Origin of the sequence: Pelodictyon luteolum, from assembly GCF_001622165.1 — a bacterium.
GTDB classification, from domain to species: Bacteria; Bacteroidota; Chlorobiia; order Chlorobiales; family Chlorobiaceae; genus Chlorobium; species Chlorobium luteolum_B.
Map to the genome: position 1 here is coordinate 1 of NZ_LVWG01000029.1, position 57671 is coordinate 57671.

The 57671-nt window shown below is 56.9% G+C and carries 53 protein-coding genes, 3 tRNA genes, 1 other RNA gene, 2 pseudogenes and 1 CRISPR repeat array (1 of these 60 running past the window's edge); of the genes and pseudogenes, 34 read left to right on the plus strand and 25 right to left on the minus strand.

The features are described from left to right. The first annotated feature begins 10 nt into the window (after positions 1-10). Positions 11-830: a CRISPR direct-repeat array (repeat unit 32 nt; unit sequence GTCGCGCCCCACGCGGGCGCGTGGATTGAAAC). Between the two features lie 1018 nt (positions 831-1848). Further along, positions 1849-2595 (minus strand): slipin family protein, encoded by a 747-nt coding sequence (locus A3K90_RS05245; protein WP_303681514.1) that lies wholly within the window; start codon positions 2593-2595, stop codon positions 1849-1851. A gap of 46 nt (positions 2596-2641) precedes the next feature. After that, a complete protein-coding gene (locus A3K90_RS05250; protein ID WP_303681515.1) occupies positions 2642-3970 on the minus strand; it encodes a nodulation protein NfeD in 1329 nt (442 codons plus the stop codon). 239 nt (positions 3971-4209) lie between these two features. Here A3K90_RS05250 and A3K90_RS05255 point away from each other — a divergent pair, with 239 nt between their 5' ends. From A3K90_RS05255 to A3K90_RS05295, 9 genes are all read left to right on the plus strand, one after another. Next, the gene (locus tag A3K90_RS05255; protein WP_041464129.1) at positions 4210-4902 is read left to right on the plus strand and encodes a zinc metallopeptidase; all 693 of its coding nucleotides are present in this window, start codon (positions 4210-4212) and stop codon (positions 4900-4902) included. Positions 4903-4941: 39 nt separating this feature from the next. Then, complete coding sequence (locus tag A3K90_RS05260; protein ID WP_303681516.1) at positions 4942-6435, plus strand: amino acid permease; 1494 nt, start codon at positions 4942-4944, stop codon at positions 6433-6435. After that, positions 6432-7142 (plus strand): SDR family oxidoreductase, encoded by a 711-nt coding sequence (locus A3K90_RS05265; RefSeq protein ID WP_303681517.1) that lies wholly within the window; start codon positions 6432-6434, stop codon positions 7140-7142. The genes A3K90_RS05260 and A3K90_RS05265 overlap by 4 nt, the downstream gene beginning before the upstream one ends. A gap of 49 nt (positions 7143-7191) precedes the next feature. Then, the gene (gene tmk / locus A3K90_RS05270) at positions 7192-7836 is read left to right on the plus strand and encodes a dTMP kinase (RefSeq protein WP_303681518.1); all 645 of its coding nucleotides are present in this window, start codon (positions 7192-7194) and stop codon (positions 7834-7836) included. Between the two features lie 140 nt (positions 7837-7976). Further along, entirely contained in the window at positions 7977-9239 is a 1263-nt protein-coding gene (locus tag A3K90_RS05275) for a trehalose 6-phosphate synthase (RefSeq protein ID WP_303681519.1), read from the plus strand. Between the two features lie 44 nt (positions 9240-9283). Then, the gene (locus A3K90_RS05280; protein ID WP_303681521.1) at positions 9284-12445 is read left to right on the plus strand and encodes a beta-phosphoglucomutase family hydrolase; all 3162 of its coding nucleotides are present in this window, start codon (positions 9284-9286) and stop codon (positions 12443-12445) included. 114 nt (positions 12446-12559) lie between these two features. Then, on the plus strand, positions 12560-13600 hold the full coding sequence (gene queA / locus A3K90_RS05285) for a tRNA preQ1(34) S-adenosylmethionine ribosyltransferase-isomerase QueA (RefSeq protein WP_303681523.1): 1041 nt from the start codon (positions 12560-12562) through the stop codon (positions 13598-13600). A gap of 13 nt (positions 13601-13613) precedes the next feature. Next, positions 13614-14336, plus strand: a complete 723-nt coding sequence (locus A3K90_RS05290; protein WP_303681524.1) for a 2-C-methyl-D-erythritol 4-phosphate cytidylyltransferase — start codon at positions 13614-13616, stop codon at positions 14334-14336. 86 nt (positions 14337-14422) lie between these two features. After that, positions 14423-14499, plus strand: a tRNA-Met gene (locus tag A3K90_RS05295). A 358-nt stretch (positions 14500-14857) separates the two neighbouring features. On the opposite strand, the gene A3K90_RS05300 is transcribed toward A3K90_RS05295, so the two are convergent. Together A3K90_RS05300 and A3K90_RS05305 are read right to left on the minus strand one after the other, a co-directional pair. Then, positions 14858-16162, minus strand: a complete 1305-nt coding sequence (locus A3K90_RS05300; RefSeq protein ID WP_303681525.1) for a type II toxin-antitoxin system HipA family toxin — start codon at positions 16160-16162, stop codon at positions 14858-14860. Positions 16163-16165: 3 nt separating this feature from the next. Continuing rightward, the gene (locus A3K90_RS05305; RefSeq protein WP_303681526.1) at positions 16166-16507 is read right to left on the minus strand and encodes a helix-turn-helix domain-containing protein; all 342 of its coding nucleotides are present in this window, start codon (positions 16505-16507) and stop codon (positions 16166-16168) included. 505 nt (positions 16508-17012) lie between these two features. Here A3K90_RS05305 and A3K90_RS05310 point away from each other — a divergent pair. The 3 genes from A3K90_RS05310 (at position 17013) to A3K90_RS05320 (ending at position 19134) form a co-directional block, all read left to right on the plus strand. Next, positions 17013-17085 (plus strand) — tRNA-Gly (locus tag A3K90_RS05310). A gap of 36 nt (positions 17086-17121) precedes the next feature. Next, entirely contained in the window at positions 17122-17574 is a 453-nt protein-coding gene (locus A3K90_RS05315; RefSeq protein ID WP_303681527.1) for a PaaI family thioesterase, read from the plus strand. Between the two features lie 138 nt (positions 17575-17712). Next, a complete protein-coding gene (locus A3K90_RS05320; protein ID WP_303681528.1) occupies positions 17713-19134 on the plus strand; it encodes a radical SAM protein in 1422 nt (473 codons plus the stop codon). A 128-nt stretch (positions 19135-19262) separates the two neighbouring features. On the opposite strand, the gene A3K90_RS05325 is transcribed toward A3K90_RS05320, so the two are convergent. From A3K90_RS05325 to A3K90_RS05375, 11 genes are all read right to left on the minus strand, one after another. Further along, a complete protein-coding gene (locus tag A3K90_RS05325; RefSeq protein ID WP_303681529.1) occupies positions 19263-19691 on the minus strand; it encodes a DUF2141 domain-containing protein in 429 nt (142 codons plus the stop codon). A gap of 29 nt (positions 19692-19720) precedes the next feature. Further along, positions 19721-21535, minus strand: coding sequence for an aspartate--tRNA ligase (aspS, locus tag A3K90_RS05330; RefSeq protein ID WP_303681530.1), 1815 nt, complete (start codon positions 21533-21535; stop codon positions 19721-19723). A 139-nt stretch (positions 21536-21674) separates the two neighbouring features. Continuing rightward, positions 21675-22301 (minus strand): DNA polymerase III subunit gamma/tau, encoded by a 627-nt coding sequence (locus A3K90_RS05335; RefSeq protein ID WP_303681531.1) that lies wholly within the window; start codon positions 22299-22301, stop codon positions 21675-21677. A gap of 56 nt (positions 22302-22357) precedes the next feature. Then, the gene (gene dnaX, locus A3K90_RS05340; protein WP_303681532.1) at positions 22358-23548 is read right to left on the minus strand and encodes a DNA polymerase III subunit gamma/tau; all 1191 of its coding nucleotides are present in this window, start codon (positions 23546-23548) and stop codon (positions 22358-22360) included. Further along, complete coding sequence (locus tag A3K90_RS05345) at positions 23545-24828, minus strand: YihY family inner membrane protein (RefSeq protein ID WP_303681533.1); 1284 nt, start codon at positions 24826-24828, stop codon at positions 23545-23547. The genes dnaX and A3K90_RS05345 overlap by 4 nt, the downstream gene beginning before the upstream one ends. A gap of 57 nt (positions 24829-24885) precedes the next feature. Further along, the gene (locus tag A3K90_RS05350) at positions 24886-26163 is read right to left on the minus strand and encodes an MFS transporter (protein ID WP_303681534.1); all 1278 of its coding nucleotides are present in this window, start codon (positions 26161-26163) and stop codon (positions 24886-24888) included. Between the two features lie 14 nt (positions 26164-26177). Beyond that, entirely contained in the window at positions 26178-26873 is a 696-nt protein-coding gene (purQ, locus tag A3K90_RS05355) for a phosphoribosylformylglycinamidine synthase subunit PurQ (protein WP_303681536.1), read from the minus strand. A gap of 41 nt (positions 26874-26914) precedes the next feature. Then, positions 26915-27166, minus strand: coding sequence for a phosphoribosylformylglycinamidine synthase subunit PurS (purS, locus tag A3K90_RS05360; protein WP_011358057.1), 252 nt, complete (start codon positions 27164-27166; stop codon positions 26915-26917). 30 nt (positions 27167-27196) lie between these two features. Further along, positions 27197-27997 (minus strand): CDP-diacylglycerol--serine O-phosphatidyltransferase, encoded by an 801-nt coding sequence (gene pssA, locus A3K90_RS05365; RefSeq protein ID WP_303681537.1) that lies wholly within the window; start codon positions 27995-27997, stop codon positions 27197-27199. Between the two features lie 104 nt (positions 27998-28101). Next, positions 28102-28935 (minus strand): 3-methyl-2-oxobutanoate hydroxymethyltransferase, encoded by an 834-nt coding sequence (panB, locus tag A3K90_RS05370; RefSeq protein WP_303681538.1) that lies wholly within the window; start codon positions 28933-28935, stop codon positions 28102-28104. Beyond that, positions 28932-29777: a lipoate--protein ligase family protein gene (locus A3K90_RS05375; protein ID WP_303681539.1), complete on the minus strand. Its 846-nt coding sequence runs from the start codon at positions 29775-29777 to the stop codon at positions 28932-28934. The genes panB and A3K90_RS05375 overlap by 4 nt, the downstream gene beginning before the upstream one ends. A 290-nt stretch (positions 29778-30067) precedes the next feature. Between A3K90_RS05375 and A3K90_RS05380 the strand changes: the two genes are divergently transcribed. The 10 genes from A3K90_RS05380 to A3K90_RS05425 all read left to right on the plus strand — a co-directional run bounded on the left by A3K90_RS05380 (position 30068) and on the right by A3K90_RS05425 (position 39544). Continuing rightward, entirely contained in the window at positions 30068-30487 is a 420-nt protein-coding gene (locus tag A3K90_RS05380; protein ID WP_303681540.1) for a CoA-binding protein, read from the plus strand. Positions 30488-30513: 26 nt separating this feature from the next. Further along, a complete protein-coding gene (locus tag A3K90_RS05385) occupies positions 30514-31599 on the plus strand; it encodes a D-alanine--D-alanine ligase family protein (protein ID WP_303681572.1) in 1086 nt (361 codons plus the stop codon). Positions 31600-31606: 7 nt separating this feature from the next. Beyond that, positions 31607-32224, plus strand: coding sequence for a hypothetical protein (locus tag A3K90_RS05390; RefSeq protein ID WP_303681541.1), 618 nt, complete (start codon positions 31607-31609; stop codon positions 32222-32224). 187 nt (positions 32225-32411) lie between these two features. Next, entirely contained in the window at positions 32412-33803 is a 1392-nt protein-coding gene (locus A3K90_RS05395) for a TolC family protein (protein WP_303681542.1), read from the plus strand. A gap of 10 nt (positions 33804-33813) precedes the next feature. Continuing rightward, complete coding sequence (locus A3K90_RS05400; protein ID WP_303681543.1) at positions 33814-35046, plus strand: efflux RND transporter periplasmic adaptor subunit; 1233 nt, start codon at positions 33814-33816, stop codon at positions 35044-35046. A 23-nt stretch (positions 35047-35069) separates the two neighbouring features. After that, the gene (locus A3K90_RS05405; RefSeq protein WP_303681544.1) at positions 35070-35759 is read left to right on the plus strand and encodes an ABC transporter ATP-binding protein; all 690 of its coding nucleotides are present in this window, start codon (positions 35070-35072) and stop codon (positions 35757-35759) included. Then, positions 35756-37021 (plus strand): ABC transporter permease, encoded by a 1266-nt coding sequence (locus tag A3K90_RS05410; RefSeq protein WP_303681545.1) that lies wholly within the window; start codon positions 35756-35758, stop codon positions 37019-37021. The genes A3K90_RS05405 and A3K90_RS05410 overlap by 4 nt, the downstream gene beginning before the upstream one ends. Before the next feature lie 8 nt (positions 37022-37029). Then, complete coding sequence (locus tag A3K90_RS05415; RefSeq protein WP_303681546.1) at positions 37030-38265, plus strand: ABC transporter permease; 1236 nt, start codon at positions 37030-37032, stop codon at positions 38263-38265. Between the two features lie 81 nt (positions 38266-38346). Further along, entirely contained in the window at positions 38347-39036 is a 690-nt protein-coding gene (locus tag A3K90_RS05420) for an OmpA family protein (RefSeq protein WP_303681547.1), read from the plus strand. Between the two features lie 112 nt (positions 39037-39148). Further along, the gene (locus A3K90_RS05425; protein WP_303681548.1) at positions 39149-39544 is read left to right on the plus strand and encodes a DUF4440 domain-containing protein; all 396 of its coding nucleotides are present in this window, start codon (positions 39149-39151) and stop codon (positions 39542-39544) included. Between the two features lie 44 nt (positions 39545-39588). Here the strand turns inward: A3K90_RS05425 and lpxD are convergent, their stop codons facing one another. Continuing rightward, positions 39589-40647, minus strand: coding sequence for a UDP-3-O-(3-hydroxymyristoyl)glucosamine N-acyltransferase (gene lpxD / locus A3K90_RS05430; protein WP_303681549.1), 1059 nt, complete (start codon positions 40645-40647; stop codon positions 39589-39591). Positions 40648-40823: 176 nt separating this feature from the next. Here lpxD and A3K90_RS05435 point away from each other — a divergent pair, with 176 nt between their 5' ends. The 5 genes from A3K90_RS05435 to A3K90_RS05455 all read left to right on the plus strand — a co-directional run bounded on the left by A3K90_RS05435 (position 40824) and on the right by A3K90_RS05455 (position 44960). After that, positions 40824-41795 (plus strand): ribose-phosphate pyrophosphokinase, encoded by a 972-nt coding sequence (locus A3K90_RS05435; protein ID WP_303681550.1) that lies wholly within the window; start codon positions 40824-40826, stop codon positions 41793-41795. A 28-nt stretch (positions 41796-41823) separates the two neighbouring features. After that, positions 41824-42438, plus strand: a complete 615-nt coding sequence (locus A3K90_RS05440; RefSeq protein ID WP_303681551.1) for a 50S ribosomal protein L25/general stress protein Ctc — start codon at positions 41824-41826, stop codon at positions 42436-42438. Positions 42439-42589: 151 nt separating this feature from the next. Next, positions 42590-44032 (plus strand): ABC transporter permease, encoded by a 1443-nt coding sequence (locus A3K90_RS05445; protein WP_303681552.1) that lies wholly within the window; start codon positions 42590-42592, stop codon positions 44030-44032. After that, positions 44029-44691, plus strand: coding sequence for an NUDIX hydrolase (locus A3K90_RS05450; RefSeq protein ID WP_303681553.1), 663 nt, complete (start codon positions 44029-44031; stop codon positions 44689-44691). Before A3K90_RS05445 ends, A3K90_RS05450 begins: the two co-directional genes overlap by 4 nt. Then, the gene (locus A3K90_RS05455) at positions 44688-44960 is read left to right on the plus strand and encodes a hypothetical protein (RefSeq protein WP_303681554.1); all 273 of its coding nucleotides are present in this window, start codon (positions 44688-44690) and stop codon (positions 44958-44960) included. The genes A3K90_RS05450 and A3K90_RS05455 overlap by 4 nt, the downstream gene beginning before the upstream one ends. An 8-nt stretch (positions 44961-44968) precedes the next feature. On the opposite strand, the gene A3K90_RS05460 is transcribed toward A3K90_RS05455, so the two are convergent. Beyond that, entirely contained in the window at positions 44969-47248 is a 2280-nt protein-coding gene (locus A3K90_RS05460; RefSeq protein WP_303681555.1) for a ComEC/Rec2 family competence protein, read from the minus strand. 25 nt (positions 47249-47273) lie between these two features. On the opposite strand from A3K90_RS05460, the gene metF reads away from it, so the two are divergent. Beyond that, on the plus strand, positions 47274-48143 hold the full coding sequence (metF, locus tag A3K90_RS05465; RefSeq protein ID WP_303681556.1) for a methylenetetrahydrofolate reductase [NAD(P)H]: 870 nt from the start codon (positions 47274-47276) through the stop codon (positions 48141-48143). A gap of 54 nt (positions 48144-48197) precedes the next feature. Here the strand turns inward: metF and lysA are convergent, their stop codons facing one another. Next, positions 48198-49448 carry a diaminopimelate decarboxylase gene (gene lysA / locus A3K90_RS05470; RefSeq protein ID WP_303681557.1) on the minus strand — a complete coding sequence of 417 codons (1251 nt, stop codon included), beginning with the start codon at positions 49446-49448 and terminating at the stop codon, positions 48198-48200. Between the two features lies 1 nt (position 49449). On the opposite strand from lysA, the gene A3K90_RS05475 reads away from it, so the two are divergent. The 6 genes from A3K90_RS05475 to rnpB all read left to right on the plus strand — a co-directional run bounded on the left by A3K90_RS05475 (position 49450) and on the right by rnpB (position 51810). Then, on the plus strand, positions 49450-49659 hold the full coding sequence (locus A3K90_RS05475) for a hypothetical protein (protein WP_303681558.1): 210 nt from the start codon (positions 49450-49452) through the stop codon (positions 49657-49659). Positions 49660-49711: 52 nt separating this feature from the next. Then, complete coding sequence (locus A3K90_RS05480) at positions 49712-49867, plus strand: DUF2934 domain-containing protein (RefSeq protein WP_303681559.1); 156 nt, start codon at positions 49712-49714, stop codon at positions 49865-49867. A 177-nt stretch (positions 49868-50044) separates the two neighbouring features. After that, positions 50045-50227, plus strand: a complete 183-nt coding sequence (gene rpmG / locus A3K90_RS05485; protein WP_303681560.1) for a 50S ribosomal protein L33 — start codon at positions 50045-50047, stop codon at positions 50225-50227. A gap of 62 nt (positions 50228-50289) precedes the next feature. Continuing rightward, a tRNA-Leu gene (locus A3K90_RS05490) sits at positions 50290-50371 on the plus strand. Positions 50372-50532: 161 nt separating this feature from the next. Then, positions 50533-51333 carry a zinc ribbon domain-containing protein gene (locus A3K90_RS05495; protein ID WP_303681561.1) on the plus strand — a complete coding sequence of 267 codons (801 nt, stop codon included), beginning with the start codon at positions 50533-50535 and terminating at the stop codon, positions 51331-51333. Positions 51334-51405: 72 nt separating this feature from the next. Next, positions 51406-51810: RNase P RNA component class A (rnpB, locus tag A3K90_RS05500), an RNA gene on the plus strand. A gap of 104 nt (positions 51811-51914) precedes the next feature. Here the strand turns inward: rnpB and A3K90_RS10310 are convergent. The 7 genes and pseudogenes from A3K90_RS10310 to A3K90_RS05550 all read right to left on the minus strand — a co-directional run. Continuing rightward, positions 51915-53063, minus strand: a pseudogene (locus tag A3K90_RS10310) (ATP-binding protein); the annotation flags it as partial. Next, positions 53052-54116, minus strand: a pseudogene (locus tag A3K90_RS10315) (PAS domain S-box protein); the annotation flags it as partial. The pseudogenes A3K90_RS10310 and A3K90_RS10315, both read right to left, overlap by 12 nt. Positions 54117-54214: 98 nt before the next feature. After that, positions 54215-54406: a CPXCG motif-containing cysteine-rich protein gene (locus tag A3K90_RS05530; protein ID WP_303681567.1), complete on the minus strand. Its 192-nt coding sequence runs from the start codon at positions 54404-54406 to the stop codon at positions 54215-54217. Between the two features lie 103 nt (positions 54407-54509). Continuing rightward, positions 54510-55667, minus strand: a complete 1158-nt coding sequence (locus A3K90_RS05535) for a pyridoxal phosphate-dependent aminotransferase (RefSeq protein ID WP_303681568.1) — start codon at positions 55665-55667, stop codon at positions 54510-54512. 11 nt (positions 55668-55678) lie between these two features. Continuing rightward, positions 55679-56092 (minus strand): rRNA maturation RNase YbeY, encoded by a 414-nt coding sequence (gene ybeY, locus A3K90_RS05540; protein WP_303681569.1) that lies wholly within the window; start codon positions 56090-56092, stop codon positions 55679-55681. Then, on the minus strand, positions 56073-57380 hold the full coding sequence (hflX, locus tag A3K90_RS05545; protein ID WP_303681570.1) for a GTPase HflX: 1308 nt from the start codon (positions 57378-57380) through the stop codon (positions 56073-56075). Before hflX ends, ybeY begins: the two co-directional genes overlap by 20 nt. Before the next feature lie 61 nt (positions 57381-57441). Beyond that, on the minus strand, positions 57442-57671 hold part of the coding region annotated (locus A3K90_RS05550) for a hypothetical protein (RefSeq protein WP_303681571.1) (this coding region is incomplete at its 5' end). 18 nt of the annotated region lie beyond the right edge of the window; 230 of 248 annotated nt are visible.

The following is a 57671-nucleotide window of genomic DNA, read 5'->3' on the forward strand; positions in this document are numbered from 1 at the left end:
ATCTGGAAAGGTCGCGCCCCACGCGGGCGCGTGGATTGAAACTATCTACGCCGCGTTCGTGCAACCATACACGGTAAGTCGCGCCCCACGCGGGCGCGTGGATTGAAACACACACTTGCAGAACTCCCTATCCCGGAAGGCGTCGCGCCCCACGCGGGCGCGTGGATTGAAACAGGTACAATATAGCCTTATCTTCGGGTTTCGTTGTCGCGCCCCACGCGGGCGCGTGGATTGAAACTCTCAGCCCAGCCCGCATCAGTGAAGCCTACGTGTCGCGCCCCACGCGGGCGCGTGGATTGAAACTTCCAGTATGATTTCGTCGTGATTGACCCGCTTAGTCGCGCCCCACGCGGGCGCGTGGATTGAAACAACTATTCGGCAGCGCAGTACAAGGACAACTACGTCGCGCCCCACGCGGGCGCGTGGATTGAAACCACCCATCGCATCGAAAAAGTCACCGAAGACAAAGTCGCGCCCCACGCGGGCGCGTGGATTGAAACTGGTTCAGCAGCTCGTACGACATACCCAGCACGGAGTCGCGCCCCACGCGGGCGCGTGGATTGAAACATCGCCAGCATCGACGCATCACGGATGCCGGCAGGGTCGCGCCCCACGCGGGCGCGTGGATTGAAACCGATCTCCCGCCCGCTCCTTCCAGTGCCGCACAGTCGCGCCCCACGCGGGCGCGTGGATTGAAACGATCTGCTCAAGCAGGCTTGCTATGTCTCGGCCGTCGCGCCCCACGCGGGCGCGTGGATTGAAACATCATGTCGGATAAAGGTCGCCAAGCCGTGGCGGGTCGCGCCCCACGCGGGCGCGTGGATCTGGGAACTTGAGGTACTGTTCGTTCGCGATGGCGGTCTTCTTCCCCACACGCGGGGGGGGGGGTCCATCAGCAAGGGAATCAAACCGCGGAATTAACCAGGGATTATAGTACATCGTCATCGACATAGGGCCAGACGCCCCACTCGACAAAGTTACCGAAGGCATTAATCTGAGCTTTGAACGCTACAAGGCAATACAACGCATCATCATCCTGATGGGCGACAAAGCCCCCGAGATCCAAAAAAAGCTGACTATGAGACGGGAAAGATGCTCGTAGAGCTGCAGAGAAGACTGAAATAAAAAAGCGATGTAAAGAAGACCGGAGCCTTTCTTCCCGGTGGGCCGGCATTACCCGCACCCCCCTCATCGCACTACAAATATACGCACGAATCGCTAAAATATAACCCGCCATGATCGAGCCAATTATCCACATCGAGGTCGCCGGGATCCAAGAACTCAAAAGCCTGCTCGCCCGCATAACCAGCCCTCGCACAGCAAGTAACCAAAGACAGCGACGCACTCCACGGCATCGGCACCATCCTCTACAAAAGCGCCATCACCACCATCAACCAAGGCGGCCGGCCACTCTACAAACCACTCGCCCAAAGCACCATCAACAAACGATGGGCCAAAGAGCAAACGCGCACCCCCGGCAGTCTTCCCCACAGGCGTGGGGGTGTTGTGATACCCTCAATCGCACAATATCTGGTAATATTATTCCAAAATAGAACGCACAATACATTCTATCAGCTCGCCGTGTTCAACAATGAGCTTCGGATGATTGATAACAGGCAAGATCTGGATTATGAACAGTTTCGCGCTTTTCGCTTCGTTCAACTATACCGATGTATGTTCCCCGTGCTCGTAAAAACTTGACAGGAAGACTGACTTCACAGATAAGAGTGTTTGCGCGATAGCAGAATCAGAAAAGCCGGGGGAAATCACTTATGGGGAAACTCACCCTGCCGGTTATGATTCCGTACCCTCTGGTGGACGGAATCATAACCGGCGGCCTCCGCTCCATCAGGATTTGTTCAGGAAGACAGAGAAGAGATCGATCGGGATCGGGAAAACGGTCGTCGAGTTGTTCTCCTGGGCGATGTCCTTCAGGGTCTGCAGGTAGCGCAGCTGCAGGGCCGAAGGAGCAGAGGAGATGACCATGGCAGCGTCAGCCAGACGCTGGGCGGCCTGGAACTCACCCTCGGCGTTGATGATCTTCGAACGGCGCTCACGCTCCGCCTCGGCCTGCTTGGCCATGGCGCGACGCATCTCTTCGGGAAGGTCAATCTCCTTCACCTCCACCTTGCTCACCTTCACACCCCAGGGCTCGGTGTCCTTGTCGAGAATGGACTGGATCCGGGTATTGATTTCATCGCGCTCGGCCAGGAGATTATCAAGCTCTCCCTGTCCGCAGACACTCCGGAGGGTGGTCTGGGCAAGCTGCGAGGTCGCGAAATGGAAATCCTCGACATCAATGATGGCCTTTACCGGGTCGAGTACCCTGAAGTATACCACCGCACTCACCTTCACCGACACGTTGTCGCGGGTGATGATATCCTGCGGGGGGACATCGAGTGTGACGGTGCGGAGGTCAACCCGCACCATCTTGTCGATCCCCGGGATGAGGATGATGAGCCCCGGGCCTTTGGGGCCAAGCAGCCGGCCGAGGCGGAACACGACGGCCCGTTCGTATTCGCGCATGATCTTGACCGAAGAGGCCAGAAAGGCCGCAACGAGGATCAGTATGGTGAGAAAATTGAAAGTAAGCATAGTGTGCATCCTTTATGGTTATGGTTGATATGGTTGTCTGTTCCTGTTATTGCCTGTTCACCTGCAGCTGCATCCCCTTCATCCCCTCCACCCTCACCCCGCCCCCCTTTTCAACGGCGGAAGCCGACACCGCGTCCCACAGCTCTCCGTGCACGAATACCTTTCCGGGGACTCCCGGGGCCAGCGGCTCGAGTGCCTCGCCTGTTTCACCAACAAGACCCTCGCCTCCCGACAGCTTCCTCCCGCGCGCCGAACGGACAAGAAGGCGGAGGATCAGGACAACGGCTGCCGAAAATGCGATAAATACAGGAATGAATACCTGCAAGGACAGGGTGATGCCGCTGGAGGGAAAATCGAACAGCATGAGGGAGCCGGCAAAGAGCGACACAAGCCCTGCAACGGCAAGCACGCCTCCGCTCGTCACGAAAACCTCCATAGCCAGGAAAAGTACGGCAAGCAGGAGAAGAAGTATGCCGGTGATGCTGGCAGAAAGCAGCTGCAGTGCGTAGAGGCCGAGCAGCAGCGCTACGGCACCCGCAGTACCGGGGAAAATGGCTCCGGGGCTGGAGAACTCGAAGTAAAGACCGAGAAGCCCGGCAAGGAAAAGAATGTAGGCGATGTCCGGATGAGCAACGGCCATCAGGACGGATTCGGGGAATGAAGGAGGGTTCATGACCAGCGTGACATCGGCAGTCGAGAGGGTCTGGATGCCCAGGGAGGTTTTCACCTGCCGGCCGTCGGTGCGCCGGAGGAGCTCTTTGGGCGTATCGGCAATGATGTCGATCACCCCCTCCTGAAGAGCTTCGGAGGCGCTCGAGGCAAGGCTTTCACGCACCGCACGCTCCGCCCACTCCGGGTTTCGGCCGCGCTCGAGGGCAAGGCTTCTGGCAAATGCGGCCAGATTGTTGACCGCCTTGGTGCCGGAAACACTTTCCCCCTGCCCGGGTATGCCGGGAGTGACTGGATGTGCGGCACCGGTTTCCGTACCGGGCGACATGGCCGCGACATGGGATGAAAGCAGCAGAAGCGCCCCCGCTGAAGCAGCCTCGGCACCTGAAGGCGAAACATAGACGATGACGGGAACCGGGGAGGCCATGACGGCCTGAACCATATCACGCAGCGAGCTCACAAGACCGCCGGGAGTATCAAGTTCAACGAGCACAGCCCGGGACCCATCCAGAGAAGCCTCATCAAGCACCCGGCTGAAGTAGCGTGCACTGCCCGGGTTGATCGGCCCCTTGAGCGTCATTCCGGTCACATGCCGCTCTACCGGGAATGCAACGGCGGCATGAAGGGAATGGAAAAGGAGGAACGCCACCATCACAAGGACGGCACGGAAGCCGGGCATTCTGAATGGAAGAGAGCGCATCTCCATCGACAGGCAATTGGTTCTCAAATGTGAAGCATTTGTAAAGGAGTAAGGAATATGGCAGGTAAAGCGTTCCCCTGCAAGCCCCGCCGATACTATTGCCCGGGGGTGCGGTTACGCTTTACATTACAGAAACTTATCCGTATGTTTATCAGTTATGTACTTTTGACCGCCTGCCGGGCAAGACCCCATGCAATACGCTTACGATGGCGGTATGCATCCCATGAACATCATCAATGACCACCATGTTTTATTTTGATCCGCTCTATTTTGTTTTCGCACTTCCCCCGATGCTGCTCGGTCTGTGGGCCCAGTTCCGGGTCAAATCAACCTTCAAAAAATATGCACTGGTACGCACCGGCTCGGGCATAAACGGTGCCGAGGCTGCGCGGCGCATTCTGGAGCGTGGCGGCATCGCAACGGTGAGTGTAGAGGCTACACGCGGCATGCTTTCGGACCATTACGACCCCCGCCACAAGGCGCTCCGCCTGAGTGAAGATGTCTACAGCCAGGCAAGCATCGCCGCCGTCGGTGTGGCGGCCCATGAGGCAGGCCATGCATTGCAGGATAAAACCCGATACTTCCCGCTCCAGATCCGCTCCCTCATGGTGCCGGCCGTCTCCATCGGCAGCAATGTCGGCCCGCTTCTCTTCATGGCAGGGATATTCCTTGCCGGAACCATCGGCACCACGCTTGCATGGGCGGGCATCATCCTGTTCGGCTCGACGGCACTCTTCGCACTGGTGACACTGCCGGTGGAGATTGACGCAAGCCGCAGGGCCAAAGCGCTGCTGGTATCACAGGGCATCGTCTCACCCGCAGAAATGCAGGGCGTCAATGCAGTGCTCAACGCCGCGGCGTTGACCTATGTGGCTGCAGCCGCGCAGGCCGTCATGCAGCTGGTCTATTTCCTTTCCATCATGAACCGCCGCGACTGAGCGCCCCGCCGCACGGTCCGCACAACCCCTTCTGTTCGAGTGAAGCAAAGTTTCAGAAAAAAACCGTTTGCCCTCCTTCTTGAAGAGATGAAGGGCGAACACCGCCTCCACAGGGTGCTCGGACCGGTGGCACTCACCAGTCTCGGCGTCGGGGCCATCATCGGCACCGGCATCTTCGTGCTCATCGGTGTCGCCGCCCACGACAAGGCGGGACCAGCCGTCACCCTTTCCTTCGCGCTTGCCGGCTTTGCCTGCATCTTCGCAGCCCTCTGTTATGCAGAGTTCGCTTCGATGGCACCCGTGGCCGGCTCAGCCTACACCTACGCCTACGCCACCCTCGGCGAGCTCTTCGCATGGATCATCGGCTGGGACCTCATCCTTGAATACGGTGTCGCATCGGCAACGGTAGCGCATGGATGGTCGCACTATTTCCAGGACTTCATCAGCATCTTCGGGCTTTCGATACCGGCGGTGTTCAGCCGCCCGCCACTCGACTTCGACCCGGCAACCGGCATGATGACGGCAACCGGCGCACTTTTCGACCTTCCCGCAGTCCTCATTGCACTCTTCATGACGACGGTGCTGGTCAAGGGCATCAAGGAGAGCGCAGGCTTCAACTCCGTTATGGTGATCCTGAAAGTAGCTGTCGTACTGCTGGTGATCGTGCTCGGAGCGATGCACATCAACCCGGACAACTGGCAGCCCTTCGCCCCGTTCGGATACTCCGGACTGAGCGTCTTCGGCCAGACCGTGCTTGGTCCTGCAGGCTCGGGTGGCGCACCGGTCGGCGTGCTGGCGGGAGCAGCGATGATCTTCTTCGCATACATCGGATTTGACTCCGTCTCGATCCATGCCGAGGAGGCCATCAACCCGCAGCGCGATATCCCGATCGGTCTCATCACCTCTCTCATCATCTGCACCGTCCTCTACATCGCCGTCGCCACCGTCATCACCGGCATGGTCCCTTACGACCAGCTCAACATCGACGCTCCTGTATCAAACGCCTTCAAGCAGGTCGGCCTTGAATGGGCCCAGTTCATCATATCCCTCGGCGCCATCACCGGCATCACCTCCGTGCTGCTCGTCATGATGCTCAGCCAGCCGCGCATCTTTCTTGCCATGGCGCGCGACGGCCTTCTTCCCCTCAAATTCTTCGGCGCCATACACGAGAAGTTCAGGACGCCCTGGAAAGCAACCATCCTCACCGGCATCTTCGTCGCCCTGCTCGGAGGCCTGCTCCCGCTCCGCCTCCTTGCCGAGCTTGTCAACATCGGCACACTGTTCGCGTTCGTCGTCGTCTGCAGCGCCGTGCTCATCATGCGCCGCACCAACCCCGATGCCCTGCGCCCCTTCAAGGCCCCCCTCGTGCCGTTTGTGCCGATTGCCGGCATCATCACCTGCCTCGTACTCATGTTCTCGCTCCCAGCAGAGAACTGGCTCCGCCTCATCGTATGGCTCGCAATCGGTTTTCTGATCTACTTCTTCTACGGCCGCCGCCACAGCGTGCTCCGCAAAATAAACAGCGCCCGATGACAGAGAGGACAACAAGGAAAACAATCCTCATCACAGGGGCCTCGACCGGCATCGGTCAGGCCACTGCCCTTCTTCTTGGCGAAGGGGGCTGGAATGTAGCTCTCGCCGCCCGTTCCCGCGATAAGCTTCTGTCGCTCACGAGCCAGATAGGAACAAAGCGGGCGCTTGCCATTCCAACCGATGTTGCCGACTGGCAGTCTCAGGAGACGATGGTACAAAAAACGCTTGAGCGGTTCGGTACAATCGACGCGGTGTTTGCCAATGCGGGGTTCTCGAAAGGCTCAAGCTTCCTCGGCGGTCCCGACCAGCCGGACGAATGGCGCCAGATGGTGCTCGTCAACGTGTACGGTGCAGCGGCCACCGCACGACTCACGCTGCCGGAACTCGTCAAGAGCCGGGGGCACTTCCTCATCACCGGCTCCGTTGTCGGACGCGTCACATCCATCCGCAACCTCTATTCGGCGACCAAGTGGGCCGTCACCGGCATGGCACAGGCCATCCGCAACGAAATGGCTGGAACAGGCGTCCGCGTCACCCTGGTGCAGCCCGGCGTGGTCGACACCCCGTTCTGGGAGAGCATTCCAAAGCCGGGCACGCCGGAACTCCAACCCGAAGACATTGCCCGCGCAGTCCAGTACGCCCTCCTGCAGCCGGCGCATGTCGACGTCAACGAAATCATCATCAGACCGACGGGCCAGCCGCACTGACGCATCCCCCGGCAGCAGCCGGGCCAACACACCAGATCATTTTTAATCCATGCTCATCACCTTTGAGGGAATAGACGGCGCAGGCAAGTCGACACAGATCAAGAAACTCGCCGCATACCTGAAACAGGAAGGCCACGAGGTCCTCACCCTGCGGGAACCGGGCGGTACAGAAGTGGCTGAAAAGATACGTCTCATCCTCCTTGAAAGCCGCCACGAAATATCCCCTGTCGGAGAGCTCCTGCTGTTTTCGGCAAGCCGCGCAGAGCTTGTATCTGAAGTGGTCCGGCCCGCCCTTGCCGAGGGCAGAACAGTCATCCTCGACCGCTTCTTCGACTCCACAACCGCCTATCAGGGCTACGGCCGGGGCCTCGACCTCAACATGCTCCGCACCCTCATCGCCATCTCTACCGGGGCACTCACCCCCGATATCACCTTCTACCTCGACATCCTTCCCGAGGAAGCGCTGATCAGGAAGTTCTCCGAAAAGTCCCTCCCGCTGGCGTTCGAAAACGAAGAGCTCGACCGCATGGAGCGTTCGGGCCTGGAGTTCTACCGGAATGTCCACCAGGGCTACCTCGACATCATCGAAGCAGAACCCGGACGGTTCAAAAGCATCAACGCGCGCCATGGGGTGCAGGAAATCCACGCATGTATCGTCAAAACCCTGAAAGAACGCCTCCAGGATCGTTCCTGACGGCCGGGCCTCACCCTGAAGCGCTCAAGTTGGATTGCCGTTCTGTTAATTCTGAAGAATCCTGCCGCTTTTGGCGGGATTTTCCGTAAATTGCCGGTCGTAATGCCCAACCTTCACCTTTTCCTATACTTCGGTTATCAATGCACGAAAGCATCCTGAAAGAGCGCCAGCTGACCACATGCACCACCCCCATAACGCTGCAGGACATCAGGACCCTGAAGGAACTTTACACCCTCAAGGCAGAAACCAAGGAACTTCGTGAACCGATTGTCAGGAACATCATCAAGCAGCGTGTCGTCGGACGCGCCTGCGTCGAGTCCCTGAAAAACGCCCTCTACTCGCTTGAAACCATCTACATCGACGACAACACCGGGCACCGCCTGCTCCGGCTCGACGGGATGAAGCAGATCGAGGTCGACCTCACCTACGAAATCCGGGAACTCCAGAAAGACATATACTACCTCGAATACGGCGAAGACAAGTTCATCGACTACCTCGCCAAGTTCATGCCCGAGTTCCGCGCCTATGTGAACAAAGGCGTGAACATGCTCAAGGGCAAGCACTTCAACGCATTCATCACCGACCGGGACGGCACCACAAACAACTACTGCGGACGGTACCGATCCTCCATCCAGCCGATCTACAACTCAGTATTCCTTTCGCGGTTCGCCAAGAACTGCTGCACCCATCCCATCATCATAACCTCGGCTCCCCTCAAGGACTTCGGCATCCTGAACGTCTCCATCAATCCGAGCCACACCTTCGTCTATGCAGGCTCGAAAGGCCGTGAGTTCATCGATCTTGACGGCGTGTTCAGCAGCTTCCCGATTGAAGAGGACAAGCAGAAACTCATCCACCGTCTCAACGACCACCTGCGGGTAATGCTTCAGGATCCCGACTTCGAGAAGTTCAACTTCATCGGCTCGGCCCTCCAGATCAAGTTCGGCCAGACTACCGTGGCGCGCCAGGACATCAGCAGCTCGATTCGCGATGACGAATCCTCTGCGTTCCTTGAAAAGGTGAAAAGCATCGTGCGCGAAATAGACCCAGAGGAAAAGAACTTCCGCATCGAAGACACCGGGCTTGACATTGAGATCATCCTGACCATCGACATTGACCGCAACGACACCGTCATCAAGGACTTCGACAAGGGCGACGGGCTCTCCTTCATCAGCAGGGAACTTTCCCTCGAACGTTCAAAAGGCCCGATCCTCGTCTGCGGCGATACCCCCTCCGACATCCCGATGCTGAAAACAGCGATGGAGATGTTCGACGATGTATGGACCATCTTCGTCACCCGCGACCATGAGCTCAAAAAAGAGGTTCAGGAAATCTGTCCGAAAAGCATCACCGTGCCCTATCCGGACATCCTCCTGACCATTCTGGGGCTCCTGTCGCTCTGATATTTTTTCTGCATTACCATAATCCACACAGACCATTACACGGCATGAGCACTCTCTTCAAAGGCGCGATATTCGATCTGGACGGGGTCATCACAGGAACGGCGAAAGTACACAGCCTGGCCTGGGAATCAATGTTCAACACCTTCCTCCAGCAGTATGCGGAAGACAACAATGAACCGTTCGTTCCCTTCGACCCGCTTCACGACTACCATCGGTACGTGGACGGAAAGCCGCGCATGGAAGGGGTGAAAAGTTTCCTTGAGTCCCGCGACATTGAACTTCCCTTCGGCGAACTCGACGATATCCCCGAAAAAGAGACTGTCTGCGGACTCGGCAACAGAAAGAATATCGTCTTTACCGAGATCCTCGAAAGGGAGGGCCCTGAGGTCTACACCACCTCGGTCGAGCTCATCGAAACACTCATCAAAAACGGCATCCGCATCGGTATTGCCAGCTCGAGCCGCAACTGCCAGCTTATCCTCAAACTGGCCAACCTCGAACACCTCTTTGAAACCCGCGTCGACGGCGAAGTCTCCATAGAAATGGGCCTGAAAGGCAAGCCGAACCCCGACATCTTCGTCACCGCAGCCGCCAACCTCGGCCTTCAGCCCCACGAATGCGTGGTGGTCGAAGACGCGATTTCAGGCGTACAGGCCGGCTCGCGCGGAAACTTCGGCATGGTACTCGGCATCGCCCGTGACATTGAAGGCTCAAAGCTCCGCGAGCAGGGAGCGGACATCGTCGTCCGTGACCTCGGAGAGATCACCATCGACGGAATCCGCGACTGGTTCCGGGAAGGACTCCGCAAGGAAGGCTGGAACCTGACCTACACCGACTTCTCCCCGAAAGAGGAAAAGCTCCGCGAAACCCTCACCGCCATCGGCAACGGGTATCTCGGCGTACGCGGAGCATGGGAAGGCTCTAAAGCGTCCGAATCCCACTACCCCGGCACCTATATTGCAGGCATCTTCAACCGCCTGCCCTCAAAGGTCCACGGCCAGACGGTCTTCAACAACGACTTCGTCAACACCCCGAACTGGCTCCCGGTCGAGTTCCGCATCGGTGGCGGCGAGTTCATCGACCCTGCCCGGCAGACCATCCTCAGCTACCACCAGAACCTCGACTTCCAGAATGCCGTAATGGAACGCGAAGTCGTCATTCAGGACAACCTCGGCAGGATATCGCGTATCAGCAGCCGCCGGTTCGCCAGTATGGACAATCCCCATATCGTGGCGCTCCGCTTCACCCTCCGGCCAGTCAACTACAGCGCCAGTGTCGAGTTCCGGACGGCAATCGACGGCACTGTGGAGAACAAGGGCGTTGCCAGGTACAACGAACTGGCAACCGACCATCTTGAAGAGGTTGCCTCCACCTGTACCGATGGAGTAATGCTGCTTCATGTGCAGACGAGCGTTTCGAAGTACGACATCGTCACCGCAGCAAGAACCCGCATTCTCTCACACGGCAAGGAACAGGAAGTCCTGCGCACACCAATCAGGGAAAATCGTTTTGTCGGCGAGTGCTTCACGCTTGAACTCACCCCCGACAAAAGCGGCACTATTGAAAAAACCGTCGCCATCCACACCTCCCTCGACGCCAATCAGGCAGAGGGGCCACTTGATGCCGCATCCGCCACCCTCGGCGGTGCAGGCACCTTCGATGACCTCTTTCTTGCCCATCAGGCGGCCTGGCAGGCCATCTGGGAGCAGGCCGACATGGTGGTCGAAGGAGACCGGTTCAGCCAGAAAGTGCTCCGCCTGCACATCTACCACATGATGGGCACCGCTTCACCCCACAACCCTTCGATTGACGCCGGAATGCCGGCACGCGGGCTGAACGGCGAATCCTACCGCGGGCACATCTTCTGGGATGAGATCTTCATCCTCCCCTTCTTCAACAGCCACTTCCCGGAGATTTCCAAAGCGCTGCTCATGTACCGCTACCGCAGGCTTTCGGCAGCGAAGGAGTACGCACGCGAAAACGGATACAGTGGAGCGATGTTCCCCTGGCAGACCGCCGATGACGGACAGGAAGACACGCAGATCCTCCACTTCAACCCTGCCAGCGGCACCTGGGGTCCCGACCTCAGCCGTAAACAGCGCCACGTCTCCATTGCGGTGTTCTACAACACCTGGCGCTATGTGCATGACAGCGGCGACACGGCATTCCTCAACGCAGAGGGTGCGGAGCTCATGTTCGAGATCGCCCGGTTCTGGGCATCCATCGCCCACTCTTCAGCCGAAACCGGCAAGTACCACATCGAAGACGTCATGGGTCCCGACGAGTTCCATGAAGCGCTTCCCGGCAGCGGCCGCGAAGGGCTGAAAGACAACGCATACACCAACATCATGACGGCCTGGCTGATGGAAAAAGCGGTTGAGGCCAGCGAACAGATCGACAGCCAGGCTCTCAGCAGCCTGATGGAGAAAACAGGCCTCGGGTTCGACGAAATCGAACTCTGGCGCACGATCAGCAGCAATATGACGATCCCCGTCGACCGTGACGGCATCATCGAACAGTTCGACGGGTACATGGGGCTCAGGGAACTTGACTGGGCGCACTACCGCCAGAAGTACCCCAACATCCACCGTATGGACCGCATCCTCAAGGCTGAAGGCGACAGCCCGGATAACTACAAGGTCGCAAAGCAGCCCGACGTGCTCATGACCTTCTATACCCTGCCGCCCTCCGAAGTTGCCCGCCTGATTGAGAAGAACGGCTATGGTAAAATCGATCCCGAAGTCCTCGTCCGCGAGAACTACGCATACTATGAACCCAGAACCAGCCACGGCTCGACACTCAGCAAGGTGGTCCACTGCATCATCTCCAGCTACCTTGAAGAGGGTCGTGATACCGCATGGAACTGGTTCATGGAAGCCCTGAAAAGCGACATCCGCGATACCCAGGGTGGCACCACCCAGGAGGGCATCCACTGCGGGGTCATGGCCGGTACGCTCGACACCGTGACCCGGTTCTTCGCCGGCATCTCTTTTGAAGGCAACCGTCTCAGCGTACAGCCCAACCTTCCGCAGCAGTGGAAGAGCCTTTCACTGAAGGTCGCTTTCCGCGGAAACCTCTACGCCGTTGCAATCGAAGGCCAGAAAGTCAGCGTAACTCTTCTTGAGTCCCCGGCCGACGAAGCAGAGGCATCGATCAACGGCAGAGATGTGCTGCTGAAAAAGGCAGTGCCCCATACTGCCGGCTGAACACTCTCGCCAGAAACCAGGGGGCGACTCATGAGGTTGCCCCGGTTTTGTATTATTGGCGTTTAACCGTATTATGATTTTTTTCTTTTACTGCAGCCTCACCGCCTAGAGCTTATGCGCCTATCAAATTTCAGGTACACCCTGCCGAAGACCAAGATCGCCGATCATCCCGCCGAACCGAGGGACTCATGCAAGATGATGGTCCTGAACCGCCGGAAAAAGGACATTGAGCACAAGGTCTTCGAGGACATCGCATCCTACTTCAAGAAGGGCGATCTTCTCATTCTCAACAACAGCAGGGTGTTCCCCGCCAAGATCTTCGGGCAGAAGGAAAAAACCGACGCCAAGATCGAAGTATTCCTGCTCCGGGTCCTCAACCGTGAAGCCGGTCTCTGGGACGTACTCGTCGACCCCGCCCGCAAGGTCCGCGTCGGCAACAAGATCTATTTCGACGAGGACGTCGTGGCAGAAGTGGTCGACAACACCACCTCGCGCGGCCGCACCATCCGGTTCCTCAACCCTGAAATAGACGTCTTCAGCCTGGTCGACAGGATTGGCAACGTCCCCCTGCCGCCCTATTTCACCCGGAAATCCAAAGATTCGGACAAAGAGAACTACCAGACCGTCTATGCCAACCAGACCGGTTCGGTCGTAGCCCCGATGGCCGGTCTGCACTTCACGATGCCGCTGCTCCAGAAGATCCAGAAAATCGGCGTAAAAGTCCTGCCGATTACCCTGCACCCGAGCCTGAGCACGTTCAACGCCATTGAGGTGGAGGATGTGTCGAAGCATAAGATGGATTCGGAATATTTCAATATTCCCTACCAGACGGCGATGGAGATCAATGAAACGAAAATGAAGAAAACCGGACGCGTCATTGCGGTGGGCACCACCACATGCCGGGTCCTCGAAGCAAATGCCACCGTCGACGGCAAGATCAAGTTCGGCCAGGGATGGACCGACAAGTTCATCTACCCGCCTTACCAGTTCAAGGTGACCGATGCGCTCGTCACCAACTTCCAGCAGCCCGAAACCACTCTTTTGATGGTGGTCAGCGCATTTGCAGAACACCGCCTCCTCATGGACGCCTACAAGGTGGCATTGAAGAGCGACTACAAGTTCCTGGCCTACGGGGACGCCATGTTCATCCATTAAGTACCCGTAGAGAGTGAACGCCATCGCCATCATTGCCGCCAGCGGCATAGGAAAACGGATGCAGCTGCCCGGAGGGCAGAGCAAGCAGCTGCTTCAAATCGGGGGGTTCCCGGTCATCCACCACACCCTCAAAGCCTTCGAGGAGGCATCGCTGGTCACGGAGGTATACATCGCCACGAAAGCCGACAACATCGACCTGCTCCTCGAACTATCGCGCACTGCAGGCTTCAAGAAGGTCCGCCACGTGATTGAAGGAGGCAAAGAGCGCCAGGATAGCGTCTGGAACTGCGTCCGGATGCTGCAGGACGAACTGGCTCCCTCCGCCGCCCTGCCCGACGCCATCCTGGTCCATGACGGAGCCCGCCCCTTCATCCGCCCCGGGGAAATCGACGACATCATCCGACTCTCGGTTGAATCTGGCGCATGCGTTCCCGGAAACCGTCCGAAGGATACCATCAAATACATCGGCAGCGACCCCTCCTGCTTCGGCGCCACCCTTGAACGTTCTCGCCTCATGCAGGTGCAGACCCCCCAGGGATTCCGTGCCGGCATGCTCATCGACGCGCACAGGAAGGCGGCAGAAGAGGGATGGTACGCGACCGACGACGCAGCGCTGGTCGAACGCTATTTCCCCGACTATCCGGTCAGGATCTACGAAACCGGGTACCACAACATCAAGATCACCACGCCTGAAGACATCCCGGTTGCCGACGCGATTTACCAAACGCTCCATTAATCGCCCTGAAAGCGCTTTCCGGCAAGAGAAAAACTTGATTCGATTTGTTTATTATGCGGGCTGTCGTATATTATCAGCCCGGAAATGGTGAGGTAGCTCAGTTGGTTAGAGCACAGGATTCATAACCCTGAGGTCGAGGGTTCAACTCCCTCTCTCACCACCACTTCCAAGTTTACCTGCATGCGTAAAGCGCCGAAAGCCCCTATTCCACAGGGGTTTTCGCGTTTCTGCCATTCGCCTCTTTTCGCTCACACTACCATTATCCGCATTATTTCGGAACCCTGATGGGCACCGAATGCAAAGAGCCCCCCCCTATCAGCCGTACAGCTCATAGCGGCGAAATCTACCCGCATGAGACAACGTCTCTTGAGGAAATCAACCCTCACGCGTCAGAAAAGTGGATCTGGGCATGGTTACCGAACCATGGGCCAAATCCATCATCTACCTGTGATATAATACTGTAACTCGCTCCCCTCTAAAGATTTCTCTTGTGCAAAGCACGACAGACTGCTCTTGACTTTTCATTTCAGGTATATAAGGGTCTTTGAGATCTGGTCCCGTAAGGCAGGATTAACCATGACTTCATCGGCATAGTGCGTCCAATCCGCAACCGCAGCATTGACTTCATCGATGATGCCGGCGGCTTTTTTTACACTGACGGATTTGCCGATGGCGAGCAGGTCTTCCCTGGTGATGTCTCTGCGCTTGCCGTTGATGCTCAAGGCGTGCTGACTGACCCATCGATGATCGGGCTGCCAGGCGTGACAGACATCATACGCCGGTGCCAGTTCCCATTTTCCGCCCTGTTTCAGCCGGAACGAAAAATTCTTGGTATGGTCGTCACAGTTCCGGGCCGCGACGTTGAAGGTCATCCTCCTGAACAGTTGCTCGGCATCGGGATAGGGCAGTTTCAGTTCGCGCATGGTCTGAAAAAGCTGTTCGTAGCTGAAACTCATGACCAAGTTGTAGTCGAAGTGCTTCAGGGCACTGAAGGTCTGGATATGATGTTTCGTGGATCCTCCTTCACGGTCGAACCGTTTGGTCATGAAGTGCGCCCTTCCGTGTTCCTCCAGCAATCGGCAGGGCATCATGGTGATGCCGCAGGCCTGGGCCATGTGGTAGTAGGCCATTTCCACCCGGCCATAGCCGAGAGATGAGCCGAGTTGCACGTCGCTTACGCCGTCGAGCTTTAATAGCCAATGCGAGAACCCGTGTGGGGCATTAGTCTGGCCAGATCGAACCTCTCCGGTTTTCTCGTTCAATGCAATTATGGCCTTCGGCCTTGCACCGCCCGCCGAGGTGCCGATACGCAGCAGTTCCGACACCACCTTTTTCGTGTCCGCTTCGAGGTTGGTTGAAAAGGCCTCTTTGCTGGAGAGCATCCTTTTGGCAATATCCACCAACGTATCGATCTCCAGAGAAAAGGTCCGTTTGCTGGCTTTCCAGACAGCCGGTTCGAATTCCAGAGCACCCATTCCACGGGTGCCCATAAAGCAGAGCATTTCGACCGGATTCATGCTGTTCTGTGGGCGGCCCTGACGGGCCAGCCACAGATTGATCAACTGGTTACCGTACCGGTCAGGCAACACATCGGCCAGGAGGCCCGGCAATCCTTTGAAATTGTCCAGTGCAGGTTCAGCCTTTTTGCGCAGCGAGGGAAACAGAAACAGATTCCCACCATATGAGATGGGCATCTGCAGGGGAGCAAGGTCCCATCCCTTCGACTTGAACCGGGGATCAAATTCAAAGGTTGCCAGACCGGCCGCCTCATCCCAAGCGACAGCTCCGGCCAGTTCTCCCCATATTCTGACTTCCGCTACGTCCATTGCTTACCATTCATGTTCTGTGGAGTCGTTGCGCTGTTTGCCCCTGGCCCGATATCTTTTTTCTTTCTGCATTCTGGCCAGTGCCAACGGACTGAGGCGTTGCTCCACGGCAAAACTATCCATGACCTGCAGCTGGTCGAGTACTCTGAGTACCTGGATCAGGGTGCCGAGAGTGACAGTCTGGCCTCTTTCCAGCAAACTCAGAGTCGAGCGGCTGATGCCCGCCGCATGGGCAGTCGCATCCTGTGTCCGGTTCTGTTCCAGACGATGGTGCCGCACAAAAGCGCCTATGTAGGCGGCAAGCGCCTGGTCACTCATCGATGTCCAATTGGTGTTCTCAGTCATACTCCTGCTTTTTGCCTCATCAATGCACTAATCACCATTGGAAGATACCCTTAATCATGCGAATGCTCAAAATAAATGAGTGATATATCATTCACTATATATTAATAATGCACTTAATGCATGACTTTCTACGCCTTGATGCGTGAGGCAGCTATGGATGGCGGTCTTACTCCAAGACGTCTCTATATACGCCATGCGCCACTCTTCCCGCTGAAGTGCGATTTCATCCTCAGGAACCGGAACTGAATGACGACAATGAGCGGCAGGCGAAGCGGCTTATTCGGCCGGTGCGGCATCGCGATGAAGGCGACATCCAGCGCATTTATGTGGGCACCCTGTGCATCCCGGCAAAAAAGTGAACGGTTTTTTTAAAAAAAGTGTCATATTCCTTAGCACAAAAGCGGGGACTTATTTTACATGGAAAGATGATTCAGGTGACGATATTTCACCCCCGCTGAAAAGTCTGTAAACAGGAGGGCATTCATTGCCTCTCTCGCCACCAGATGCGGGTGTAACTCAGTTGGTAGAGTGTTTGCTTCCCAAGCAAAATGTCGCGAGTTCGAATCTCGTCACCCGCTCCCTGTCCGGAACCCTTTCAACGAACTCCTCCGCCCATGACCCAGCCATCCGTTTTCTTCGGACCCGCAAGCGCGGAAGAAATCAACCGGACGCAGATCCTTGAAGGACAGATGGCCCACCATATCGGCATTGAAATGGTGGAAACAGGGCCTGACTTCATGACGGCCCGCATGCCTGTCGACCGGCGCACCATCCAGCGCATCGGAATTCTCCACGGCGGTGCATCGCTTGCTCTTGCCGAAACCGTCGGCAGCATTGCCGCATCCTACGTCGTCGACCGCGAAAAATTCTACATCGTCGGACAGGAAATCAACGCGAACCACATCCGCCCGACAAGATGCGGATACGTCTATGCGACAGCCCGCCCGCTGCACCTCGGCAGGACCTCCCAGGTCTGGGACATACGACTCACGAACGATGAAGGAAAGCTGACCTGCGTCAGCCGATTCACCGTCGCAGTCCTGAAAAAGGAACCCGCCGTCGGCTGACCTCTCCGTCCCTCCGACCACCTTTGACCGATTTCACAGCCTTCCCGACCGTTTTTATCAAAACTTTTTCTAACTTGCAAGTTCCCTGACACAAGGGAACATACAGGTCGTTTCACCTCATTTGTCGTTTTTCAGGGTATGCAGACTGAACAATCGGAAATCCTCACCGCCACATCAGGCATCACCGCAGCAGCAACATCTGTCTCTGCGGAAGACATCCTCCAGCAGCTCGCACGGCAAGAGAAAATCAGGAAAAAATGGCTTCTGATCCAGCCGAAAAGCACCACCAGCATGATGGTGGACTCCGGCACCGTCAGTATGCCCCTGAACCTCATCATGGTTGCGACCCTTGTCGGACAGCTGTTTGATGTTTCCTTCATTGATGAACGCCTGGGGGAAGAGATTCCTGAAGATTTTTCGGGATACGACGTGGTGGCCATCACCTCCCGCAGCCTCAATGCATTGAAAGCCTACAGGATAGGCGACAGGGCGCTCCGTCAGGGCAAAACCGTCATCCTCGGCGGCGTCCACCCCACCATGCTGAATGATGAAGCCGCCTCGCACTGCACAAGCGTCGTCTACGGCGAAATCGAGTCCATCTGGACGGAACTGGCCACAGACGTCCTCAAGGGCCGTATGAAGCCCCTGTACAAGGCCAAAGAGCTCAAGCCGATGGGCGACATGCACCGCCCGGACTTCAGCTACGCTCTAACCTCGAAAAACGCAAAGAAATACAGTTCCAGGATTCCGATCCTGGCTACAAAGGGATGCCCGGTCGGCTGCAACTTCTGCACGACGCCCACCATCTACGGCAAAAATTACCGCTACCGTGAACTCGACCTGGTGCTCGAGGAAATGCGTTACCACCAGGAGCGCCTCCAGAAAGAGAAGATCAATCTCTCCTTCATGGACGACAACATCAGTTTCCGGCCGAAGTACTTCATGACGCTGCTTGAGGAGATGTCGAAAATCGGTGTGCGCTGGAACGCCAACATATCCATGAACTTCCTCGACAAACCCGAAGTGGCGGAACTGGCAGGACGCTCCGGATGCGACCTTCTCTCAATCGGCTTCGAGTCGCTCAACCCCGAGACCCTCAAAAGCGTCCACAAAGGCTCCAACCGCCTTGACAACTACGAAAAGGTGGTCGACAACCTCCACCGGAACGGCATCGCCATCCAGAGCTACTTCATGTTCGGCTTCGACAACGACACCGAGGAGAGCTTCCAGCTTACCTACGACTTCATCATGAAGAACCGGATCGAGTTCCCGGTCTTCTCGCTGGTAACCCCCTTCCCCGGTACGCCCTACTTCGACGAAATGAAACCCCGCATCCGCCACTTCGACTGGGACAAGTACGACACCTACCATTACATGTTCGAACCGCATGGCATGGGAGGCGAAACCCTTTTGAAGAACTTCGTCAAACTCCAGCAGGAAGTCTATAAAGGAAAGGCCATCATGCGGCGCATGCAGGGCAAGCCGCTCAACTGGGTGTGGCTGGCGAACTTCATGATGAACCGTTTCACCCGGAAACTGACGCCGGAGATCTACCTCTAAGGCTCGCTGAAAGAGAAAAAACGCCATACAGCCGGGGCGGGCATGCGGATTGCATGACCGCCCTTTTTCGTTCAGGGCAATAGTGAACAACCGGCGGGGAATACGAAAAGGGTAACAGATTTTCGCTCTTAGAGGTAGCGGATGTTCACCCGAATCTCTTTTTCCGGATCATCAAGGCGGAAGGATGCATCGTTGAATGAAGGCGGGCCGAATGATGTGCGGGGGTTGTTTGAGGTGCCGACACCTTCTTTCGGCATGCCGAGAAAGTTGCCATCCAGCCTCCCGTTCCCGTTCCGGTCATGAAAGATGGTGAGGGCGTAGGTGCCGTAGGGGACGGCATCAAAGCGGGCGGAAGTAACGCCTGCCGGTATGGTGAGGGTTCTCGCTGCCCGGGCAGTCTTGGCCGGGAACCCTTTTTTTTCATTGAACAGGGCGATGATGCAGCCGGCATTTTCGTTACTGAGGCCGGAGACGGAAACGGTGATCGACCCGGTCTCGGCTGCCTGAAGGGACCCGGCGCCGGCAAGAACCGGCACCAGAGTGAGAAAGACAGCCAAAGGTCGCAGAACCGTCCCCCGGCGCCACATCACTTCTTCTCTTCTTCAGGAAGGTCAAGACGGATGTGGAGCTCCCGAAGCTGCGCATCGGTTACTTCAGACGGGGCCGCCATCATGAGATCCTGTGCCTGCTGGTTCATCGGGAAAGCGATGACCTCGCGGATGTTCTGCTCATCGCGCAGAATCATGACAAGGCGGTCGAGTCCCGGCGCGATGCCTCCGTGAGGCGGTGCGCCAAGCTTGAAAGCCTCGATCATGTGCCCGAAGCGCAGATCGACCTCCTCGCGGCTGTAGCCGGCAATCTCGAAAGCCTTATACATGATCTCGGGCTTGTGGTTGCGGATGGCTCCGCTGGAGAGCTCAATGCCGTTGCAGACGATGTCGTACTGGTAAGCAAGAACATCAAGCGGGTCAATGGTCTCAAGCGCTTCCATCTCGCCCTGCGGCATGGAGAACGGATTATGGGAAAAGTCGATCTTTTTGGAGTCCTCGTTGTATTCGAACATCGGGAAGTCGACGATCCAGCAGAATGATAGTTCGTCGGGGTCAATGGTGAACAGGTCTCCGAAATAGGTGCGCATGCCGCCCATGATCTTGCATGCCGCCTCCCATTTGCCTGCTGCGAAGAATACCACGTCCCCGGTCTCAAGCCCCAGCTGCTCCTTCATGGACTGCAGCTCGGGCTCCGTCATGAACTTTACGATCGGACCCTTAGGACCCTCTTCGCGGAACTGGATATAGGCCAGTCCTGCCGAACCGAGCTCTCTGGCCCTTTTTTCAGCCTTGTCATAAAAAAGGCGGGACTCGGTCCCACGACCTTTCAGGACGAGCGCCTTCACGGCACATCCGGGCTTTGTGTTCGAGGCGAAAACCTTGAAACCTGAATCCGTAAACATTGAGGTAACGTCCTCGATCTTGAGCGGGATGCGCAGGTCCGGCTTGTCGGTACCGTAGCTGTCCATCACCTCGCGGTAACTGATGCGGGGAAAGGGGAACCGGGTGATGCGTTTCTTCGACATGGTGTCGGTAAGATGGCGGAACATGCCCTCGAGGATCTCGAACAGGTCGTCCTGCTCGATGAAGGCCATCTCCATGTCAAGCTGGTAGAACTCGCCGGGGCTGCGGTCCGCACGGGCATCCTCATCTCGGAAGCAGGGTGCGATCTGGAAATAGCGGGGAAAACCCGCGACCATGAGGAGCTGCTTGAACTGCTGGGGCGCCTGTGGGAGCGCATAGAACTTCCCGGGATGCAGACGGCTCGGGACCAGAAAGTCACGGGCGCCTTCGGGGGAACTGGAGGTAAGAATAGGGGTCTGTATCTCGATGAAGTCACGCTCCTCGAGGTAACGGCGGATGGCGGCGCTGATGCGGCTGCGGAAGATGATGTTCTCGTGGATCTTTTCCCGGCGCAGGTCTATGAACCGGTACTTGAGCCGAAGCTCTTCGGACGTCTGCACCTCGTCGGCAACGGGAAAAGGCAGTGGACGTGCGTGGCTTTCAACACCGATCCCTGACACCACGACCTCGATCGAGCCTGAAGCAAGCCGGGGGTTGATGGTTTCCAAAGAGCGCGCGACAACCCGGCCCTCAATGGTGATGACCGACTCTGCGTGCAGACGGCCGGCAAGTTCGAAAAGCTCCTCCCGCTCGGGCTGCACAACAAGCTGGCAGATGCCGGTATGGTCTCGAAGGTCTATGAACACAAGGCCGCCGTGGTCGCGGATCCTGTGGACCCAGCCGCCGAGCCTTACCTCACGACCTTCACCATCAAGGCCAAGCTGGCCGCAGTAGTCGGTGCGAAAACGGTTTTTGAGTGCATTCAGCTCGCCTGCTTCTTTCGTCATGATATCTATGGAATCTATGGATGTCCTTGGGATTGAAATACTTGTCGGCCGGCTGCGGCCGGAAAGACTGAATATGAGGAATTTTCATCATTTATAAAACCATCAGCATGTTGAACCCCGCACACGGCTGAACACACGATCAATAGATCAGCTCCCCTCCGAACTCCGTAATGATGTAGCGGACAACCTCATTGGTGCCACTCAGTTCCTGAAAAAGGGTGAAGACACTCTTCTCCCTGGTGCAGGCATCTTTTTCCGCGTCATAACGGAAGCGGACCCGGAGCGGTTTATGATAAAAGGCCGTCAGCTTCGCTCCGACCAGGTCGGCAGCCTGAATCAGTTCCTCGCATGAGAACTTCCGGCAGGAGACAAGGTCGAGAACCCCTTTTGCATTGCAGGCCGTAATCTCGCATGACTGCAGGTGCGTCGCCAGGACTGACTCACTTCCTTTCTGGAGACTGTCGAGAAAAAGGTTCCACTCGAGGCGAAGAGCCTCTACATCTCCATCATCGCATTCAGGGGAGGCGGCCGGAGAGGCACCGCTTCCTCCGGAAACAGAAGGAAGACGGGCTGCGGGGTTTGAGACGTATCCCGTGAATTTTTTCTGCCATGATCCGAGATCGAGACCTTCATTCCGGGGCACAGGATCGGGGCGCGCGCTCACTGCAGCCAGAGCCTGTTCAGGCGGGGGATCAAGCGCTTCGGGGGGGGCGGCTGGTGGCTGCTCCGGCAGAGGAACAGGCGCAACAGAAACAGGCGGCAACACGACATGCCCGGGCTTCAGGGAGCCGATTGAGGGATCGGCAGTCTTGGGGCGGGATGCTACGTCAGGGGCTTTTTTTTTTGAGGCTCCTGCGTTATCGGAAGATTGCCCATGTCATCGGCCGGAAGGTGCAGCTCGATCAGCCGGAGAAGTGCCAGCTCAAATCGGAACTGGTACTCGAACTGGAACTTCAGTTCTTTCTGGGTTTCAAGCAGGAATGAAGCCATCTGCATGAGCTGCCGGGCGGAAAACTTGCCGGCGTCGGACTCATAGCGCTCCCTGACGGCATCAGGCCGTTCGACAAGGCGCGAGGAACGGAGGTTCTGCACCATGAGAAGGTTGCGGAGGTGCTCGATCAGCTTTTCAAGAAAATCCTGCTCGTCATAACCGTTCTGGATAACGAACTGGGCGACCTCAATCATGGCAGGAGCATCGCCGGCGGCAATGGCATCGGTGACGGCAAAAAGCTGCTCATCATCAATGTAGTTCAACAACTCCGCCACGCTCTGGTACGTGATGGCACCATCCCCCCCTGATTCAGCCGAAAAGGCAATAACCTGGTCAAGGATGCTCTGGGCGTCGCGCATCGAACCCTGGGCTTTGCGGCAAACCAGCTGCAGGGCGTCCGCCTCAACCCTTATGCCTTCGGACTCACAGATGCCCTGCAGCTGCTGCTCGATCTCGGACAGCGGAATCCGCTTGAAATTGAACCGCTGGCAGCGCGAGGCGATAGTCGCAGGAATCTTGTGCAGTTCAGTCGTGGCGAAAATGAAAATGGCATGCGGCGGAGGCTCTTCAAGCGTCTTCAGGAAAGCGTTGAATGCCGCGATGGAGAGCATGTGCACCTCATCGATGATGTAGACCCGGTATCGCCCCTTCTGGGGGCCGTAACGAACGTTCTCCCGGAGGGCACGGATATCGTCGACGCTATTGTTTGAAGCCGCATCGAACTCGGCAATATTGAGGCTGGTGCCGGTCTCGAAGTCACGGCAGCTTTCGCACTCACCGCAGGGCTCTGTAACATCGCGGAGCCAGTCGGCGTCCTCGATCATCCGCTGGCAGTTGAGGGCCTTGGCGAACACTCTGGCAGCCGTGGTCTTGCCCACACCACGCAGACCTGAAAAGATGTATCCGTGGCCGAGCCGCCCCGTCCTGAGCGCGTTCTGAATCGTGCGGGTGATATGCTCCTGCGCCGTGATGTCGGCAAATTTCGCCGGCCTGTATTTTCTTGCGATTACCTGATAACTCATACCTGCCCTTCCTTACTCCCTTCCATCAGTTGTATGAGGGGGACGTGCATGCTCTCTTCGAAGCATGCGCCGAGACGCTCCCGGACCCCCTGCAGTTGAAGTCCATCCCACAGCGCCCCGGACTGACCGAAATCTTCAGCGCCGAAATCCGGCGGAAGCTTTATGAAGAGGTCGTACAGCGTCATGACATGGAGGTCGCTCGCTGCAGCCATCCCGCCGCTGGCGGTAAGATGGACAAAGCGGCATTCAAGAAGAATATCCACAATTTTTCTTAAAGAGGAAGGGTTCAGGTGATGAAACTCCCTGAGAATTTTTTTCATGTCCAGAACAGCGCCCTCCGCACCCGATCGCCAGACCATCCGAAGTACTGCAAGCATGAGGGGTATACCCCTTAAAGGATCGAACTCCGGAACGGCCGGGCCGGAAAGCCTCCGCACCCCGAGGCAGTAGACGATTTCTGCGCCAGTCAGTACGACGACCCAGCCGAGGTAGATCCAGAAAAACAGCATAGGAATGACCGACAGGGCACCGTAGATATGCTCGTAGGTGGCCACATTGGCCACATAGAACGCAAACCACCGCTTTGAAAGCTCGAAGAGCAGGGTCGCCACCAGGGCACCGGAAAGGGCGTGCAGGAAACGGACCCTGCGGTTCGGTACAAGGAGGTAGAGCAACAGAAGGGCAAGCACGGTGATGGTGGAGGGAAGCAGGGCGAGGAGGCGGGTTTTCATCTCGAGCAGCGGGCCTTCCGTGAAGACCGTGTACCAGACAAAGGAACTTGCCGCAAGGCTCGTGGCCAGAAGCACGGGTCCGAGCGTCAGGACCGTCCAGTAGAGGGTGAAGCCCTGCAGGACCTTTCTTGGCGAATGCACCTCCCAGATTTCGTTGAGGGTGTGGTCGACGGTTGAGATGAGCACGAGAGCAACGATGAACAGAAACAGGGCCCCGAAAATGGGCATGGTGAAGGTGTTGCCGATGAAACCGGAGAAATACTCCCGGATCATCCCGCCGGTACCCGGCACGAAATTGCGAACGATGAAGTCCTCCACATACGGCTGGAGCGGGGCGAACACAGCAAAGACATTGAGGATGGAGAGCACTACGGCAAGAAGGGGAACGATGGAGAGAAGGGTCTGGAAGGCCAGTGAGCCGGCACTGAGGAATATTCTGTCGTGCCGGACGTTCTGCAGGAAAAACGAAGTGAACGAGCGGAGGAATGCCCCCGCCTCTCCGATCCGCCGGCGTATGCCGTCCATGATTCCGTTGCCGCCTGATGCCATTCGTCTCAGCTGTTCAGTTGGGCACCCTGAGGGGTACCGTTACAGGAAGATAGCAATTCAGCCGGAATCGGAGACACCCGCGCCCGAAGCACCGGCAAGACTGCTTTCGGAACGGACCCTCGTCATCAAGAGAAGTCCTGCCATGAAAAAGAGCAGGAGCGAACCAAGAGCCACCTTCTGGCTTCCCGCCCCTGCCGACACCAGGCCGAACACCAGAGGGCCTGCGATTGCGGAAGCCTTGCCGAAAGTGCCGTCATAGAACCCGAAAAACTCCGCCAGATGTGCCCGGGGCGTCAGGCGGGCCATCATGGAACGAGATGCGGCCTGCGAAGAGCCCATGGACATGCCGGCCAGCATGCCTGTTGCAAAAAACATCTCTTTGCTGTCGGAGAGAATGGCTGCCAGAATGACCAGAAACCAGATGATGAGGGTAATGACAATGGTGCGCTTGGGGCCGATCCGGTCGGTTACAAAACCGAACGCCACAGAGCCCGCAATGGCGGTGGTCTGCACGGTCATGAAAAACACGATGAGCTCTCCAGTGGTGAAATGGAGCGTGTTCTGGGCATAGATGGAGGCAAAGGCGATGACCGTCAGAATGGCATCATTGTAGAAAAAATAGGCCAAAAGGAACCGTGACAGATCGGGAAAGGACCGGATATGGGTAACGGTGTGCCGCACCTCTTTGATGGATTGTACAATCCCTTCAAAAGAGAGCATCGGGCCCTCCTTGCGGCCGGAATCCCGGAGCACGATGAAGAGCGGAGAGGCGAAGAGTGCGAAAAAAGCGGCGGCGATGAGAAAACTCAGCTGGAGGTTTCCGATGTTCGACACCGTGACCCCGCCCTCAAGCAACGGGCGGACGAGCAGCAGGATGGAGAGCGCTCCGAGGTATCCCATCGCAAATCCGTATCCCGAAAGGCGACCGATGCTCTTTTCAGATGTGATCTCCTTGAGATATGCATCGTAGAACACGAGCCCGCCCTCAAACCCCATGTTGGCAAGCACGAAAAGCACGAGCGCCAGGGCAGCCATGCCGGGCCCTGAAAACGAAAGGAGTGCGGTCGCAAGAACCGACAGCAGGGTGAAGGAGAAGAGGAATCGCTTACGCCGGCCCGACAGATCGGAAGCTGCGCCGAGCACCGGAGAGACGACGGCGACAAGCAGCATGGAAATGCTGACACCTGCACCCCAAAGGGCATCCCCAGAAGGATCTCCCCCGCAGATGACGTTCTTGAAGTAGAGCGGGAAGACGAAGGTGACCATCATCACGCTGAAGGAGGTGTTGGCATAATCAAACAGCAGCCATGCAAACACCTTTCTTCGCTGGGTCACGGTGGTGGCGGGAGTTAAAGTTGCCGGAAGAGAGAAGCAAAAAGGCGTCGTCCGTCTTCGGAGCCGAGAAGTTTTTCGCTGGCGCGCTCGGGATGCGGCATAAGGCCGAGCACATTGCCCCTGCGGTTCATGATGCCTGCGATATTGCCCACCGATCCATTGGGATTGGCCTCATCACTTATCTGGCCCTCCCGGTCGGTGTAGCGGAACACGACCTGATCATGCTCCTCGAGGCTTTCAATCACCTCGGGCGGAGCGAAATAGTTTCCCTCACCATGGGCGATCGGGATGCTGAGCACCTCATCCTCACCGTAAAGAGCCGTAAACATGGTGTTGCAGTTCACCGGACGTATAAAGGTGTCGCGGCAGAGGAATTTCTTGTCACGGTTTCTGGAGAGCGCCCCCTCAAGCAGTCCGCTCTCAAGCAGCACCTGGAAGCCGTTGCAGATGCCGAGTACCGGAAGCCCTTTTCCTGCGGCATCGACCACCTCCTGCATGATGGGAGAAAAGCGCGCGATGGAACCGGCGCGGAGATAGTCGCCATAGGAGAACCCACCGGGCAGAATAATCGCTTTTGCCCCCTGAAGGTCGTGCGAGCCGTGCCAGAGCATGACGGGTTTGACGCCTTCGAACGAAGCGACGGCATGCATGGTGTCATGATCACAGTTCGATCCGGGGAAAACAACAACCCCTATGGTGATGTCAGCCATGTGTGATAGCGGATTTTGTGGGTGAGCGAAAAAAAGTACCCTCAGGCCTTTTCCAGCTCGAATGAATAATTTTCCATGACGGGGTTCGAGAGCAGCTTCAGGCAGATCTCGTTGCAGATGCGTTCTGCTGCAAGGGCATCGTCTTCATTGATGCTCACCTCGATGTACTTGCCGATCCTTGCCGAACCCACACTGCCGTATCCGAGGTTCAGAAGGGCATGCTCAACGGCTTTTCCCTGGACATCAAGAATGGACTGGCGGAGCGTCACCTTAATCTTAGCGGTATATGCCATGGTCGGAACAGGTGGTTTATTGGTGGAGATTCAGCCGGCCCGCTGCCGCACGAGCAGCACCAGCGAGCGCAGGATACCGAGCAGAATATACAACAACATGGCAAGAAAAAAAGCCTTCGACTGAAAGACAAGAACCGAGAATCCGGCCAGGGCGTAAAGCGCCATCTGAACCGGCCTCTGGCGGATTGATTCAACGGTAGGCTTGGGAAGTGCGTCGTAATTGACCTTGCTCACCATGAGAAGCGCCAGGATTACCGACAGCCATGCAAGCACCGTCGGTATCATATCTACGGAAAAAAAGCGTTCGGACTGCATCCAGAGGACAAAGCCCGAAATGGTGAGGGCCTGGGCGGGAGTCGGAAGCCCTGAGAACGAATCCTTGCTGTAGCCGATCATGCTGATGTTGAAGCGGGCCAGCCGGAGCCCGCTGCCGATCATGATGAGTGCGCTCAGCGCGATGCCGAGCATGCCCGGCATCCCTTCAAGCCCGAACTTATAGACAAGGTATGCCGGAGCTGCACCGAAGGAAACAAGGTCAGAGAGTGAATCAAGCTCGAATCCGAAATCGGAGATCCCGTTGGTGGCCCGGGCGACGAATCCGTCAACGGTGTCGAAAAAAGCAGCAAGAATGATGAACCAGCATGCTGCGACATAACTGCCTTCGCCGGACATGACGATAGAGGTGTAGCCTGAAACCATGTTCATCACCGTGAAGACGGAAGGGAAAAACGAACGGGAGACGAAGCCGAAACGCTGCGGCCGCACAAGGGACTCCTCCGTAATGAAGGGCGGATAGCGTTTCGAAGCATCACTGTTGGGGGGATCGGCCATAGAGGGTAATCAATTCAATCATGATGATCGGCAGCCTGTATGCATGCCGAATAAAGTTACATTGTTGCGCCGGGGATATACATCCCCGTGACAGGTCGGGGGGCTCAGTAGCTTTCGTCGACCGAGGGAAATCCACCGCTCCGCACATCGTCGACATACTGCCGGACGGCCTGCTCGATAATGGTGTTGAGGTCTGCGTACTGGCGGACGAACCGGGGATGGAACTCCCTGTTGAGACCGAGAATGTCATTGACAACAAGGACCTGCCCGTCACAATCGGCCCCGGCACCGATGCCGATCGTCGGAATGGAGAGCGAACGGGAAATCTCAAGGGCAAGGCCGGCAGGAATCTTTTCAAGCACAACGGCAAACGCACCAGACCGCTCGAGTGTTACTGCATCCTCGAGCAGTTCTTCTGCTTCAGCCGGATCTTCGGCCCGCACCTTGTAGCTGCCGTATTTGTAGATGGACTGAGGCATCAGACCAAGATGGCCCATCACAGGGATGCCCGCATCGGTAATACGCCTGACGGTGTCGGCGATGGTGCGCCCGCCCTCCATCTTGACGGCGTCGCACTCATGTTCCTTCATGATCTTTCCTGCATTGCGCAGCGCATCTTCCGCCGAGAGCTGGTAGCTCATGAACGGCAGGTCCACCACCACCATTGCCCGGCTGCTTTCAGCCTGCACGCCCCGTACCACCCCTTTGGCATGGTAGATCATCTCGTCAACGGTGATGGGAAGCGTGGTATTGTGTCCCGAAAAGACATTGCTGGCAGAATCACCGACCAGGATGACATCGATGCCTGCCCGATCGAGAATCCTCGCCATGGTATAGTCATAGGCAGTAAGAACGGATATCTTCTCGCCGTTCTGCTTCATGTCATAGAGTCGCCTCGTCGTGACATGGGCTGCCTTCTGCTGTGAATTTTTGTTCATGGTGCCAAGCTCTCCGTGATGGATGAAGGTAAAAGCCGTCCGTCGGCGCCTGTTTCCCCGGGAGACCGAAGCCGTACCGGAGCACTGCCGCCATGGGTTTCAAGTGCGGCGAGCATCAGCTCCACAAGCTGCCCGTAGGATGGAATGTAACCAAGAATCTCCTCAAGGGAAACGGTTTTCCGCTCCATCTCCACCCTCAGCTCCTCTGCATCAGCAATGCCATTCTCCAGAACGTACCTGGAAAGGTCCATGTGACGGCGCGACAAGGGCAGCGAACCGTGCTGGAGCAGCACCCTTCCGCTTCTATGCTGCGCCGACCCTACCAGCTTCCGCCCGTCAACCTGCAGCTCATGACGCGCCGAGGCGGTGAAACATGCAACGGGAGCCGAGGCTCCCCGGGCGGGAAGTGTCGATCGACAGAACTCTGCATGGACACCAAGCCCTTCAAGAGCAATCCGTATAACTTCATGCACGTGACGGTACAGCTCTGCGTTCTGGCAGGGAGAGTCAGTAATAAAACTGTAGGTGAATTCCTCGCCATGCAGAACCGCCCTGCCGCCGGTCGGCCGCCTCACGACATCAATACCCTCCATCCGGCACCTCCCGGTATCGAAAAGAGAGATATCCTGATTGTAGCCGATGGTAACTGCATGGGGCTGCCAGCCGTAAAACCGCCAAAGGCAGCTCCCCTCCCCGAACTCTTTCTGGAATAGAGTGTCGGCGAAAGCCTGCATCATCCGGCGATCGAACGCCATGTTCTCCTCCCCGGTCCCGAAACCGGTGTCGATAGCCAGTACCGCTGAAAAAGAGGGATGCACGGCAGTCAGTCGTTCTTCAGACATTTATCGTTACGGACAGTATGGGGACAGCGCCAGATGGCGCCGGTCTCGATAATGCCTAAGATAGCCCAAAAAGTACGCGTCGGCAATACGCAGGACGGATCGGTCCCCCGCAACCGTCGTGGGACCCCGGGAAAACAGACGACAGGACTGATGCAGAAAAAAAAGCAGTTTCAGGTCCTTATTGTGGCCAGAACCATTGTTTGTCTCGTCCTCGAGGGGTATTTTCATGAAAAATCTGGTCTGCCCCGCACCCGGCCGCCAGCTTTGCAACATATTCCCCGGCAGATGACATGGCAACACCAGCTCCCTCCATAGAGGACATACTCGGCAAATTCCGCGTCCTGGCCATTGTCGGCCTCTCACCGAAGCCGGAACGGCCTTCGAATGCAGTGGCGCGCTACATGATTGCCGCCGGATACACCATCATCCCCATCAATCCCGGCCAGACAACTATCCTCGGACTCCCCTGCTATCCGTCCCTCAAGGCGCTGCCCCCGGAAATTGCCGAATCAGTGGAAATCGTCAACATTTTCCGTAAACCCGCAGATATCCCACCAGTCGTCGATGAAGCCATTGCCATCGGGGCGAAAGTGATATGGATGCAGCTGGGCATCACCAATGAGTCTGCGGCTGAAAAAGCCGCACAGGCCGGCATCTCCGTCGTACAGAACCGGTGCATTTCGGTTGAACACCAGCGACACTTCATTTGAACCAAGAACACCCGCCGCAGAACACCATGCACCATACAACCGTAGCCCTCCTGTTCGGAGGCCGCTCTCTAGAGCATGAAATATCGGTCATTTCCGCCCGCGCTGTGGCCGCCAACATCGACCGGGACCGCTACCGGGTTCTAGCGGTCTACATCACCCGTGATGGCAGGTGGTATGCCGGCGGAGTAGCCGAACAGATTCTCAAGCTTGACATCGCCGACCTCATCCGCACCACATCGCTTGAAGCCACAGCCGCAACCCTGCGTGAAATGGTGGCGGCATCGGCAGAACCGCCCTTCAACTTTGATTTCCGGGGTATCGACGTCGCATTTCCGGTTCTGCACGGCTCTTACGGAGAAGACGGCCGGGTGCAGGGCCTGCTTGAAACCCTGCAGGTGCCCTGCACCGGCTGCGGGGTCCTTGCGTCTGCCCTCACCATGGACAAAGCGCTGACGAAACTCGCTGCCGCCGATGCAGGCCTTGCCGTTGCAGTGTCGGTGACCGTCATGAGCCATGCCTACCGCCGTGACCCTGAAGCAACACACAGGCTGGCCGTTGCATCGCTCTCATTCCCGATGTTCGTTAAACCCGTCAGCCTCGGTTCATCGGTCGGCATAACCAAAGTGAACTCCGAAAGCGAGCTCGCTGAAGCCATCACCCATGCCTGCAGCCTGGACTCGAAGGTACTGATTGAACAGGCCGTCAAAGGCCGGGAAGTGGAAGTCGCCGTCATCGGCAATGACACCCCGGAAGCTTCGCCCTGCGGGGAAATCGAACCCGGCAGCGAATTCTACGACTACGAAGACAAATACATCCACGACACAGCGAAACTCTTCATTCCCGCCCGAATACCCGGCGATCTGCAGGAAAAGGTCAGGGAGGCTGCGCTCTGTGCCTACCGGGCGCTTGGATGCCGAGGAATGTCGAGGGTCGACTTTTTCGTCGACGAAACCACCGGAAGCATCGTCTTCAATGAAATCAACACCATCCCCGGCTTCACACCGGTCAGCATGTACCCCCGGCTCATGGCGGCTGCCGGAACCGGGTTCATGGAACTGACGGACCGCCTCATCCGCCTTGCAATGGAACCTGAAGCGGGGGCGTCCGCCTGAAAAAGCCATGCAAGGCAACAACACCACAGCACGTATCCGGAACCCCCATCTTTTTTTTGCGGAAGTGTCGCTTGACATTTCCCGGGGAGAGTACCAGATGGCACTTGAGCGCCTCAGCCCCCAACGGGAGATGTTCGGGGACTCATACCTCTTCAGTCTCCTCTATGCACGAGCGCTGCGGGGCCTCGGCAGCACCTTGAACGCCATGGACCACCTCAGGAAATGCTGTGCAATCGCGCCCGCAAATCAAGTGGCCCGGAGGGAGCTGCAGGAACTCTATACCGCACTTCCCGAAGCGGCAGGGCCGGAAAGCGAAGCACCGTCGATGGGACAAGCCGGATTCGACCGGGTGACGGCCGAACTCGAAGAGCTCTCGGAAGCCCTCCTGCACTTCGAACCATCAATGACATCGGAAACCGCCGATCCCACCCCCATCGTCGAACAGAAAATGCCCTTCTCCGACGAAGAGGCGATTGAGGTGCCCACCGAGACACTTGCCCAGCTCTTCAGCATGCAGGGCGCGACGAAAAAGGCCATCAAGGTCTATACCCAGCTCATCCGTCTGCAGCCGGAAAAAGCTGCCGGTTACATGCGGAAAATCGATACCCTGCTTGAAAAGCTCTGAGGATCTGCAGCGCTTCGACATCTCCTTCACACGGAAACTTTTCAGCCGATTTTGGCGGTAGTAATCTCCATATGTCCCATATGCTTACGGCGGCTTTGCCTGCCGTTGGCTATATTGAGTTTGAAGGGCAACAGCTTGCAGCATGAACCGCTCCGACTGCCCGTAAACCTGTAGCGCATTACCAACATTGACTTCGACACTACGCTCCTTCATCGCCGCAGCCATCATCCTTCTTGCTCCGCCCTTTACCCTGCGGGCAGCTGAAGCAGAGCCGCCGGCCCGGCTCACGCTGAAAGAGTGCGTCAGGGAAGCTCTTGCCACCGCCTCAGAGGGCAAAAAAGCAGAAAACGCCCTGCAGCTCCAGGTAACCGACGTGCTCCGGAGGTATGGACGGTTTCTTCCGGGCGTAACGGCATCGGCCACATACTCGCCTTACAGCCGGGCAAAAGCCTACTCGCCAGCTACCACTCCGGTGGATTACAAAACGACCTCAACAGAATCTGCCACTGCCACCCTGACGGCGAGCCTGAACCTGTTCAACGGCTTCAGCGACTACTCTGCGCTGCAGGCGGCCCTGAAAACAAAACGCGCCCTCGGCTACAGCCTCACGAGAGCCTATGAAACCATAGCCTACGACGTAACCCAGACCTACTACCAGGCCCTCCTCGACCGGGAACTTCAGGCAATTGCCGAAGAGGACCTGCTTGCATCGGAAGACCTGCTGAAGCTGACAGAAAACCAGTTCAGGGTTGGGCTTAAATCCATGACCGAACGCTACCAACAGGAAGCCGAAGTAGCCTCGAGGCGTCTTGCATCCATCCAGGCTGAAGCCAGAGCGCAGAGAAGCCTCCTTGAGCTCCTGCGGCGCATCAACCGGACCCCCGCCGTCCCGGTCACCCTTGCCGACGCTCCCGAAGGAACCGGAACCAAGCAGCCATACCTTCCTGCGCTTGACTCCCTCCTGACGACGGCCTTCCAAAAAAGACAGGACCTCATCGGAAGCGAACTCGAAGCACGTGCTGCCCGCTGGCAGGTCCGTGAAGCCCGGGGCCAGCGCCTGCCATCCCTTGATGCCACCTGGACCCTCTCGAGCGCTGGGACCCGCTACCTCAGCGGATCAACCATTACAGATCCTACGCCGACCCTCGACGACCAGCTTGAGCGTTCCATCGGCCAGTCGGTCTCCATCGGCCTCAGCTGGACCATTTTCGACGGATGGCAGACCGGGTACCTGGTGCAGTCCGCAAAAATCGGCTGGATCAACAAGTCCCTCGACTACAACGACCTGCGTCGCGACATTGCAATCGATCTCGGTCAGGCATATAACGACTTCCGCTCAGCCCGGATGCAGACGGAAACCGCCCAAATAAGCCTGAAAGCCGCACAGTCCGCATATCTGGCGGTCAGAAAGAAATACGAGCTCGGTGCTGCTGGGTTCGTCGACCTCTCCACCGCCCGAGCCGCACTGTTCAGCGCCCGCTCAAGCCTTACACAGGCGCGCTACAACCTTGAGCTCCAGAAGAATGTGATCGCCTATGCCACCGGCACCCTTGAGCTGCCCATGAATCCCCAACCCTGAAAGAGAACCGATGAACACGAAAAAATCGTCCACGAAAAGAAACAGACTTCTCCTTACAGGCGCCATAGCCGCTGCCGTGCTCTCCATTCTCGGCGCACTCTTGCTCGGCAGGGAAAAGCCGGTTGAAGTGACGATTGAAAGCGTTTTCCGAAAAGAGGTCATTCACCTCGTGACGGCAACAGGCAAAATCCAGCCCGAAACCGATCTGGCAATCTCCCCTGACGTCTCGGGTGAAATCATTGAACTCCCGGTCAGCGAAGGCCAGCAGGTCAAAAAAGGGGCACTGCTCTTCAAGATCCAGCCGGACGTTTACATCAACCAGGTCGAACAGAGTCTGGCACAGCTCAATCAGGCAAAGTCGCTGAGCCTCGAAACCCGCTCGAAACAGGTCAAGGCAGAGGACGATTTCCGCAAGGCATCCATCCTTTTCAAAGAGAAGCTGATCTCCGAAAGCGACTACATCTCGGCCAAAACCAATGCCGAGGCATCGCGTGCGGCCTACCAGTCGTCACAGTATGCCATCGCCCAAAACCGCAGCCTGCTCGACCAGAACCAGGACCGGCTGAAAAAAACCGTTGTACCCGCACCCATCAGCGGTTCCATCATCGCTCTGCAGAGCAAGCTCGGTGAGCGTGTCGTCGGTACAGGGCAGTTCCCCGGCACCGAAGTGATGCGACTTGCCAATCTGGACAGCATGCAGGTTGAGGTGGAAGTGAACGAAAACGATATCGTCAACGTGCGGGTCGGCAATCCCGTCTCGGTGACCGTCGATGCTTACGGCAAAAGGGTCTTCCGGGGAACCGTACACGAGATCGCGAATTCGGCCATTTCAACGGCAGCCGGCACGCAGGAAGAGGCCACCAACTTTTCAGTCAAGGTACGCATCTTCAACCACGAACGCCTCCTCAAGCCCGGCATGAGCGCAACGGCGGACATTGAATCCGAACGGGTACCCGATGCTCTGGTCGTGCCCATCCAAAGCGTGACATTGAGGACACCAAAGGCTGAAAGCGGAAAGAAAAAAGAGGACGCGCAAAAAAAGCATCAGGAGGAAAGCCGGCAGGGGGTTTTTGTATTCAATAACGACCGGGTCCGTTTCGTATCCGTCGCAACCGGAACGACAGACAATACCCACATTGTCATCACCGGAGGGCTTAAGGAGGGCGATCGGGTGGTCTCAGGCAGTTACACGGCCATCAGCACCCAGCTTCAGGACGGAGAGAAGGTCCGACTCGTTCGCTAACAAGAGAGAGAACACAACGCCCTATGCCGTCAAATGCAGTCATCACCATGCAGTCGCTCTCGAGGTACTACGAAATGGGGGACCAGATCGTCAAGGCGCTCGACCAGGTCAGCCTCGAGTTCCTGAAAAACGATTATGCCGCAATCATGGGTCCCTCCGGCAGCGGCAAATCCACCCTCATGAACATCATCGGCTGCCTCGACACGCCAACCTCCGGAACCTACGACCTGAACGGCCAGAATGTCGCCGACATGGATGATGACGAACTCGCCCGCATCAGAAACCGTGAAATCGGCTTTGTGTTCCAGACCTTCAATCTCCTCCCCCGCCTCAACTGTCTCCAGAACGTTGAGCTTCCCCTGATATACGCCGGCATCGAACCGTCCGAGCGCAGGGAGCGGGCCGAATCGGCGCTTACGCGGGTAGGACTCGCCGACCGCATCACCCACCGTCCCTCAGAGCTCTCGGGAGGGCAGATCCAGCGTGTCGCCATCGCCAGGGCGCTCATCAACAAACCATCAATCATCCTGGCCGATGAACCGACCGGCAATCTCGATACCGCCACAAGCCACGACATCATGGACATCTTCGGCGAACTCTCCGGGGCGGGAAACACCATTATCCTGATCACCCACGAGGAGGATATCGCGCACTGCACATCCAGGATCATAAGGCTTCGCGACGGAAAGATCGAAAGTGACGAACGGCGATGAACGACGGCATGCACCGCTTCCGCTATGAATCGGCGGAAAGTTTCAGGATGGCCCTGTTCCAGATTAGGGACAATAAGATCCGCTCGTTCCTCACCGCGCTCGGCGTCATCATCGGCATCGTGGCTATCACGATGATGGGAACGGCCATCAACGGTATCGACAGCGGCTTTGAACGGAGTCTGGCCATGCTCGGCTACGATGTCGTCTATGTACAGAAATCGTCCTGGAGTACCATGGGCCAATGGTGGAGATACCGCAACAGGCCCGACTTGAAAACAGGCTACAGCGAAACCATCAACCGCATTATCGAAAGCAACCCCCGCTCCGAGCTCTCGGTTGCCGTCCCCCAGATATCCACCTATCAGGCATCTGTGCGATACCTCGGCCAGACGGTCGAGCAGGCTTTTGCGCTCGGCACCAACGAGGATTACCTCCAGACCGCATCCGGCGACCTTTCCGAAGGACGGTTCTTCACCCCCGGTGAGGCGGCCTCAGGCGACCGTGTTGCCGTCATCGGCGACGACATCTCGAGTGGACTTTTCGGTGAAACATCTGCTGTCGGACGTACCATCATGCTGAAAAACACCCGGTTCAGGGTCGTCGGCACGTTCCGCAAACAAGGGAAGTTCCTCGGGCTCTTCAGCTTCGACAACCAGATCATCATGCCCCTCGGCGCATTCGAGCGGGTCTACGGCAAAAACGCCTTTGTCACCATGCGGGTGAAGATCCGTGACCAGAGCCGCGTCGCGGAAGCAAAAGAGGAGCTCCTCGGCATCATGCGCCGTATCAGGCGGCTCGCCCCCGGAATGGAGGATGATTTTTCCATCAACGAACAGAAGGCGTTCAAAAGCCAGCTCGACCCCATCAAGAACGGCATTGCCGCAGCCGGCATTTTCATCACCGGCATGTCGCTTTTCGTCGGAGCCATCGGCATCATGAACATCACCTTCGTCAGCGTCAAGGAAAGGACCAGAGAAATCGGCCTCCGCAAGGCGCTCGGGGCCAGACGGAAAACCATTCTCATGCAGTTCCTCATCGAATCGGTGATGATCTGCCTCATCGGCGGATTCATAGGCCTCCTGACCTCCCTTGGAATCACGCTGGCCATAGGCAGAATCGTACCTGACTTCCCGGTCAGCTTCTCACTCGGTCTTGTGACGGCTGGACTCGTCGTCTCCGTGGCCACCGGCATCGCTTCGGGTCTTGCACCAGCCGTAACGGCATCAAAACTCGATCCGGCCGACTCCCTCCGCCATGAATAAGAACGCCCATGCCACTTATTGAAATCATCCGGCAGGCAGTCTCCTCACTCGCCGCCAACAAGCTCCGCTCATGGCTTACCCTTATGGGTGTTGCCGTCGGGGTCTTTTCGATCATTGCCGTCATGACCACCATCGACGCCCTCGACAGGAGTGTAGAGTCAGGGCTCGCCAGCCTCGGGGCCAACACCTTCCAGATCCAGAAATATCCCGCAACCGTCTTTGGCAGCGGCCACAGAAGGAACATCTACGTGAACCGTCAGGACATCACCTGGAGGGAGGCCCAGATGTTCAGGAAAAACATGGAACAGAAGGCGCGCACCATAGGCTTCATCATCTCCAGCCAGGCCAACCAGGCCAAGTCCGGCGATAAAACGACCAATCCCGATGTAGTGCTCACCGGCGGAGACGAACACTTCGCAGCATCGAGCGGGTTCGATGTAACGATTGGACGCAACCTCACTGCAAGCGACATCCAGTATGCTAAAAACACCGCCATACTCGGCAGCGATCTGAGGGAAGCACTCTTTCCCGCAAGTGAAAATCCTCTGGGCAAACAAGTCCGCATCGGTGGAGAGGTCTACACTGTCGCCGGCGTCTTCACAAAAAAGGGCGCAGCGTTCGGCCAGAGCCAGGACAATTTCATCCTGATCCCGATCACCCGCTACCTCAGCCATGTCAACGAAAAAAGCAGTCTCGAGATCACGGTGGAAGCCTGGTCGCAGAAAGAGTACGCCCGAACCCTTGATCATGCCATAGGAGCGATGCGTCTGTCAAGGGGGCTTGGCGTCAGAGAGGAAAACGACTTTGAAATCAGGACGAATGAATCGCTGGTGGAATCGTTCCGCGACATCAAGAGCTCCATCAGTATCGGAGCCTTTATCATCAGCTTCATGGCGCTTCTGACGGCAGGAGTCGGCATCATGAACATCATGCTGGTCAGCGTCACGGAACGGACCAGGGAGATCGGTATCCGCAAATCAATCGGGGCCCCCAAAAGCAGCATACTTCGTCAATTCCTCTATGAAGCCCTGCTCCTATCACTTGCAGGAGGCCTCATCGGAGCCGCCGCAGGAGCCGGAGCCGGAAACATCGTGGCAATAAACCTCCAGCTCCCGCCCGTCGTCCCCATCCTCTGGGCCGCAGTCTCCATGGCAGTATGCTCAGCCATCGGGGTCGCATTCGGGCTCTTCCCCGCATGGAAAGCTGCCAACCTCAACCCCGTCGAAGCGCTGAGGGGGAAATAAGTCTCGGAAAGAATGCTAATGATTTCATATATTTTATATATGCAGTACATATAAAATAGCGAACCATAAACCGCAGACACCATGACACACCTGCTGAAACTGACGAGACCCCTCGCATTCATCCTCATTCTTGCAACCGCCACCATGACATGGGGGTGCGAATCAACCAGCCGCACAGGGCGTGGCGCCGGCATAGGTGCTGCGGCGGGGGGTGTCCTCGGCGGCATTATCGGAAGCCGCTCGGGAAGCTGGGTTCAGGGCGCAGTGATCGGCGCGGCCGTTGGCGGGGCGGCTGGAGCACTCATCGGCAACTACATGGACAAGCAGGCGGCCGAGATTGACCGCGATGTCGATGGTGCAAGGGTCGAGCGGGTCGGTGAAAGCATCCGTGTGGTCTTCGATTCAGGCATCCTTTTCACGACAGGATCGGCCACCATAACCTCCACAAGCCGCTACAACATCGAGAAACTTGCAAGAATCCTCAACCGCTACCCTGACACGAACATGGTCATCGAAGGCCATACCGACTCCATCGGCAGCGAAACACAGAACCAGCTGCTCTCCGAACGGCGTGCCGAATCGGTAGCAACGCTCCTGAAAACCTACGGAGTCTCCGGCTCGCGCCTCTCACCGGTCGGATACGGTGAAACCCGTCCGGTCGCATCGAATGAAACCGAAACGGGACGCAGGCAAAACCGCAGGGTCGAGGTGCTGATTTATGCGAACGACAACCTGAAAGATCAGGCACAGAGCGGCGAATTGAGACTGTAGGGAGAGTTGGTCCGGAGGGTTGAGCTTTAAGGCATCCCGCCGCATTTGATGTGGCGGGATTTTTTTATCTTTACGCAGGAGAACCTTCCTTCGGAACCAACAACGATCCCATATGACACACTTCAAGACGGCTGAAGAGATTCTTTTCGGATGGGTTACAAGAGTCTGCAGTGCCAATCCCGATGAAATCGCCGCCCTCTACCATGAAAACGCGGTGCTTATTCCGACATTTTCTCCCCATACGGTCATGGGACCCGTTGCCATCCGGGAATACTTCGCACAGCTGGCGACAAGGGAAGGAATGGGCGTAAGGCTGCACAGCAAGGCGCTCCGAAAGCACATCCTGAGCGACTCGATATCAACCATCAGCGGTATCTATTCCTTTGAATTCGAGGTAGACGGGGTACTGCTCAGCTTCCCCTCTCGCTTCAGCTTCGTCGTGGACATCTCCCAGCCAAAGCCGATCATCCACCACCACTCCTCGCAGGTGCCGAGGAACCTCTCCTGAGGTAGCGGAAGCGGGCCTTATGCTTGATGTAAGCACTTTTCCGCTCAGTCCCGGGAAGTGCCCTGCTCTTTCAGCTCCCTGTCGATGCGGTCGATCTTCTCCTTCATTGAGCCGAGATGGCGGAGCATTGCCTCATGGCGAAGCTGTTCGCGCATGGGCTGGGCAGGATAACCGCGGATAGCGGTTCCCGGCTCGAGAAAGGATTTCGATACCCCGGCCTGGGCTGCCACATGGGTGCGGTCGGCCAGCTCGAGATGGCCGGCAAAACCCGCCTGTCCCCCGATCATGCAGCCGCGGCCCATGATGGTGCTTCCTGAAATACCCGCCTGGGCGGCAATGACGGTATGCTCGCCGATGCGGCAGTTGTGCGCAACCTGCACCAGGTTGTCGACCTTCACCCCTTTTGCAATCACGGTACTGCCCATGGTGGCGCGGTCAATCGTAGCGTTGGCGCCGATTTCCGCATCGTCGCCGATCTCGACAATCCCCATCTGCGGAATTTTCACATAGGAGCCGTCCGGCTGCGGGGCGAACCCGAACCCGTCCGCGCCGATGACACTGCCGGCATGGATGACCACCCGGTCGCCGATGAGGGTGCCGTCGTAGATGGTGACCTGGGGAAACACGGTGCATCGTTCACCGATTTTCACGTCGTGCATAATGACGGTGTTCGGAGCGATCACCGTTCCGGCGCCTATCGAAGAACGGTCGCCGATCACCGCATGCTCACCGACCGCAACTCCTTCACCAAGCCAGACCCCCTCGCCAAGCACTGCCGTCGGAGCAACGCCCGGCCGGGCGAGAGTTCTTGGGCGGGCAAATTTCTGGAGCACGAAAACAAAAGCGGTATACGGATCGGACACCTTCAGGAACGAGCGGTCTCCGGCGTAGAGAGAGACATCGACGGAGTGGTGGACGATGACCAGCGATGCCGAGGTGAGGGAAAGATACCTGAGGTACTTCTCATTGGCGATGAAACTGACCTCGCCGAGGACGGCAGACTCGATTTTGGCCGGTCCGGCTATCTGGGCGCCGCCCTCACCAACAAGTTCAACAGGATCGAAAAACCGGGTGAGGTACTGGCGGATCTCTTGAATGGTCATGTCTCTGGAGCTATGGGGTCGTGGGAAAAAGAGGAAAAAAAATTAATTTTTAACCCGTTTTCATTATATTCGGAGTCCCTGTAAGTGTATCGGACCTTGAAGGATGGCTGAGGATACCGCGGGGCTTTGAAGTACTGCCATAATATAACCCGTTTCATCCGAAAATGCAGGACACGATGGCAAAACCCATTAAAATTTTTGCAGGCCGCAGTAACCCGGCGCTTGCAGAAAAGATTGCCGCCTATCTCGACATGCCCCTTTGCAATGCAAAGGCGGAGAACTTCTCCGATGGAGAGATTTCGGTCAACTATTTCGAGTCGATCCGGGGATCCGACATGTTCATCATCCAGTCGACCAACCCGCCGGCCGACAGCCTGATGGAACTGCTCATCATGATTGACGCCGCAAGACGGTCATCCGCGGCAAGAATCACCGCCGTCATCCCTTATTACGGATACGCGCGTCAGGACCGCAAGGACAAACCGAGGGTTGCCATCACGGCAAAGCTGGTAGCCAACCTCCTAACCGAGGCCGGTGCCAACCGCATCCTGACCATGGATCTGCATGCAGCGCAGATTCAGGGCTTCTTCGACATCCCCTTCGACCATCTCTACTCGAGCGTCGTCCTCATCGAATACGTCCGGCACAAGGAGTTCCGTGACAACCTGGTGGTTGCATCCCCTGACGTCGGCGGAGTAAAACTCGCCAGGAAATTCGCAGAAGAGCTCGGCACCGACCTTGTCATCGTCGACAAACGTCGCCCCAAGGCCAATGTAGCCGAAGTCATGAACATCATCGGCGACGTCAGCGGCAAGAACGTTCTGCTCGTCGATGACATGATCGACACGGCCGGAACCCTCGTCAATGCCGCCAAAGCAATCCGCGAGGCCGGCGGTCTGAAGATCTACGCAGCCGCGACGCACCCGATCCTGTCGGGACCGGCCATCGAGAGAATCAACGCCTCGATACTTGAAAAGGTCATCGTCACCGATTCGGTGGTCACCGGCCACGACTACTCGCCGAAAATCGAAACCGTTACGGTCAGCAACCTGTTTGGCGAGGCGATAAAACGCATTTATGAAGATGATTCCGTCAGCTGCCTGTTCGACAGCAAGAACATCACCCAGAAAATCACGAACAACCACTAAACACTAGCGATAAGAGGATAGGAAGAGCATGGAAACAATAGTACTCGGGGTCGCTCCTCGCGAAATCAAGAAGAATGCAGCCGGAAGGCTCCGCAAAACAGGCGAAGTGCCTGCAGTCGTCTACCATAAAGGTGAGGAAACCATTGCGGTAAGTGTCAATGAAATTGCGCTCAACAAACTGGTCCACTCGGCTGAATCACACATCATCGACCTGAAATTCCCCGACGGGAACGTCAAGCGCTCCTTCATCAAGGACGTGCAGTTCGACCCCGTCACCGACAGGGTCATCCACACCGACTTCCAGTTGGTTTCAGCCCACGAGGTCATCGAGATGGATGTGCCGGTTGCCGTTGAGGGTGATGCCATCGGTGTGGAAAAAGGCGGAAAACTCCAGATTATCCGCCACAGCCTCACCGTGAAAGGCAAGCCAGGTGACATGCCTGCGCACATCACAATCGACGTCACCGCACTCGAGATCGGACACAGCATCCACGTCAGGGAGATTGCGGCAGAAGCGTTCCCCGGCCTCGAAATCATGGATGACCGCGACACTCCTGTCGTCACCGTCCTTGCTTCGAAGAAAGAGGCGGAAGCAACAGAAGCTGCTGCCGGCGCTACCCCGGAAACTTCCGGCGCAGCCTGACAGGTCAGCATACCGGACCGTTTTTATACAGGAAAGCCGCTCTCCGGAAAGGAAGGCGGCTTTTTTTGTTTTTTTCTGTAATATTGTTGGCCCCGCACCGGCATGCCGTGCGAGAGGGCACTACAGCAAGTCAGTGCGAAAGAGCGACAGCGTGAAACCAGATACCCTTCCGTCGACATACCGGCCAAATCCTGCCCAGAAGCCAAAGGGCCGGGGATGGTTTATTCCATTGGCACTTGCCATTTTCCTCATCATCCTATTCAGGGAGGCGCAGCTCGTCGCCCTCAGCTTCCGCTCTCTCATCACGGCAGGAGCCCTTCTCCTCTTAGACCCATCTGCCCTCGGAAGCATCTTCACCCCCGAAATCACGGCATTCTGGATTGCGGCGTTCTACCTCACCCTTGTACCCTCTATCCTCGGCCTGATTCTCTGGAAACGAAGATCTCATAAAAACCAGCCACCCGATGCACCTCAGGAAGAAGGAAGCCTGAGAAACATCAGCCTCAGGGCTTTCATGCGGCAGAAAATCGCCCTCTATGCATCGGCAATCATTTTCATTCTTTATTCAGTGGCATTTCTTGCCCCGTTTCTCGCTCCGTTCAGTCCTTACGACCAGCAGGACTTTCTGGTCACCGCATACAAGCCTCCCCTGACCAAGCTGCAGGCACTGGTGCTGAAGCAGTCGAAAACCCTTGAAATTCCCCTGCAGGAAGGCAGCGGCATAGCCGTCGACCTCGCCAACAGCCTCGTTGCGGACTTCCGTGCCCTCAAAACCCGGAACCTCCCCAACGCCATCCGCTTTGTCGATGAATACCGCATCGAAAACGGAACCATCACCTACCGCCAGGGCATGCGTACGAAAACCATGCCGGTAGAAGAGCTCAAGGATCCCCGACACCCGGCCCTCACCCGGAGCTTCATTCTCGGAACAGACCAATACGGGCGTGACATCCTGAGCCGGGTCATATACGGTTCACGCATCTCGCTCTCGATCGGGTTTCTGGTTGTATTGATCTCCGTGACCCTCGGTACCGTTGTGGGCGTTACATCGGGCTACTTCGGGGGATGGGTCGATGCAGTGTCGATGCGCATCGTCGACGTCCTGATTGCTTTTCCGGCGCTCTTTCTCATCCTCATCATCATCGCAACCTTCGGCAACTCCATCTACCTCATCGTCATCACCCTCTCATTTACCGGATGGATGGGTGTAGCTCGCATTGTCCGCAGCCAGGTCCTCTCCTTGAAGGAACAGGAGTTCATCCTTGCAGCACGCTCACTCGGCCTTTCGCACCTGCGGATCATTTTCCGGCACCTTGCCCCCAATACCCTCACCCCCGTCATCATTGCTGCCACCCTGCGCATCGGCAGCATCATCCTCACCGAAGCGGGACTATCCTTTCTCGGCCTCGGGGTCCAGCCTCCCGTCCCAAGCTGGGGAAACATCATCAATGAAGGGCGCGACAGCCTCTTGAATCATTGGTGGATATCTACCTTTCCGGGTATAGCCATCCTCATCACCGTCGTCTGCTTCAATCTGATCGGGGACGGGGTGCGCGATGCCCTCGATCCTAGAATGCGGGGGCAGGACGCATGAGGTTGAAAAACAGCCGGAAGTCCGATGAATGTCCGAACAGCCGGAAGTCTGGTGGGGACGGAACCGGAAGCGAGGAACCGCAGCCGTGGACCATCCTCGGAACCGAGTACCTGCACAGGGAACCATGGCTTACCCTTCGTCGCGACTGCGTCCAGCTCCAGAGCGGCAGAGTAATCAACGACTATTTCGTTCAGGAGTTCCCCCCGTGGATCAATGTCATCGCTGTGCGTGAAGACGGCCGCATCGTGCTCATCCGCCAGTACCGGCACGGCATAGGGAAAGTCTATTATGAACTACCTGCCGGCGTACACGACCGGGAGGGCGAAAGCCTGCTTGAGGCCGCCCGGCGCGAACTACGGGAAGAGACCGGCTACGGCGGAGGCCGCTGGACCCGGTGGATGGATCTCAGCGCAAACCCGGCCCTCCAGAACAACCTTTCAACGACCTTCCTTGCCGAAGGGGTGAACGAGCTCGGCAGCCAGGAACTTGATGCCACCGAGGAGATTGCTGTAACATCCGCCACCCCCGAAGACCTCTTGAGGATCATTGACAGTGGCCAGATGCTGCAGGCACTCCATACGGCCCCGTTGCTCCGCTATCTTATGACGGGTGGAAACGGCGCCTTAGGCCGAGGAGAGCTCGAAAAGGAAAACGGATGAAAAAAACGGCACAGCTGGCGTTGCTTGAAGCCGCAATCAGAAAAGAAGGCTACAGTCTCCGCTATGAAAAAGGCAACTTCCTCGGTGGCGACTGCAGGCTTCGTGAAGACCGAGTAGTCGTCGTCAACAAGTTCCTGCCGATCGAGGGAAAACTCTACACCCTTGCCAGGGTCATCGGCAAAATCAATCCAGCCGGACTCACCCCCGACGTCGGTGCCATCATCGACAGCATGCTCAACAGCGGGCTCTTCGGCAGGGACAACGCCTGAAGCATCTCTTACAGGAACACCACCTGCTCCGTTTTTGATCGGACCTGCACCCGAGGGTTCCGCTGGGCAAAACGGCTCAGAAAGCCCTTCTCTTTTTTCGGCATCAGCGGTCCCGGGATGAGGATACAGCAGCCGGGCGCGGCATCGCCGATCCAGCCTGACAGCGCAGCCTCGTCCTTCCGCCGGAACCGATGCAGCCGTACCACCGCCATATCCGCTCGCCGCGCGGCCCCGCCCGAAGTGCGGAGCCCCTGCAGACCATTCACCATAAGCAGCGAGCGACTGCGGCTCCATACCCGGAGCACGCCCCCGGCGGGACGGAAAGCGACAATGGAGGACAAAGAGAGCACGCTGTCGGCCGAGAGCATATGACGTCCGAGAGGCACACGAGAGATCACGGAGTCCTTAGCCGAAAACCCGACAGCCGCGCTGAGGGGCGGGAGGGCGAACCCTTCCGCCTGGTTTACTATGCGTTTGAAGGAACGTTCATCCCGGCCGGCATCGATCAGCACGCTCTCTCTTCCGGAACTGAACAGGACCGCAACATCCCTGCCGAGATTGACCGTCACGGCCGAAGGCGGCCCTGGCTGCCCGCCTGAAAACAGCGGCATCCAGATCAGAAAATCAACCACTCCGAGCAGCAGTATGAATGCCCTGACACGCCGGGCAGGCATCATAAACAGCAGTAGTGCGGCCAGAACCGCATACCAGGCCAGCGCTCCTGCAGTGCCCGAACTGAATGGCACCGAAGCAAACGGCACAGCGCTGAACCACCGGGCCGCATCAATTGCAATACCGGCAAAATAGAAGGCGGAAGCAGCAAAGAAGGACGCCAGCCAGCCTGACACGAGATTCATGAAGAGCATCGGCATGAGGGCGTAGACCATCAGCGATGAAAAAAAGACGACCGGGAGGTTGGCCGCGATTCCGACAATGGAGAAACTGCCGAAATACATTGCAATGACGGGCGCGACCCCCGCAGTCGCGGCGACTGTCAGAGACAAGCTTCCCCGAAGTGCATGCCACGCCCCGGCCAGAATACCCCCGCCGGAACCGGCTGGCGGGTTCAGCCGCGGAAGCAGGAGGAGAATGCCGGCAACGGCACCGTTGGTCATCTGGAAACCCGGAGTAAAGAGTTCAAGGGGATCGAAGGAAAGGATGAGGATGTCGGCAAGAGCGAGGGAGTTCAGGGGAAAAGACTTTCTGCCCGACACGCCACCCCCGAGCAGCGCCATCGTCATGATGGAAGCCCTCTGCACTGAAGTCGCACCGCCGGCCACTGAACCATAGAGGATGAGCACAAAGGCCGTCAAGAGAAAAACTGTCCAGCGGCCCGGCCCCGTTACCCGCAGGCGGTGCAGGAGAAGATTGACCACAAGCACAATAAGACCGACATGAAGTCCTGATACAGCGAGGATATGCGCAGTTCCTGTCCGTCGGAACGCTTCACCGAGATCCTCATCCAGCCCGTCCCTCTGCCCGACAAGCACTCCCGCCATGAACTGGCGGCGGGGGCCATCAGGAAAAAAAGCCACAAGGGTGTCGATGACATAGTCGTGGACCGGGTGCACGAACAACCGTTTGAAGGCCCCGCCGTCGCTCTCGCCCTCATGCAGAACCCGCCAGGGACCCTCTGCGTAGATTGATGCCGAGACCCGCTGCAGGCGTGCCCTCTGGTGCGGATTGAATTCGCCTCGATTGGCCGCGCCGCCAGGGATTCCCACCAATCCACTGACAAGCACCAGATCCCCGTCCCGGAGCGAAAGTGCCTCCCCTTTCGGGTGCTGGACAAAAACGGAAGCCCGCTCATGCATAGCTTTTTCCACATCACCCTCATGCATGCTCGAAATATCCAGAACGAATGCGGTACCGCGTGAGGAACCCCCCGGGCGCCCGTCGACACGGCCTGCGACAACAACAGTGCGACCGGCCTGCAGGAGCAGGCCGCCCTGCGGCACATGGTTGAAGAGAAAGTCTCCATATGCACCGAACCCTGTAAAAACCACTGCCAAATAGAAGAGTGCCGTGAATGGGGCGGGGAAACGGCTGGAAGGAATGCGGAGACTGAAGACGAGGCCGATTGCAGTCAGGGTGAGTGCCACGCTGAATGCCACAATCCATATGTCAAGTGAAAAAGGGTGACGGGTTCCGGCCAGGATGCCGGCAACGACAACTGCAAGAAGGCGCAGCGCAGGGTAGGGAGCCAGGCCGGAACGGGGTGGAGCATGGAGTGGGCGTATAATTTTTACGCGCGCTAAGCCATTGTTTCGTATATTCTTCTTTTTCAAAGAAAGCTCCTAACCCACTGTGTGCATGCTGGTCAAAGAGATCCTGAACACGGCCGAAAAGCCGGTATTCAGTTTTGAGTTCTTCCCCCCGAAAAAAGATGAAGACTGGGAGACGCTGTTCGACACCATCAAAGCCCTCTCCCCCCTGAACCCGTCCTATGTCAGCGTCACCTACGGCGCAGGCGGCTCAACCCGTACCCGCACCCATGATCTGGTGACCCGCATCCAGAAAGAGACCGGCCTGTCCGTCGTTTCCCACCTGACCTGCATCTCTTCAAGCAGAGAAGAGACCGGGACCATCATGGAAAACTACCGCCAGCATGGCATCAACAACGTCCTTGCCCTCAGAGGAGACAAGCCGGCCGGGGCCGCCACGCTTGCTGAAGCAATAAAGGATTTCCCCCATGCCATCGATCTGGTCCGGTTCATAAAAACCAACTACCCCGACTTCGGTGTCGGCGTGGCAGGGTTCCCGGAAGGCCATCCCGAAACGCCCAACAGGCTTACGGAAATAGAGTATCTGAAGGAAAAGGTCGATGCCGGCGCAGACTACATTGTCACCCAGCTCTTCTTCGACAACCGGGACTTCTTTGATTTCAGGGACCGCTGCAGACTGGCCGGCATCACAGTACCGATCATTGCCGGCATCATGCCTGTGACGACGAAGAAAGGCATGATCAGAATGTCCGAACTCGCTCTCGGTGCGCGCATTCCCGCTCCGCTTCAGGAAAAAGTAATGGCTGCATCAAGCGAGGACGAAGTTGCCTCGCTCGGCATTGAGTGGGCAACCCGACAGGTCCAGGAGCTTGTCGACAACCATGTCCGCGGCATCCATTTCTACACACTGAACATGGCCGACGCAACCCTCAGAATCTTCAGGAACCTCCACGCCTGAGCCGTACTCCCCTTTCGGGGTTCTGGTCCGGATCACGGACCGGAATCATGTGCCCTACACCTCGTTCTGTATCAGCTGTTCAAAGCTTTCACGCCGGCGGATGACCTGTACGTCACTCCCCGCCACCATCACCTCGGCAGGACGAAGCCGTCCGTTATAGTTGCTTGACATAACCGCGCCATAAGCACCTACCGTCATCACGGCAAGCAATTCACCCTCAGGAGCATCGCCGATTGAACGATGGCGTGCGAAGAAATCACTTGACTCGCAGATCGGACCCACCACGTCAGCAACAACCGTTTTATCATGATCGGTCACGCTGAGAACCTCATGATGCGATTGATAGAGCGCAGGACGGATGAGCTCGGTCATGCCACCGTCTACTACGAAAAACTCTTTTCCGGTATGGTTGCGCTTCCGGTACAGAATCCTGGTCAAAAGCACGGAAGCATTGGCAAGCAGAAACCTTCCCGGCTCAAAAATCACCTTCACGCCGGTAGGCTTCAGCATCGGAATGATCTTGTCGGCAAAGCGGTCGAGCGGAGTCTCAGGCTTCATCGGGTCGTAGGTTGCAGGGAACCCGCCACCGATGTCCAGGAACTCCACCCCAAAGCCCTTACTGCGTGAATAATTGAAGATATCGAGCAGTTTGGTAATGGCTGCGACATAGAACTCGGGATCGAAAATCTGCGATCCGATATGCATGTCGAGTCCAGTAAGAAGAACATTGTCGAGCTCCCCCAGAAGCGAGAAAACCTCAGGAAGCTCAGCCTCATCAATCCCGAACTTCTCCTTGCTGTCGCCAGTGGTGATGTAAGGGTGGGTTTCAGCGGTGACATTGGGGTTGATGCGCAGGGCCACGGGAGCCTTGAGACCTCTTGCAGCGGCAATGGTATTGATTGCCCGGAGTTCTGAGAGCGATTCCGCCTTCAGCATGAGTACCCCGCTTTCAAGCGCATAGGCAATTTCATCGGGGCGTTTGCCGACACCGGCAAAAATAATCCGGTTTCCGGGAACACCGGCCTTAAGGGCGCGGAACAGTTCCCCGGCAGAATTGACGTCGCACCCGCATCCAAGATCGCCAAGGGTCTTTATGACACTGAGGTTGAAATTCGCCTTCACCGAATAGCAGGTAAAGTGTTCCAGACCGGAAAAAGCCGCTTCAAATTCGCGGTACCGGTCTTCGATGCTGTGTTTCGAAGTGACGTAGAGAGGGGTCCCCCACCTGGAGGCCAAATCTTCAAGGGCGACGCCTTCACAGAAGAGCGCTCCGTTATCGTAGTGGAATGCAGTGCGGTCGAGCAAGATGCAGCAGAATTTTGTGGTTGTCAGGGAACGTTACTTTGTACTGAATGATGAAGATACCAAAAATCCTGCGGTTTTCGGAGCAGGCTCCCAAGCCCCGGCAGCACAAGCCGGACGAATTCCTTCCTGCAGCTGGAACCAAATCATTGAAGTGGATGTTTTTCAAACGCCAGCAGTCAAAGCCGTAGGGCTCCCGGCACGCGCAGTATGATGACAACCAGAAGTGATACTTTATACCATGAAACCCATCAACAGGAGAGAACATGTCGAACAAGAGCAAAGAAGAGATGCCTGAAGAACAGATCAGCAGGGAAGAGGAAATCAGGCTTGCGGCTTACTTCCTCTGGGAACAAAAGGGCAGGAGGAGCGGTAGCGACGTTGAGGACTGGCTTGAGGCCGAAGAAAGCCTTATGCACTAGATAGCAATCACTGCAGGGATGCTCTCAGAGGGCCGCTCCATAGGGGCGGCCCTTTCTATTCAGACATCAACTCACTAGGAAGACAGGAAAGAACGGGTTCTTATTTGCAAAATCTAGCAGGTCGTCTTATATTCACTGCTCTTTACAATTTATCCCCTACATACCAGGAAGCGAATCATGGCCAAAGGAAAAGAAAACAGAATCGTTATAACGCTTGAGTGCACTGAAGCCAAAAAAGAAGGAAAAACGGTTTCGAGGTACAGCACGACGAAAAACAAAAAGAACACCACCGAAAGGCTCATCCTGAAGAAATACAACCCCAACCTGCAGCGCCACACCCTGCACAAGGAGATCAAGTAATTTTTGTTTTTTGCATTGTAGCCAAAAAGAGCTTATTTGTTTTTGTTTCAGCATAACGCGTTGCCCGAATGGCGGAACTGGTAGACGCACTCGTTTCAGGGACGAGCGCCGCAAGGTGTAGGAGTTCGAATCTCCTTTCGGGCACAAACAAGTTTCCTTAGCGATATGCACAAGAGGTCCCTCATCAAAGTTTCTGCAGACGGTTCAGTTAAGTCTGTTATTTCACATACCACCCGGCAGAGCGTGCACCTTTTCACTGAAAAGGTGCTTTTTTTATGCCTCAATAATCCAAAACACAAGCAGTAGTGGATCATACGAAAATCAACCTCCTCGTCAGGCTGCAGCACCTTGACAACCAGATAGAAAAAATCGTCAGCCTCCAGAAAGGCCTGCCGGAAGAGATCAGCGCCCTGGAAGAGGATCTGGCATTCACAACCCGCCAGATCGCAGCCCGCAGCAAAACCGCCGAGGAGCACCTGAAGCTCCGCCAGTCGTTCAATGAAATCATTAACGGCTGCCACGAGAGGATCCAGTCCTTCAAGGAGAAACAGACCCTTGCCAGGAACAACAAGGAATATGACGCCCTCTCCAAGCAGATCGAGTATGAAGAAAAGGAGATCGCCCAAGCCGAAATACGTCTGCAGGACATCAGCCAGGGAGAACAGCGCAAGGAAGAGCTTCAGAAAAAAGGCCGGCAACTGATCGAAGAAAACCGTTACGACGAAATGACGGAAGACATGATGCCCGACGATGTCCTCCAGCAGCAGTTGACTGATCTGGATAAACAGGTCAAACATAAAAAAGAGGAACTCAACGGCATCGTCATCGAGACCGAAGACGAGGTCAAAGCGCTCCGGAAGAAAATCGAAGCGCAGAGGGAAATCATCAAGACCGAGTCCAAGCGCCTCCTCGACAAATACGACCACCTCCGCAGCGGCACCCTCCAGAATGCCGTCGTCAGGCTGAACCGCAACGCATGTTCCGGCTGTAATACCCGTGTACCTACCAACCGTCACACCATGATTGTGCAGGGCGGGTTCTACCTCTGCGAGTCATGCGGCCGCATCGTCGTTCACGAAAGACTGTTCGAAGAAGCTGAAGACTGACCTCCGATAACGAGGAATGTTCTTCAGGTTATCCTTGTTCTTTTATTCGTCTCTCAAGAGATTCTTTAGCTGAAACCGCAAGTGTGCAGCCGCTCTGCGCCTCCGGGTGCAGGGAGGAAAGTCCGAACTTCACAGGGCAGGGTGCCGGTCGAGATACCCGAAAGGGAATCAAGCCCGGGTATGGCGGTGCAAATCGTCCATAACAGAGAGCGCAGCAGAAAGCAGACCGCTCCGGGAAACCGGAGTAAGGGTGAAACGGCGGTGTAAGAGACCACCAGGCATTCCGGTAACGGGATGCGCTATGCAAACCTCCCCGAAGCAAGGCTGAATAGGAAAGCTTTTCCCGTAAGGGAAAGAGGGCGGCCCGCCCGATTCCGCAAGGAGAGTTTTCGGGTAGGCCGCATTAGATAAATGGCTGCAGTTTTACCCGGCACGCCGGATAATTCACAGAATTCGGCTTATATCTTCGGTTTCGGCTTTTTTATTTTCCCTCCGGGGCCGGCAATAAGCCCCGATACCCCCTCAAGCAGATCCTTTACGGAAAACGGCTTGTGCAGATGCCCGACCCCCGATTCCGGAACCCCTTCTTTTTCAAGCACACTCGCGGCATAGCCCGACATGAAGAGAACCCGCATGGCCGGACAGAGGTGGCGCAGTTCCAGATACAGTTCACGACCATTCATCCCCGGCATGATAATATCGGTAAGGAGCAGATCTGGACAGCAGGAACCATTCTGAAGGGCCGCCCTCGCCGATGAGGCACCATCTGCCTCAATAACCCGGTAGCCGTAATGACGGAGTGCATCGGCAACAAACGAACGCACAACGGCACTGTCCTCCACCACCAGCACGCTTTCACCACCCGCAACAGGAGGGCTGAACGCAGTGCCTGCATCCGTCTGCGATGAAGCAGGATCTCCAGGAGAGACTGGAATATACACGGTAAAGGAAGCGCCTTCTCCGGGGTTGCTTGCAACCGCGACCATCCCGTTATGCTGGCGGGCAATGCCGTATACGGTCGCCAGACCGAGACCTGTGCCGCTCCCCTTCTCTTTCGTCGTGAAAAACGGCTCAAAAACCCGCTCCAACGTCTCGCTGTCCATGCCCGAACCGCTGTCAGTGAACGAAAGGGCCGCACAGTCCACGGGACCGATCTCGTCGAGAGCCTCTCTCGGCAACCGGTCGGCATCAACTTTTTCGGTACATATCGAAAGTCGGCCTCCACCCGGCATCGCATGCTGCGCATTGACGGCCAGGTTCATCATGACCTGCTCGATCTGGCCTATGTCTCCCTCAATCACGAGCGCTCCTTCAGCAAGTGTTTCTTCAATGGCGATATCCTCCGGCAACGTACGGCGAAGAAGGGGCAGAAACCCCCTTACGACGGCGTTGAGGTCCAGCACCCTGAAATCAAGCGACTGGCGACGACTGAATGCAAGCAGCTGGCGGATCAGGTCGCGGGCACGGATCCCTGCGCCGTGGATGGCCCGGATATCCTGCAGACGCTCATCATCAGGACCGAACTGCGTGTCAAGAATCTCGGCATATCCGAGAATAGGCGTCAGAAGGTTATTTAGATCATGGGCCACGCCGCCGGCCAGCCTGCCGATAGACTCCATTTTCTGAGACTGGAACAGATCCTGCCTGAGCCGTAATCGCTCCGCTTCAGCACGGTGCCGTTCAGTAGTGTCATGCACGAACACAAGCGCACCGTGATGAGCGTCATGCATGAACGGGACTGCTGACACATCGGCATCGAAAAAAGAGCCGTCGCAACGCAGGAACCGACGTTCTTCAGGAAACGGAAGGCCGATCCGCTCTTCGTTGAGCTTCCGGATCCGCTCGAGTACCCGTTCACGGAAATCCGGATGCAGATGATCGACCACCGGACGGGAAAGCATCTCCTCTTCCTTTGCCGCCCCGAACATCCTGAGCGCTGCGGGGTTAAGGTAGGCGAACGTACCGCCGGTCTGAATGAATATCCCGTCGGGAGCCGACTCCACAACAGCACGAAAGCGCGCCTCGCTCTCCCGGAGAGCCTTTTCGGCCTCACGACGTTCCGTGATGTCTTCAGCTGTAACGATCTGATAGAGTGGCTCGCCATGCTCGTCACGCACGAAAACAATGTCGATCTGGACCGGCACCAGCGAACCGTCCTTGCGGCTCTTGAAGGCCTCGAACTTACAGGAGCCACTCTCGGCTGAACGAAGGAGGCAGGAGCTGACAACGTCTTTCTGTGAATCCGGATAGAACTCCATCAGGTGCATCCCGATCATCTCTTCGACCGTTCGGCCGTGCAGCCCGGCATAAGCAGGGTTGCAGGCAAGAATGCGCCGGGTATCGGGATCCTCGAGTGCTAAGCCGTGGGTACAGTGCTGAAACGCATCGGTCAAAAGACGGGTCTTCCGGGCAGCCTGCATCCGTCCGGTAATATTGCGGGCAACCGCATAGACAACACCGTCTTCGGCCGGGGAAGCGTTCCACTCCATCCAGAGCCAGTCACCGCTCCGGGACTGCAGACGGTTGATGAAATTGACGGTACGCTGTCCGGACCGCTGTCGCTCCATCTCCCGTTTCGTCGAAGAGCGATCGTCGGGATGCAGAAGACGATAGAGCGACATCGAGAGCAGTTCCCTCGCAGTGTAGCCGAGATGTTTCTGCCAGGCGGCATTTACCTGCAGAAGCTTTCCCTCGATCGACATCATGCAGAGCATGTCGGGAACAAGTTCAAAAAAATGCCCGGCATCAAACGAACGCGCCATATATCCCCTTTCATTTTGCATGACAATGGACCGGTTACGTTGTCAATTGCGGAACTCAAACGCCCGCCCGATACTTGACCGGCAGGCATGCACATGCTTAAGGGGCCGGGGAAACCCTCTCAGGCATCTTCAGGACGCGCCTCGACGGATGGGGTACCGTTCAGGGCGATTGTCACGACAATGGTGACCGGCTTGCAGCAGACAGGGCAGTCCTCTGTGTATTCCTGATTTCCTGCAGCACAGTCGATTTCAAGATCCATGGCCTCCCCACAATAAGGGCAAGGCACGGAAACGGATTCCAGAAGGTTCATGGCTTTATAGTAGTTTACGGTTTACAGCACCATACTCCTTCGTAGGGAGAGCACATACACCAACTTATAAAATATAACCGCGGGAACCCTCAATCGGTTGCCTTCAGCGAAGAATCTGCAGGCCGCGGCACGCATCATCGAGCACCCCGTCTTCTTTTGCATAGCAGAACCGCACAAACGACTCCCCTTTTCCTCCGCTGTAGAAAGCACTGCCGGGCACTGAAGCCACGCCGGTCTTATGAAGGATATGGATGGCCCGTTCAAATGCATTCCGGCCGGGTATCCCGGTCACATCCGCAAGAACATAGTATGCTCCGTCCGGAACGGCGGGCCTGAGCCCTGCCGCCGACAGCGCCGAGCAGAACCGGTCCCTTTTCAGCCGGTATTCCTCTGCAAGATCCCGGTAGTAGTCATCCCCGAGTTCATCCATCCCGCAAGCAACGCCAGCCTGCAAAGGCGCGGGAGCACAGACATACACCAGATCACTGAAATACCCGATTGCTGCCGCCCACCGAGCATCTGCAATGGCGTAACCGATCCGCCATCCCGTCACGCTGTAGGTTTTCGACGCCCCCGAAATGGTGATGGTCCGTTCTTTCATGCCCGGAAGTGTCGCAAAGGGCAGGTGAGAAAGACCCCCGTACAGGAAATGTTCGTAAATCTCATCAGTGAAGACAAACAGGTCAAAGCGTTCGGCAGTGGCGGCAATGACCTCCAGTTCGCTTCTGGAAAACACCTTTCCGCAGGGGTTCGCGGGAGTGTTGACGATGATTCCCCGCGTCTTTGGTCCTACGGCGGACATGAGGTCTGCTTCGCTAAAAGACCATCCTTCGGGATTCAGTGGCAGAAATACGGGAACGGCTCCCGCTGACTGCAATGTGGTGACATGGTAGCCATAGAATGGCTCGAACACGATCACCTCGTCGCCCGGATCGAGCAACGCCTGAAAGGCACTGTAAAGGGCACCCGTGGCACCAGCCGTGACAACGATCTCACTGTCGGGGTCGCACACCATGCCATACATACGCTGCTGCTTCTGCGCGATGGCCCGCCGAAGCACGCCGATGCCGACATGCGGCGTATAGGTGTTCAGGCCTCTCTGCATGGCATCGGCAGCCCCCCGCAGAACCACCTCAGGAACCGGGGTATCGCAGACGCCCTGCGCGAGGTTGATGCCGCCCTGGCGGCTGCATTCGAGGCTCATGCTGCGGATTTCCGACTGCATGACCGTACCGTGACGGTTGCTGAGGTGAAGGCTCATGGATTGAAATGTTATCGAAAAAGCTGTTGCAGGTAGCTATCCTCCCTCTCCGTCATACGGCGGCGGTCTTCGGGCAAATGGTCGTCATACCCGGCGAGGTGGAGAACGGAGTGGATGGTGACACGAAACAGTTCACGCTCGAAGTCCGTATTGAAGCACCGGGCGTTCTCTTCAATGACGTCGAGGCATATGTAGAATTCGCCCTCGACGTTCCCGCCGCTCCCGTAAGGAAAGGAAATGGTATCGGTAGGCCAGTCATGCTGCAGGTACTCCCGGTTGATGCGGCGGCTCATCCTGCTTCCGCAGTAAACCGCAGCAATCCCTAGAGCATGCCTGCCTTCGCCCTGGATGACGGTCTCCACCGCTCGACAAAGGAGTGCATCGTCGAGTTTCCGGCGGGTCGTGTTATGAATCTGCAACTGCATGTCCGGCCTCTTCGCTATGCCCGGTGAGGGCGTCGATATGCTTCAGTCTGTTCTTGTGCACCCTGTAGGTCAACTCGACCTCTTCGTCGACGCACCGCCGGCCGGTCACTTCGGTATGCTCATAAAGGTAGCCGATGATCTTGTAGTCGGCGACATGTACCCTGATCCGGCGTTCACTGTAATCACGGCCGACATGCTCTGCGATGCACTCTTTCAAGGCCGTCAGGTTTATGCCGCGCGCGGCTGAAATGAACACCGCATCGGGGTAGCGTGCCCTGAGGTCGCGAAGCACCGAAGGGTCCGCAAGTGCATCGATTTTGTTGAACACATCGATGATATGCTGATGCTTCACGCCGATCTCGCGAAGCGTGCTGCGAACCACCTGCATCTGTTCCTCGAAACCCGGATGGCTGAGATCGACGACGTGCAAAAGGAAATCGGCCTGCAACACCTCGTCAAGTGTGGAGCGGAAGCTTTCGACGAGGGTATGCGGAAGTTTGCGGATGAATCCCACCGTGTCGGAGAGAAGAACGAGTTTATTTATCTTCAGCTCGAGACGCCGGGTCCTGGTGTCGAGCGTAGCAAACAGCCTGTCCTCTGCGTATGCACCGGCATCGGGACAAAGCTGGTTCATAAGGGTAGACTTCCCCGCGTTCGTATAGCCAACAAGCGCCACCCTCGGCACGCTGCGCCGGCTGCCGGTCTGGGTATCGTGCTGCAGCGACACGTCCCGAAGCTTCTGCTTGAGTGAAGCGATACGGTTCCTCACCAGCCGACGGTCTGTCTCGATCTGGGTTTCGCCGGGACCCTTGGTTCCGATGCCGCCCTTCTGCTTCGAAAGATGGGTCCACTGACCCGAAAGCCGGGGCAGCAGATATTCAAGCTGGGCGAGCTCAACCTGCATCTTCGCCTGGTGCGACTTGGCCCTGATGGCAAAGATCTGGAGAATGAGGCCGGTGCGGTCAATGACCTTGCAGTCGAGCGCACGCTCAAGGTTCCGGGTCTGGCCCGGAGTGAGGTCATCGTCGAAAATGACAATATCCACCTGATCCTCCTTCGTCATCTCCAGGAGCTCATCCACCTTTCCCCGGCCTATGCAGTAGGCCGGATCGCGGAGCTTCCTTTCCTGGATGAGTGTCCGGACGACATCGGCTCCCGCAGTATCGGCAAGGAAAGCCAGCTCGACAAGGTACTCCTCGACAAGTGAACGGGGTATTTCTGGAGGAGAGGGAAGGCCGACCAGTATGGCCCTCTCCCTCGGGTGTTCAGTAACGGGCGTATTCGGCAACAGCGGTATGATTACTTAAGTGGTGGAGCGGCAACAATCTGCAGGAGTGCGTGTTGCGATATTAGATGCATTGTTTTATCTTGCCCACGCTTCCTCTCTCTGAATATTCCATGGCTATGTCCATAGTTATGTCCATAATAACATTCCGCAGGCGCTGAAAGTTACAAATTTCTGAGGCGACGCCATACCCCGGAAAGAGAGAAAAAAAGGAACCGAAGCGGACGGCCGACAACAAGCGCACGAGGTGATGCATCACGACAACGACAGGGAAACCATCGCCATCAAGGCAGC

Excerpts from the sequence above, each read along its gene's own strand:
- A3K90_RS05245 (WP_303681514.1), bottom strand. The coding sequence starts at position 2,595 with ATGCTTACTTTCAATTTTCTCACCATACTGATCCTCGTTGCGGCCTTT.
- A3K90_RS05250 (WP_303681515.1), bottom strand. The coding sequence starts at position 3,970 with ATGGAGATGCGCTCTCTTCCATTCAGAATGCCCGGCTTCCGTGCCGTC.
- A3K90_RS05255 (WP_041464129.1), top strand. The coding sequence starts at position 4,210 with ATGTTTTATTTTGATCCGCTCTATTTTGTTTTCGCACTTCCCCCGATG.
- A3K90_RS05265 (WP_303681517.1), top strand. The coding sequence starts at position 6,432 with ATGACAGAGAGGACAACAAGGAAAACAATCCTCATCACAGGGGCCTCG.
- tmk (WP_303681518.1), top strand. The coding sequence starts at position 7,192 with ATGCTCATCACCTTTGAGGGAATAGACGGCGCAGGCAAGTCGACACAG.
- A3K90_RS05275 (WP_303681519.1), top strand. The coding sequence starts at position 7,977 with ATGCACGAAAGCATCCTGAAAGAGCGCCAGCTGACCACATGCACCACC.
- A3K90_RS05280 (WP_303681521.1), top strand. The coding sequence starts at position 9,284 with ATGAGCACTCTCTTCAAAGGCGCGATATTCGATCTGGACGGGGTCATC.
- queA (WP_303681523.1), top strand. The coding sequence starts at position 12,560 with ATGCGCCTATCAAATTTCAGGTACACCCTGCCGAAGACCAAGATCGCC.
- A3K90_RS05300 (WP_303681525.1), bottom strand. The coding sequence starts at position 16,162 with ATGGACGTAGCGGAAGTCAGAATATGGGGAGAACTGGCCGGAGCTGTC.
- A3K90_RS05305 (WP_303681526.1), bottom strand. The coding sequence starts at position 16,507 with ATGACTGAGAACACCAATTGGACATCGATGAGTGACCAGGCGCTTGCC.
- A3K90_RS05315 (WP_303681527.1), top strand. The coding sequence starts at position 17,122 with ATGACCCAGCCATCCGTTTTCTTCGGACCCGCAAGCGCGGAAGAAATC.
- A3K90_RS05320 (WP_303681528.1), top strand. The coding sequence starts at position 17,713 with ATGCAGACTGAACAATCGGAAATCCTCACCGCCACATCAGGCATCACC.
- aspS (WP_303681530.1), bottom strand. The coding sequence starts at position 21,535 with ATGACGAAAGAAGCAGGCGAGCTGAATGCACTCAAAAACCGTTTTCGC.
- dnaX (WP_303681532.1), bottom strand. The coding sequence starts at position 23,548 with ATGAGTTATCAGGTAATCGCAAGAAAATACAGGCCGGCGAAATTTGCC.
- A3K90_RS05345 (WP_303681533.1), bottom strand. The coding sequence starts at position 24,828 with ATGGCATCAGGCGGCAACGGAATCATGGACGGCATACGCCGGCGGATC.
- purQ (WP_303681536.1), bottom strand. The coding sequence starts at position 26,873 with ATGGCTGACATCACCATAGGGGTTGTTGTTTTCCCCGGATCGAACTGT.
- purS (WP_011358057.1), bottom strand. The coding sequence starts at position 27,166 with ATGGCATATACCGCTAAGATTAAGGTGACGCTCCGCCAGTCCATTCTT.
- pssA (WP_303681537.1), bottom strand. The coding sequence starts at position 27,997 with ATGGCCGATCCCCCCAACAGTGATGCTTCGAAACGCTATCCGCCCTTC.
- panB (WP_303681538.1), bottom strand. The coding sequence starts at position 28,935 with ATGAACAAAAATTCACAGCAGAAGGCAGCCCATGTCACGACGAGGCGA.
- A3K90_RS05375 (WP_303681539.1), bottom strand. The coding sequence starts at position 29,777 with ATGTCTGAAGAACGACTGACTGCCGTGCATCCCTCTTTTTCAGCGGTA.
- A3K90_RS05380 (WP_303681540.1), top strand. The coding sequence starts at position 30,068 with ATGGCAACACCAGCTCCCTCCATAGAGGACATACTCGGCAAATTCCGC.
- A3K90_RS05385 (WP_303681572.1), top strand. The coding sequence starts at position 30,514 with ATGCACCATACAACCGTAGCCCTCCTGTTCGGAGGCCGCTCTCTAGAG.
- A3K90_RS05390 (WP_303681541.1), top strand. The coding sequence starts at position 31,607 with ATGCAAGGCAACAACACCACAGCACGTATCCGGAACCCCCATCTTTTT.
- A3K90_RS05400 (WP_303681543.1), top strand. The coding sequence starts at position 33,814 with ATGAACACGAAAAAATCGTCCACGAAAAGAAACAGACTTCTCCTTACA.
- A3K90_RS05405 (WP_303681544.1), top strand. The coding sequence starts at position 35,070 with ATGCCGTCAAATGCAGTCATCACCATGCAGTCGCTCTCGAGGTACTAC.
- A3K90_RS05410 (WP_303681545.1), top strand. The coding sequence starts at position 35,756 with ATGAACGACGGCATGCACCGCTTCCGCTATGAATCGGCGGAAAGTTTC.
- A3K90_RS05415 (WP_303681546.1), top strand. The coding sequence starts at position 37,030 with ATGCCACTTATTGAAATCATCCGGCAGGCAGTCTCCTCACTCGCCGCC.
- A3K90_RS05420 (WP_303681547.1), top strand. The coding sequence starts at position 38,347 with ATGACACACCTGCTGAAACTGACGAGACCCCTCGCATTCATCCTCATT.
- A3K90_RS05425 (WP_303681548.1), top strand. The coding sequence starts at position 39,149 with ATGACACACTTCAAGACGGCTGAAGAGATTCTTTTCGGATGGGTTACA.
- lpxD (WP_303681549.1), bottom strand. The coding sequence starts at position 40,647 with ATGACCATTCAAGAGATCCGCCAGTACCTCACCCGGTTTTTCGATCCT.
- A3K90_RS05435 (WP_303681550.1), top strand. The coding sequence starts at position 40,824 with ATGGCAAAACCCATTAAAATTTTTGCAGGCCGCAGTAACCCGGCGCTT.
- A3K90_RS05440 (WP_303681551.1), top strand. The coding sequence starts at position 41,824 with ATGGAAACAATAGTACTCGGGGTCGCTCCTCGCGAAATCAAGAAGAAT.
- A3K90_RS05450 (WP_303681553.1), top strand. The coding sequence starts at position 44,029 with ATGAGGTTGAAAAACAGCCGGAAGTCCGATGAATGTCCGAACAGCCGG.
- A3K90_RS05455 (WP_303681554.1), top strand. The coding sequence starts at position 44,688 with ATGAAAAAAACGGCACAGCTGGCGTTGCTTGAAGCCGCAATCAGAAAA.
- metF (WP_303681556.1), top strand. The coding sequence starts at position 47,274 with ATGCTGGTCAAAGAGATCCTGAACACGGCCGAAAAGCCGGTATTCAGT.
- A3K90_RS05475 (WP_303681558.1), top strand. The coding sequence starts at position 49,450 with ATGCAGCAGAATTTTGTGGTTGTCAGGGAACGTTACTTTGTACTGAAT.
- A3K90_RS05480 (WP_303681559.1), top strand. The coding sequence starts at position 49,712 with ATGTCGAACAAGAGCAAAGAAGAGATGCCTGAAGAACAGATCAGCAGG.
- rpmG (WP_303681560.1), top strand. The coding sequence starts at position 50,045 with ATGGCCAAAGGAAAAGAAAACAGAATCGTTATAACGCTTGAGTGCACT.
- A3K90_RS05530 (WP_303681567.1), bottom strand. The coding sequence starts at position 54,406 with ATGAACCTTCTGGAATCCGTTTCCGTGCCTTGCCCTTATTGTGGGGAG.
- A3K90_RS05535 (WP_303681568.1), bottom strand. The coding sequence starts at position 55,667 with ATGAGCCTTCACCTCAGCAACCGTCACGGTACGGTCATGCAGTCGGAA.
- ybeY (WP_303681569.1), bottom strand. The coding sequence starts at position 56,092 with ATGCAGTTGCAGATTCATAACACGACCCGCCGGAAACTCGACGATGCA.